Consider the following 51,048-nt stretch of genomic DNA (forward strand, 5'->3'; position numbering starts at 1 on the left):
AAATTTCGCTGTTAAATCTGCAACTTTTAATCCAATTGGATTTTTAGTTATTTGAGTTGTTCCTGACACAATTCCTTTTGGATCTCCTATTGCATCTACAACTAAAACATAATCCACTAAAGTTTGGTTTATTTCAATTGTTGTGTTTGGATATTCAACTAAGTTATCTGTTATGGCTACAACTATATTTGCTAACTCTGCATCTGTATGAGCATATCCTAATGCTCCACAAGCTGATTTTCCATCTACACCATTTATATTTCCATATTCATCACTCGTAGGAGCTGCCATAAATGCAATATCGATAGTTCTCTCTCCTGATTCAAATATTCTTGCTCTTCCACCATGTGTATGCATTATAGCAGGTTTTTCTAACTTTCCTTGAGATATAGCTTCAGCCACTGGTCCAGATATATACGCTGCATATATTTGAGTTACTACCCTATTTTCTATCATTTTTACTAAGCCTTTATGACAAGGGAATATCGAACTTGCTGCTATCGTTACATCTTTATACCCTCTTTTCGCAATCTCTTCCATTACCATATTTAAAACAAAATCCCCATTTCTTAAGTGGTGATGAAATGAAACTACCATCCCATCTTTCAATGGTAATTTATCCATTAATTTACTTAAATCCATATGTAATTTTGAATCTTGAGAAGATATAGTTTTAAATTTAAAATCCTTTTTTATTACTCCATCTTTATTTGAAAGATACCCTTTGTATTGTTTTACTTCTCCATACCCTTCTATAAATTCAGGAATTTCTCTTCCTAAAATATTTTTCATTAGAACACCTCACTCTAAATTAATCTAATAATCCAATCATTTCAGCAATTTCTAAAGTCTGGATAGCTCTATTTATAATTGGAAGGTCAACCATCTTTCCATCTAAAGAGAACACTCCTAACCCTTCTTTTTCTGCTTCTTCTTTTGCTGCCATAACTCTCAAAGCATGGCTTATCTCCTGCTTTGTTGGAGAATACACTTCATGAATTGTATCTATTTGCCTTGGATTTATAGCTAATTTTCCAGAGAATCCTAACATCTTAGCTTTTCTCGAATCTGCTGCTAATCCCACATAGTCATTTGTATCTGTAAAAGGTGTATCTATTGCGTCTACCTTCAATGCCTTACAAGCGTTTACAACCTTTGTTCTGGCATAGAATAACTCCTCTGAATCCTTTGTTCTCTTCACTGCTAAATCTGCTGCTAAGTCTTCTCCACCTAGTAAAACAGCTTGAATTCTTTTAGAAGATTTTATTGTTTCATAAACAGTTTCCACTCCATAAGCTGTTTCTACTAAAGCATGAACTTTTATAGTTCCTACCTCAATACCTTCCTCTTCCTCAATTCTTTCTAGCTCTTTTTCCAAAATTGCCATATCTTCTGGAGTAGCCTTTGGAAGCAATATTGCATCTGGCTTTAGTCTAGCCATCTTATCTATATCTGTCATCGCAAATGGAGATGATAATGGATTTATTCTTATCACAACCTCTGTATCTCCATAACTCATTGTTCTCATAGCTTCTGTTACTAATATTCTTGCTGCATCTTTTTCTGTTAGAGCAACTGCATCTTCTAAATCAAATATTACTGAATCCGCTCCAAATGTATCTGCTGTTTGTAGCATACCTGGGTTATTTCCAGGCATAAATAACATTGTTCTTCTTAACTTCACATTAACACCTCACCTTAAAAGGAATATTTAACAACCTCTTTTAACAGCTCCCTCAATTCTAGCTCTTATTGTATAATCTAAAGCCCCTTTATCTTGAGCTTTCACTAAAATTGAAGTAATTCCCATCTCTTTTAACTTTTCTTCAATAACCATCTTTATATGATTTCCAAATTGCTTTTCTACAACACTTTCTAACTCAATATCTATTCCATTTTCACTTGGAGTTAACATTATAAATATATCATTAGACTCCAGTGTTCCACATTTAGCGGGTTTATTTATCGTCATTCTATTCACCTCTTAGAATTTTCTATAAAATTAAAGGAAAAGGTAGGAGACCCCCACCTTTTCCCAGAATTAAAAGTCTATTACTTTCTTCTGTTTACTAAAGCTTCTACTCTGCTCATTTCGTTGAATACGATCATGTATCCTTCGTCAACTCCCATTCCAGGTTTTGCTAAAACTTGAAGAGCTCCACATGCCATAGCTATGTTAGTAGTAACTTCAGCTGATCTGTTAGTCTCGTTACAAGTTCCTCCACAGTAAGAACCAATTCCTACTTTATTACAGTAAAGAATTGCATCCGCTATGTTATTTACCCCTCCTAAATCTGGAGTTTTTATTTGAACTACGTGTCCAGCCTTAGCATCAGCAAAAGCTGCTATATCCTCATAAGTGTTACACCACTCATCAGCAACTAACTCGATTCCCATGTTTCTTCTATCCACTTCAGCTGTCAATGCCGCTAAAGCTTCAATTTGTTTATCTCTATCCTCTACGTCCATAGGCCCTTCAATTCTTAATTTAAAAGGTTTTGCCGCATCCACTAATGTCTGTAAGTAATCTGCCATTTTTGTTGTATCACAATCAAATGCAGCTCCAATTGTTCCGTATACATCTATATGTAAAATAGGCGTGTAATCATCTGAATCTCTTAAGTGAATTATTCTATCTCTTAACCATCCAACATACTCAAGTAGTAACTCTCCATTTTTACCTAATTTTGTTTCTACATGATTTATCAAAGCGTGTGGTAAAACATCAGCAGATTTTATAATCATTTTGTCTGCATTCTCATATCTGTTATCTCCTGATTGAGTGAATATAGGTCTTTTTGAAATCTCTAAACCTGTATTATAGTCTTTTTGAATAACTTCAGCCATAGTCACTTTTCTAGCTTTTGCTACAGCATCTAATAAAGCCTGAGTAATTCCATATCTTATAGCAGTATGCAATCTTTTTCCATCTAGTAACATTCCGTCAAACTCTTCAGCTAATGATTTAAAATTATCTAACTCTTTTCCGATTAACTTTGGAGCAATTTCTTTTTCAATTACTGGAATAAAATCTTTAGCTAAGAATAACGGATCTCTTCCACCCGCACCTGAATATTGCACTGCTGCACAATCTCCAAACGCCACTTGACCATCTTCTAATATTAATTGTACAGAGATTGCTTCTCCAGCTTGTCTAATTGAAGTAAATCCTTCTGTTACTGGCTCCCCTATATAAGCAAACCCATCATGTCCTGCTCCATTTTTTATAGCTCTTTGGTCATCAAAATAGAAACCTGTTTTTCCTGCTGAACATACTACATCAACTATTCTCATTTTAATTCCTCCTGATTTTTACGAGGGAGATTATTACTCTCCCTAACTTTTATAATAAATCAAATTTTAAATTATATTTTTTATTTTATAGAAATTACTTTGTTGCTGGTCTTCCAATTAACGTTCCTTTTCCTACAGCAAATATATCATCCACTGTCATTTGGAAACTTATCTCTCTTCCTTCAAAATCTGCTCTTTCTTGTAACTTAGCAGTATGGAATGCTTTTATATCCTCTGATAATGGTAAATTTCCTGCATTTAAATATCTAATCATTCCATTATTGTCTCTCGCTGGTAACATCTTTCCTGCATTATATTTAGAAGGTGCAAATGGAATATCTAAAACTCCCTGCTCGAACGCTTTAACAGTTCCCACTGCCAAATCTCCATCTCCTAATTCAAGTACTTTATCGATAATTTGTTTAACTTCTCTTTTTATCATATCTTTTTCAAATTGAACCTCTTCTGAGTTTGGTAATTTTTGTCCTCTTAATAAGTTTAATACCATCTTTGTCGCTCTAATTCCCATAGCATTAGCTTCTTTTGTTGGTACTCCAATTGCTTCGTGAGGTGTTTTTACAATAACCTTCGTTGCACCTGCTAATGCAGCCGCTGATGCTCCATTTGAAATAACTCCAAATGCCTTAGCCTCATCTTCAGGGAACCCTCCCATCCACTGGTGGAATACAGATGTTAATTGCATATTTTCATACCCAAACTCTTTACAATATTCTTCAGCTTGCTCCATCATAGATCTTACTGCAGCAACGTCTTGTACTAAATTTCCACATTGTCCGTACCCTAAAGTGATATTTTTAACTCCTTGCTCAGCAGCTAATAAACACTCAATAATTTGAACGGCATTTGAGATTGATGGCGGAACTAATGTTCCTGTCAACGGTCCAAACGGTTCTCTGTTGATAGAAATTCCTTGCTCTTCGTACCATCCAACTAATCTATCACAGTATTGCCAATCTCTTATTGTCTGCTCTAAACTTACTGATTTTGCATAAGGAATGTTGTAAGAAATTCCTCCACCTTCGTTTGATGTATATCCAGCAGCTAGCATAATTTCTGATAACAATCTAGCATCTGGAGTCCCGTGTCTCAATTGTAAAGGTAGATTTACAGCTTCTACAACTTCTCTACAACCTTTAACTCCGTGGTTTACACCTGGGAATCCGTTAAGTAATGATCTCCCAGCTTTTTTAGACTCCTCAATTCCTTTTTCACAGTTCTCGTATTTATTTTGTCTTGTATAAGAATCTATTGTAGAAGGTAGTAAATCTGCTCCTCCCTCTTTATCTAAGAAATTTAACAACTCAATATGTTGTTCAATCAAAGCAACTCCAGCTCTTGGTTGAGCTAATGTTATATTTTTTTCTTTCGCATCTATTAATTTTTTAGCAAAATTTTTATGCTTTGGTAACGCCTTGTGATAAGCTACAGCTTCCTCTAAGTCCACTTCTTCACCTGTTGGCCACTGCTTTAAAACCTCTTCTCTCACTTTAAAGAACTCTTCATCAGTCCATTTTTTAAATTTTAAATTCATTGATCAGATTCCTCCTCAAAACTTATACTTCAATCAGATATTTTTTCATTATTTTTATTGCTAAATCTGGCTCTTTTTGAGCTAACAACCCCATGGAAGATAAGATATATGTTTTATCTACCATAAATTTTGGGTTTTCTGGTTTCAAATATATCGGTTCTGCTGGATTAAACGTACCAGCTGCTAAAATTCCTCTTGGGTCCTCGCTATGAACGATAACTCCACCAGTTCCTATTATATAAGGTGCATTTAGGAGATCCTTTCCACTTTGATTAAACATTGTTCCCATAGGTGTATAGATACATTCTAATACTCCACAATGTCTTGTCATTGATAACTCCGTTGCAACTTTAGCCATAGCTTCATCAAATAAAATCTCCTCTTTTGTTTGAGGCACCATTTTTATGTGATCATGCCTATAACTACAATGACCTTTTACATCCCATTTCTTATCCACATCATTTAAGTAATTCCTAATTTTCTTAGTTCCAGCTGCTTCTAGTAAAGAAATTGCCGAGTATCTCATTCCTAAATCTCCCTCAACAGTTCTTTTAGCAACAGGATCTTCTAACCCTTTCAAAAGCACTCCTGGCTTTGATGGTTCACCTTTTCCAATGGAATGAATATCTGTAGTTGCCCCACCAATATCAACGATTATTAAATCTCCTATTCCATCTTCTTCATCTGTTCCTTCAGATAATACCTCTGCTGCTTTTAGTACTGCCGCAGGAGTTGGCATCAAGATTCCACTGATAAAGTTCTCAGCCTTTTTCATTCCTTTTGCTTCTATTATCTTATTCATAAATACTTTTCTTATCTCTTCACGAGCTGGTTCAACATTGAGTTTATTTATCTTTGGCATCACATTATCTGCCATATAATAGTCTAATTTTGCCTCAGAAAAAATTTTCTCTATCTCATCTGATGCTGCTTTATTACCTGCTACAACAATTGGTTTTCTTATATCATGCTCAACTATTAATCTAGCATTATGTATTATACACTCTTTATTTCCACCGTCAGTTCCACCAGCCAAAAGAATTATATCTATCGGTGAGCTTTTAATTTCCTCCATCTCACGAGAATTTAATTCATACGAGTATGTTTTCATAACTCTTGCCCCTGCTCCTAAAGCCGCTTTTTTTGCTGCTTCAGCTGTCAGTTCTGGAACTAATCCAATCGCAACCATCTTTAATCCACCAGCTGCTGATGAACATGCTATTTTGTCCACAAATTCAACTTGTGATATTGGAATTTCCTTCTCAATTTTTTTTACAAGTTTACTATAGGCTTTGTCAAAACCAATCATTATATTATCTTCTACAGTTGTTATATCTTTAGCAGTTGCTAGAATTCTTTCTCCTACTAAATCTATCGCTGTCAACTTCGTGTATGTACTGCCAAAGTCAATAGTTAGATAACATTTCATAGAAATCATCTCTTTTCTTTAAGTTTATTTAAGTTTAGATAATTAAATTCCCAAATCTGATTTTAAATCTTCCGTTGTAAGTTCAATCGGAGTTCCTGGTCTATAAACTCTATTGAACCCCATCGCTTTAAATCTCGATTCTACCTCTGACCATTCCTGTTTTCCAACAACAATATTTCCTCCAACATATAGTAAGATATCTTTTAATCCAGCTTCTTCACACTTTTCTCTCATTCCTTGGCAATCTAACTCCCCATGTCCATATAGAGATGATACGATTATTGCATCAGCCTTTGTCTCTATTGCAGCGTTAATGAAATCAATCTGTGGAGATAAAACTCCTATATTGATCACTTCAAATCCATTGCTTTCCAATACGTGATGTATAATTTTATTTCCTACTGCATGACAGTCAGAACCGATTACACCAATTACTACTTTCTTTCCATTTTTCATTGAAAATAACACCTCACCATTTTTTTTCCTATAAAAAACAAACTTTTATAATGTATTTTATACACTACGTTTAAAAAAAACACAACACAAATAATAAATTTATATCATTGATTTTTCAATTATTTATAAAATATATTATAACTATTTACTTTTCTATCACATTTTTATTTTTTATTACATTAATATATATAATAATATGATTTCATTGATTTTTTTTTATATTTATGCTATACTTTGGTTGGATAATTTATACTAGAGCTGACAAGAGTGGGGAAATCCCACTCTTTCTTTATAGTTTTTATTTAGAAAGAGGTGAAATTTTATGATAAAACTTGATAAAAGAGAGGTGGAAGAAACTCTTTTAAAGATAGAAAAAATAGTTATTCCAGCTGTCGAAAAAAGAAATCTTAATTTAGTTGATTTAGAATATCTTCAAGAGGGGGGATATCTATGCGTTCGTATTTTTATAGAGAAACCTGAAGGCGATATCACCCTTGAAGATTGTGGCTCTCTTAGCAACGAAATTGATGAAGCTATCGACGCTTTAATTCCTCACAAATTCTTTTTAGAAGTGTCTTCTCCTGGAGTTGAAAGACCTCTAAAAAAACAAGCTGATTTCATTAGATTCAACGGTGAGAAAATTAAAGTTAATTTAAAACATAAACTTAATGATAATAAGAATTTTGAAGGTATTATTGAAGATTTTAAAGATGAAACACTTTTCTTAAATATAAAAGATAAGACTCTTGAAATCCCTTTTAAAGAGATAAAAAAAGCAAATATTGTCTTTGATTTTAGTGATATTTAATTAATTATTTAGTTTTAGTTAGGAGGAAAACCCATTATGAAAAGTAAAGATGGAAAAATCTTTTTAGAAGCTCTTGAGCAACTTGAAAAAGAAAAAGGAATAAACAAAGAAAGTCTTCTTGAAGCGGTGGAACAGGCTATGTTAGCCGCTTATAAAAAGCACTATGGTGAGGAAGAAAACGTTGAAGTAGAAATCAATAGATCAACAGGAGAAGTAAAGGTTTTTGAAGTGAAAACAGTTGTCACTGCTGAAGATTTATATGATGCTGCACTTGAAGTTTCTGTAGAAGATGCTATTGAAGCTGGTCACAAAAGAGCTAAAGTTGGAGATGTTATTAAACTTGAAGTTAACTGTGAAGAGTTCAGAAGAAATGCAATACAAAATGGTAAACAGATTGTTATTCAAAAAGTTAGGGAAGCTGAAAGACAAAATATTTTTGATAAATTTAAAGTTAAAGAGCATGATATCATCACAGGTATTATCAGAAGAATCGACGAAAAAAGAAATATTTTTATTGAGTTTGATGGATGTGAAGCTATTTTGACAACTGCTGAGCAATCACCAGCAGACGTCTATAGAGTTGGGGAAAGAATTAAAGTTTATATCGCTGAAGTTGAAAAAACAAATAAATTCCCTAAAATTGTAATTTCTAGAAAAAATGAAGGATTATTGAAAAAGTTATTTGAATTAGAAATTCCAGAAATTGCAGATGGTATTATTGAAATTAAATCAGTTGCTAGGGAAGCTGGTTCTAGAGCAAAAGTCGCTGTTTATTCAGCCGATAATAATATCGACACTGTCGGAGCTTGTATTGGACAAAAAGGATTAAGAATAAGAAATATTGTCAATGAATTAAATGGTGAAAAAATTGATATCGTTGTTTGGAAAGAGGACGTTAAAGAATTTGTATCTGCTGTTCTTAGCCCAGCCAAAGTCATTAGTGTTGAAGTTCTTGAAGAGGGAAGTACTGCCAGAGTTTTAGTTGAAAACTCGCAACTTTCTTTAGCTATTGGTAAAAACGGACAAAATGCAAGGCTTGCTGCTAAACTAACTGGTATGAGAGTTGACATTAAAACTGTTACTTTAAACGAGGAAGAAAATGCTTAATCATACACCAGAAAGAACTTGTGTCATTTGTAAAGAAAAGAAAAATAAAAGCGATCTTTTCAGAATCGCAAAAATTGGTGAAAACAACTATTCATTTGATGAAAAACAAAAACTTCAAGCTAGAGCAATCTATGTTTGTAAGACTCATGAATGTATTAAAAGAATTTCAAAAAATAAAAAATATAGCCTAAAAATAGAAGATTTACTTACTATGATAAACCTTCTTAAGAAACAATCTAAAGATTACTTGAATATTTTAAAGGCAATGAAGAACTCTGAACATCTAACTTTTGGTATCAATATGGTTATGGAGGATATTCAACATATCCATTTCCTAATAATCGCTGAAGATATTAGTGAGAAAAATGATAAAAAAATAATTGCAAAAGCTAAGGAGCTTAACATTCCTTACGCACATTTTGGGAATAAAACACAACTTGGTGATATATTCAATAAAGATGAGATCAATGTAATTGCTATAAAAAATAAAAAAGTTGCAAGGGGATTAATAGATTAGGCTATTTGGAGGTGTCTGAATTTTATGAAAATAAGAGTACACGAATTAGCTAAAAAATATGGTTTTGGAAACAAGGAGTTTTTAGATATTTTAAACAATATTGGAATTGATGTACACTCACATCTAGCTGGATTGACTGATGAGCAAGAAAGAATTGCCACAGAATATTTTGCTAAAAAAAATGATGATGTTGTTTCTAACAATGTTTATATAGAGGAGGAAACAATGAAAAAAAATATGGATTTTAATGATGTAGATGATTTTGTAGAGGAGAGTCAACCTACAAAAAAGAACAAAAATAAAAATAAAGCTAAAACTAATGATGAAGGCTCTAAAGATGAGGGAAAATCAAAAAAAAGAAAAAAAGGAAGAAGAGCAGATTTTGTTGTGAAAAAAGCTGAACAAGGTCCTGAAATTGTTGAAGAGGACGGAATGAAAATTATCAAAATCAGAGGTGAAATTACTTTGGGTGATTTCGCTGATAGACTTGGAATTGGAAGTTCAGAACTTATAAAAAAACTATTTTTAAAAGGACAAATGTTAACTATCAACAGCCCAATCTCTTTTGAATTAGCGGAAGAATTAGCTGTGGATTATGATGCTTTGGTTGAGGAGGAACAAGAAGTTGAATTGGACTTCGGAGATAAGTTTGCTCTTGAAATTACTGATAGACCTGAAGACCTTATTGAAAGAGCTCCTGTTATCACAATTATGGGACACGTTGATCATGGGAAAACTTCCCTACTGGATGCCATCAGAACAACATCAGTAGCTTCGGGAGAAGCTGGAGGAATCACACAAAAGATCGGAGCTTATCAAATTGATAAAGCTGGTAAAAAAATAACTTTCGTCGATACTCCTGGACACGAAGCATTTACAGATATGAGAGCTAGAGGAGCTCAAGTTACTGATATTGCAATTCTTGTGGTTGCTGCTGATGACGGTGTTATGCCCCAAACTATAGAAGCTTTGTCTCATGCAAAAGCTGCCAATGTACCAATTATTGTTGCTATCAACAAAATTGACAAACCTGAAGCCAATCCTATGAGAGTTAAACAAGAGTTGATGGAGCATGGATTAGTTTCAGTTGAATGGGGAGGTGATACTGAATTTGTTGAAGTTTCTGCTAAAGCTAAAATGAATTTGGACACTCTTCTAGATACAATTTTAATTACTGCTGAAATTTTGGAATTAAAAGCTAATCCTAAAAAAAGAGCCAAAGGAATTGTTTTAGAGTCTAGATTAGACCCTAAAGTTGGACCTATCGCTGATGTTTTAATTCAAGAAGGGACTTTAAAAATTGGAGAGGTTATCGTTGCAGGAGAGTCAATGGGTAAAGTTAGAGCTCTTGTTAATGATTTAGGAACTAAAGTTCAATCAGCTACAGTTTCTCAACCTATTGAAATTATTGGATTTAATGATGTTCCATCAGCTGGTGATACATTCTATGTTATCCAAAATGAGCAACATGCAAAAAGGATTGTTGAAGAGATGACTAAAGAAAGAAAAATTGCTGAAGTTAGTAGAAAATCTATCTCTCTTGAAAGCCTGTCTCAACAGATGGATAATGCCAATATAAAAGAATTAAACCTAATCTTAAGAGCGGATTCAAGAGGATCTGTTGAAGCTCTGCGAGATTCACTATTAAAACTTTCTCATGAAGAAGTTTTAGTTAATATTATTCAGGCTGCATCTGGTGCTATTACAGAAAGTGATGTTAAACTTGCTGAAGCGTCAAACGCTATTATAATTGGATTCAATGTTAGACCTACTACAAATGCTTTAAAGGAAGCCGATTCTAACGGTGTTGAAATCAGAACATCAAACATCATATATCATATCACTGAAGATATTGAAAAAGCTTTAACTGGAATGCTTGATCCTGAGTTCAAAGAAGTTTACTCTGGAAGAATTGAAATTAAAAAAGTATTTAAAGTTTCTAAAGTTGGAAATGTTGCTGGATGTGTAGTTGTTGATGGAAAAGTTAGAAAAGATTCAAATATTAGAATATTGAGAAATGGTGTTATCGTATATGAAGGAAAATTAAATACACTTAAGAGATACAAAGATGACGCTAAAGAAGTGGTTGCTGGTCAAGAGTGTGGTCTTGGAATCGAAAACTTCAACGATATCAAAGAAGGAGATATTGTTGAGGCATTTGATATCATTGAAGTTAAAAGAACTTTAAAATAAAAAGTAGGTGATTAGTTATGAATAAAAAAAGATTAGCTGCAATAGAAAAAGAAATTTCTAGAGTTGTTTCTAAATGTCTTTTCGAAGAAATTAAAAATCCAAAACTAAAAAAAGCTATGGTTTCTATCACTAGTGTTAGAGTTACTGAAGACTTAGAATTTGCAGATTTATATTTCAGTATTATGCCTATAGCTGGAGAAACCGTTAATAAAAATGAAGTTTTAGAAGGTTTGAATGAAATTAAAGGTTTTCTTAGAAAAAGAGTATCTGAAGAACTAGCCTTAAGATATACTCCTGAAATGAGAATAAAACTGGATGACACTATAGAGCACGCTATTAAGATTTCCCAGTTACTTGATACCTTAAAAGGGTAATTTTATGCACTGGGAATATAAAACAGTATCTGAAAATCTTATTGAAACTAAGGCTAGTCAATGGAGTGTTTCTAAATTTTTAGCTACTTTACTTTTAAAAAAAGGCTTTTTAGAAAAAGAAGAAGTAGATAATTTTCTCAATCCATCTATAAACAAATTTAGAAATCCTTTTGATTTTGAAATGATGGATAGTGTTGTAGAAAAAATAGTTTCAGCTAGAAATAATGGAGAAAAGTTATTCATCTATGGTGACTATGATGTTGATGGAATAACTGCTGCTATCTTTCTTGTATTAGCTTTTAGAGAGATTGGAATTGATATTGATTACTATATTCCTAATAGAATGGATGAGGGATATGGTCTTGACAAAAAGACCATTGACTACATTCATAAGAACTCTGGAAAACTAGTAATTACTGTGGATACAGGAGTAAATTCCTATGAGGATGTCGAATATGCTCGTACTCTTGGAATTGAAGTAATTGTCACTGATCATCATAAAAGTGTCAAAGACGAAGAGGAAGACAATATTCTCTTTATCAATCCTAAACTTAGTGATAATTATAAATTCAAATTTTTGGCTGGAGCTGGAGTGGCCTTGAAGGTTGCCCAAGGAGTTTACTCCTACTTAAATGAAGATTTCTCTAAGTTGTATCAATTCATGGATGTTATTATGATAGGGACTGTGGCTGACGTAGTTCCTATGTTCGACGAAAATAGAATAATTATAAGCAGAGGTCTAGAAACTCTAAAAAACACAAAGATTAAGGGACTAGTCTACCTCATGAAATATTTAAAACTTTATAACAAAGATATTAGCACAACAGACATCAGCTATTTTGTTTCTCCCTTAATAAACTCTCTAGGAAGACTTGGGAATTCTAAATTAGGTGCTGATTTTTTCATGAAGACAGATGATTTTGAAATTTACAATATTATCGAAGAGATGAAAAAAGCTAATAAGCAACGAAGAGAACTTGAAAGAATGATATTTGATGAAGCGAATAAGATGATTCAACAAAAAGATAATCCAAATGATTTAAAATATATTTTTGTTGCATCAGAACGATGGCATCCCGGAGTTATTGGTGTGGTTGCTTCTAGATTAAGCGTAAAATACAATTTGCCTGTCGCTATGATTTCGTTAAAAGATGGTCTTGCAAAAGCTTCATGCAGAAGTATTCCAGGTGTAAATATTTTCAATATTTTGAAACTTATCGAAAATAGATTAATTCGTTTTGGTGGCCACGATTTAGCTGCTGGATTTATAGCTGATGAAAAAAATCTTCCTGAGATAGAACTTCTATTTCAAAGAGAGATTCAAGTTCATGAACACAATATAAATCAACCTAAATTCTTAGAAATTGACCTAGAGCTACCTATAGATAAAATAAACAAACAAAATATCAATGATATAAAAAAATTGGGTCCTTTTGGTCTTGAAAATAAACATCCTTATTTTCTTGATAGAGGCGTTAAAATCACAGATACAAAGTTTTTTGGTATTGAAAATCGACATTTTAATGGATTTTTATTAAAAAATGGAAAATCTTATCCCTTAGTAGCTTTTGACTTAAGTGCAAAACTACATAAAAATAATAAAAATATGCTTTATGATATTGTTTACTATCCAGAAAAGATTATTAACAAAGGGGAAGAGTTCTATCAGTTTCGTTTAAAAGATCTCAAATCTCATAAGATTTGAGGTATTAATACATAAATACTTTAAGGAGGAAATGATGAAACACGAATTAAAAAAAATCGAACACTCAGCAGTTGAGATTACATTAACTTTAACAGCTGAAGAATTATTACCAATTAAGTCAGAGGTTGTTAAAAATTTAGCTACTAAAGTAGAGGTACCTGGGTTTAGAAAAGGGAATGCACCATTAAACAAAGTTGAAGCTACTTTTGCTGATGCCATAAAAGAAGAGGTTGTTGATTCTGTTCTTAAAGCAAATTTCGAAAAAATTGTTGCTGAAGAAAAAATTACTCCAGTGAGCTTCATTTACGATCTTGTTGCTGATATGAAAGATTCTCTTAAAATAACATTTAAAGTAGATGTTTATCCTGAGGTAACTTTAGGGAATTACAAAGGTTTAGAAGTTGAAAAAGAATCTTTCCAAATGACTGATGAGCTTTTAGATAAAGAAATTGAAAATATGTTAAATGCTAAATCTAAATTAGAAGATGCACCAGAAGGACATAAAGCTGAAATGGGAAATACTGTTGACCTTGCTTTTGAAGGATTTATTGATGGTGTTCCATTCGAAGGTGGAAAAGCTGATTCTCATCAACTAAAATTGGGATCAAAAATGTTTATTGATACATTTGAGGAGCAATTAGTTGGATATACTGTAGGACAAGAGGGAGAGGTTAAGGTATCGTTCCCTGCTGAGTACCACGCTGAAGCTTTAGCTGGAAAACCTGCTACATTCAAAGTGAAAATAAACTCTATAAAGACTTTAACTAAACCTGAATTGACTGAAGAATTTGCAAAAGAAGCTGGATTTGAATCTGTTGAAGATTTAAAAGCTAAAAAAACTGCTGAAATTATAGCTAGAGAAGAGGCTAGAATTCATAATAATTTTGTTGGAAAATTGATTCAAAAAGTTGTTGCTGACTCAAATGTTGATGTACCTAAGTCTATGGTAGTTAGAGAAGTCGAAAATAGAATGGCTGAAATGAATCAACAATTAGCTATGCAAGGAATGGATTTAGATCAATACTTAAAAATGACAGGTATGACTAAAGAACAAGCATTTAATCAAATAGCTCCTATGGCTCATAATAAAGTTCAAGTTGATTTAGTTTTAGAAGCTATTGCTAAAGCTGAAAAGTTGGAAGTAACTGCTGAAGAGTTAAATACTAAAGTTGAAGAAATTGCTAAAATGTATGGTATGACTAAAGAACAATTAGAGGCTGAATTAAATAAAAATTCTAATCTTGATGAGTTCAACCACAGCTTAAAAACAGAAAGTTTAGCTCAAAAAGCTGTAGAAGTTATTGTTAATAACGCAAAATAATAAAAAAATATGTATTGAGTAGAGATAAAACTCTACTCAATACTACTTTAATTAAAAATTAGTGTTAAATACCTAAATATTTTTAAGTATTTAACTTTAAATTTTTAAAGCAAGTTTTTATAAGGAGGGAAAAAAATGTACAGTCCAACAGTTATTGAAAACACAGGAAAAGGTGAAAGAGCCTACGACATCTATTCAAGACTTCTTAAGGATAGAATTATATTTTTAGGTAGTGAGATTGATGATCAAATAGCTAATGCAATTGTTGCTCAACTCCTATTTTTAGAAGCTGAAGATCCCAATAAAGATATAATTATGTATATAAATAGTCCTGGAGGTGTTATTACTTCTGGTATGGCAATCTATGATACTATGAATTACATCAAGCCTGATGTACAAACAGTTTGTATCGGACAGGCTGCAAGTATGGGAGCTCTATTACTTTCTGCTGGAGCTAAAGGAAAAAGATATTCACTTGAAAATTCTAGAATTATGATTCATCAACCGCTTGGTGGAGCTAGAGGTCAAGCTACAGATATTGAAATCCAAGCCAAAGAAATTTTAAGAATGAAGGATTTAACTTCTAAAATTTTAAGTAAAAATACAAATAAATCAGTTGATGAAATAATAGCCGCAACTGAAAGAGATAACTTTATGAGCGCTGAGGAAGCTAAAGAATTTGGTCTAATCGATCATGTTTTTGTTAGATAAGGAGGGAAAAGATGAATAAAAAAGAACATTGCTCGTTCTGTGGAAGAGGACAAGATGAAGTTTCAAAACTTTTCTCTGGTATTGATGGATCATTTATTTGTGATGAGTGTATTGAAACTTGTTTTGATATGCTTGGCTACGAAAATGATGTTTACTATGGAGAAAAGCATTCTGAAACTTCTTCAACTCATTCTTTAACAGGAATAAAATTACCTACACCAAAAGAGATTAAAGAAAAACTTGATGAATACGTTATTGGTCAGGATGAGAGTAAAAAAGTTTTAGCTGTATCTGTTTATAATCATTATAAAAGAATAATGCATAAAGACCAAGGAAGCAAGGATGTTGAGTTACAAAAATCAAATGTGCTTCTTATTGGTCCAACTGGTTCAGGTAAAACTCTTTTAGCTCAAACTCTTGCAAGAACGCTTCACGTTCCTTTTGCAATTGCTGATGCTACAACACTTACTGAAGCTGGATATGTAGGTGATGATGTTGAAAACGTTCTAGTTAGACTACTACAAGCTGCCGATTATAATGTAGAAGCTGCTGAAAGAGGAATTATCTATATAGATGAGATAGATAAAATTGCAAGAAAATCTGAAAATGTATCTATCACAAGAGATGTCTCAGGAGAGGGAGTTCAACAAGCTCTATTAAAAATTATTGAAGGAACAAAATCTCAAGTTCCACCACAAGGTGGTAGAAAACATCCAAATCAAGAGCTTATAGAAATCGACACTACCAACATCTTATTCATAGTTGGTGGAGCTTTTGAAGGAATGGAAAAAATTATAAAATCTAGAACCAATAAAAAAGTTCTTGGGTTTGGTGCTTCTCAAGATCCTATTGAAGCAGAAAAAGAGATTGAACTTTTAGGTAAAGTTCTTCCTGAAGATTTAGTTAAACAGGGAATCATTCCAGAATTAGTTGGTAGACTTCCTGTCATTACAACACTATCTCCTTTGGATGAAACTGCACTTATAAAGATTTTATCTGAACCTAAAAACTCAATTGTGAAACAATATCAAAAATTCTTTGAAATGGAAAATGTTAGTCTTGAATTTGAAGATGAAGCTCTTAAAAAAATTGCTGCTCTAGCTTTAGACAGAAAAATCGGTGCAAGAGGTCTTAGGTCTATTATCGAAAACATAATGACCGACCTAATGTTTGAGATTCCTTCTGATAAAACTATAAAAAAGGTTATAATTAATGCTGATTCAATTCAAGATTCAAGAAAAGTTAAAATTGAACACTAAGGAGTGATTACCAATGAGTAGATTACCTTTTTTACCTACTAGGGAAATGGTACTTTTCCCAGGAACAGCCTCTCCTCTTTATGTTGGAAGAGAGAGAAGCTTATTAACAATGAATTTTGCAATGAAAACAAAAAATAAATTAATTCTTAGTTTACAAAAAAACTCACTAGAAGAAAACCCTGTTCTTCCTGAAGGAGTTCATAAGATAGGAGTTTTAGCAAATATTATACAATCTATTCCTTTACCTAATAAAAGTATAAAAGTTCTTATCGAAGTAGATAAAAGAGTTCTTATCGAAGATATAATTGAAGAGGATGGTATCTTATTTGCTGACTATAGTGTTATATCTGCAACTGAAGAATCTTCACCTGAGTTAATAGCCTTAAAAAGAAAGGTTGTTAGTTTATTTGAAGAATATTCAACATTAACAAATCAAGTTAGCGCCGAACTGATGGTTCAACTAAAAAGTTTTAGAAAAGCTGGAAAAATTTTTGACTCTATTGCTTTTAATTTAGACATTGAAGAAAATTTAAAAGTTGAGCTTTTAGAAATTCTAGATGTTAACATCAGAGGATATAGATTATTAGAAATTTTAAATGATGAAATTGAAATTGCCTCTATTGAACAAAAAGTTGATCAAAAAGTCAAAGAAAAGATAAATGAAAGTCAGAAAAGTTATTTTATAAGAGAGAAAATTAATACCCTTAGAGAGGAATTAGGCAAAACTGGTGGTGATGAGGAAACGGATGAACTTTATGATAAAGTTAAAAATTCTCCACTTCCTGAAGATGCGAAGCATAAACTTGAAGCTGAATTGAAAAAACTTGGAAAAATGGCTCCATACTCCGCTGAAGCTACAGTTTCTAGGGCGTATATTGAATCTGTTTTAGAGCTTCCTTGGGGAGTGATTACCCCTGAGACTCTAGACTTAAAAATTGCCCATGATGTCCTAGAAAAAGATCATTATGGTCTAAAGGATGTTAAGGATAGAATTCTAGATTATTTAGCTGTTAAAAAACTAAACCCTAATATGAAAGGAACTATTCTTTGTTTAGCTGGACCTCCTGGGGTCGGTAAAACGTCTTTAGCTAAATCCGTAGCTGATTCTCTTGCTAGAAATTTCGTTAGAGTTTCTCTTGGAGGAGTTCGAGATGAGGCTGAAATAAGAGGACATAGAAGAACCTATATCGGATCTATGCCCGGAAGAATCATAAAAGCTATAAAAAATGCTGGCAGTGTTAACCCTGTTATTCTGCTGGATGAAATTGATAAAATGTCCAGTGATTTTAAAGGAGATCCTGCTTCAGCAATGTTAGAAGTTTTAGACCCTGAACAAAACAAGCATTTCGAAGACCACTATTTAGATATGCCTTTTGATCTATCTAAAGTTTTCTTTATAGCTACAGCTAACGATTTAAGAAATATACCGGGACCTTTAAGAGATAGAATGGAAATTATTAACCTTTCATCATATACTGAGTTTGAAAAATTACATATCGCTAATAACTATTTAATTAAACAAGCTCAAGATGAAAATGGACTAAATGGTATCAAAATAAATATGACTGATAAGGCTGTTTTAAAAATAATTGATGAATACACTAAAGAAGCTGGAGTTAGAAATCTAAAAAGAGAGATTTCAGCTCTATTTAGAAAAGTAGCTAGAAAAGTTATCGATAATGACGCAAAATCAATCAGTATAAATATAAAAAATCTTGAGTCTTATTTGGGTCACCCTAAATTCAGACCTGAAAAAATGAAAAAAGCAATCTCTAAAGTCGGAGTAGTCAATGGTCTAGCTTGGACATCTGTTGGTGGAATGACTTTGGAAGTTCAGGGAGTTCAGATTCCCGGAAAAGGAAATCTTTCGCTAACTGGAACTCTTGGGAATGTTATGAAAGAATCTGCAATGGTTGCATTTACATATCTAAAAGCAAACCTTGATAAATTCCAAATAGACTCAAGTATTTTGGAGAAAAAGGATATACATCTTCATTTCCCTGAAGGTGCTACACCAAAAGATGGTCCATCCGCTGGTATTGCTATAACTACAACTATTCTATCCGTTTTAACTGGAAGAAAAGTTAAGCAAACATTTGCTATGACTGGTGAAATTACGATTACAGGTGACGTTTTACCTGTTGGTGGAATTAAAGAGAAAGTCATTGGAGCTCATAGAGCAGGAATTAGAAATATAATTTTACCTGATGACAATAAAGTTGATGTAGAGGAAATTCCTGAGGAAGTAATGAAAGATATTAAAATATATTTTGCTTCAACATATGAAGATGTTGAAAAACTTGCCCTTGAAAAATAATGAAAAGAGGTAGCCACAATGAATATAAAACAAGCGGATTTTACCAAATCAGCTGTATTTGAAAAAGATTATCCTGAAGAACTAAATCACATTGAATTTGCTTTTGTAGGGAGATCTAACGTTGGAAAATCATCTCTTATAAACAGTATCACAGGTAGAAATAAACTAGCTAAAACTAGTAAAACGCCGGGAAGAACCCAGCTAATTAACTATTTTTTAATCAATAAAGAGTTTTTCTTTGTCGATTTACCTGGGTACGGCTTTGCCAAAGTTCCCAAAGAGATGAAAAAAGAATGGGGATTGACTATGGAAAGATACCTAGCTAGTCCCAGAAAAAAACTTGTTTTCGTTCTGTTGGATATAAGGAGAGTTCCAAGTGACGAGGACCTTCAAATGCTTAATTGGTTAGATCACTATGGAACTCCGTTTAAAATAATTTTTACAAAAATGGATAAAGTTTCAAATAATGAAAAATTCAAAGCACTAAAAGAGATTAGAACAAAAGTTGATTTCCACAATGATGATGTTTTCTTCCACTCGTCATTGAATAACAATGGAAAAGAACAAATTTTAAATTATATTGAAGGTTGTTTAGAGGGAGAAATCGAATAGGAGGATTTAAAAATGAATGAATTAGCAACTACTTACTCCCCAAATGAAATAGAGGGAAAATGGTATAAATATTGGGAAAACTCAAACTTTTTCGCCGCAACTTTAGATGATAGTAAACCAAACTACTCTATAGTTATTCCGCCTCCAAATGTAACTGGCATATTACATATGGGACATATTCTTAACAACAGCATTCAAGATGTGCTTGTTAGATATAAAAGAATGAGTGGATATAATACTCTTTGGATGCCTGGAACTGACCATGCTGGTATTGCAACTCAGAATAAAGTGGAAAGAAAACTGGCTGATGAGGGTCTAACTAAAGAGGACCTAGGTAGAGAAGAATTTATCAGACAAGTTTGGGAATGGAAAGAGCAGTATGGAAATGTTATCACTACTCAACTTAGAAAAATAGGTGCTTCTCTAGATTGGAAGAGAGAAAGATTTACAATGGATGAAGGACTTTCTGAATCTGTTAAAGATATTTTTATCAAACTTTTCAATGATGGATTAATATACCAAGGTGAATACATGGTTAACTGGTGTCCTAGATGTGGAACCGCTCTTGCTGATGATGAAGTTGAGCACGAAGAAAGAACTGGTTCGCTATGGAATATTAAATACCCTGTTAAAGATTCTGAAGAGTTTTTAGTTATAGCTACTACAAGACCTGAAACTATGCTTGCTGACGTCGCTATCGCAGTTAATCCAAGTGATGATAGGTACTCCCATCTTATTGGTAAAAAAGTTATTTTACCTCTTGTTGGAAGAGAAATTCCTGTTATCGCTGACGAGTATGTTGATATAGAATTTGGAACTGGAGCTCTTAAAATAACTCCTGCACATGATCCTAATGACTTTATTTTAGGACAAAAATTTGATCTTCCCATTATCAATATGATGACTCCAGATGGAAAAGTTGTCAATGAATATCCCGCTTATGCTGGAATGAATAGATTTGATGCTAGAAAAAAAATTGTTTCCGATTTGGAAGAACAAGATTTATTAGTTAAAATTGAAGCTCATTCACACAATGTTGGAGGATGTTACAGATGTAGTACTGTTGTTGAGCCAAGAGTTTCAAAACAATGGTTTGTTAAAATGGAACCCCTTGCAGAAAAAGCTTTAGAAGTTGTTCGAAATGGAAAAGTTAAACTTATGCCTAAAAGATGGGAAAAAGTTTACTATAATTGGTTAGAAAACATCAGAGATTGGTGTATATCAAGACAAATCTGGTGGGGACACAGAATACCTGCTTGGTATGGACCTGATATGCATATTTTTGTCGCTAAAACAGAAGAGGATGCAAATGCTCAAGCTAAAGCTCACTATGGTAAAGACGTTGAATTAACACAAGAAACAGATGTTTTAGACACTTGGTTTTCATCTGCTTTATGGCCATTTTCAACTTTGGGGTGGCCTGAGAAAACAATTGAACTAGAAAAATTTTATCCTACCTCTACGCTAGTAACTGGTGCCGATATTTTATTCTTCTGGGTTGCCAGAATGGTAATGTTTGGTATGTATACTATGGACGATATCCCTTTTGAAAACGTTTATTTACACGGAATAGTTAGAGATGAAATTGGTAGAAAGATGTCAAAATCATTAGGTAACTCGCCAGACCCATTAAATTTAATTGACGAATACGGGGCTGATGCTATTAGGTTTACAATGATTTATAATACTTCACAAGGACAAGATGTCCATTTCTCTGAAAAATTAATAGAGATGGGGAGAAACTTCGCTAACAAAATTTGGAATGCTTCAAGATTTGTTCTTATGAACCTTGAAGATTTTGATATAAAATCATTTGATAAATCCAATGTAGAGTTTGAATTGGTTGATGAATGGATTTTCTCTAAGCTAAATAAAACATCTAAAGAAGTCGCTGATAAATTAGAAAAATTCCAATTGGATGAAGCTGCTAAATCAATCTATGAATTCTTAAGAGGAGACTTCTGTGATTGGTATGTTGAATTAGCTAAAATTAGATTATATAACAAGGATGAGTCTGGAATTAAATCTAGACAAACTGCTCAGTATGTTTTATGGACAGTTTTAGAATCTGGTTTGAAACTTTTACATCCATTTATGCCATTTATCACCGAAGAAATTTGGCAAAAAATAAAAGCAAATGGAGAAACTATCATGCTTGCTGACTATCCAGTTTGTAACGAAGCCCTTGTAAGTGATGAAAAAGAAAAAGCTTTTGAATACATTCAAGGTTTAATCTCATCACTGAGAAATATTAGAGCTGAAAGAGGAATATCTCCAGCTAAAGAGGCTAAAGTAGTTATTAGAACTTCTAATCCTATAGAGTTAGAAACATTGAGTGCAAATAAGTTATTTATAACTAAACTTGCTAAAATCGAAGAGTTGACTGTCGGTCCTGATCTTCCAACTCCTGAGCAAAGTGGATTTAGAGTAACTGGAAATTCTGAAGTATTTATGATTTTAACTGGTCTTTTAGATGTTGAGGCAGAGATTAAAAAAATTAATGAACAACTTGAAAAAATTAAAAAAGATTTGGATAAAGTTAACTCTAAGCTTTCTGATGAAAGATTCACATCCAAAGCTCCAGCTCATATCTTGGATAGAGAAAAAAGAATCCAAGAAGAGTTCCAAGATAAGTATGATAAATTGACGGAAAACTTAAAAAATTTCCAATAGTAGTATCACCCTAAAGCTTTTAAGTAGTAGGAATTTACTTTCTACTACTTTTTTTAAATAAATTGTATTCATTATGTTAAAATTATGCTAAAATAGAATAGTAACTATACATAATAATAATAGTTGGGAGTGATACAATTGGATTTACATTATTTAAGAATATTTTATGAGGTGGCTAAAGAAAAAAGTTTTACTAAAGCAGCTAATAAATTATACATAAATCAATCGGCGGTTTCAATACAAGTTAAAAAATTTGAGGAGATTTTAAACTCTAAACTTTTTGATAGAAGTTCTAAGAAAATAAAATTAACTTACACTGGGGAAGCTCTTTTTAAAATGGCAGAAGAAATTTTTGAAAAAGTTAAAAGAGCTGAAAAAGAGATGGAAAGAATTATCAACTTGGATAAGGCAAAAATATCTATTGGTGCTACATCTGTTATTGGTGAACCTTTACTTCCTCTTTTAATGAAAGATTTTATCTCCTTACATGATGAAATTGAATACGATATTACTATTTCTACTAAGGCTTGGCTTTTAAAACTATTAAAAGAGGGGGAGTTAGATATTCTTTTAATAGACGAAGAACATATTACTGATTCTAACCTAGAGATTATCACTGTAGGTTCTGTTCCTTATGTCCTTGTTGGTACAAAAAATTTCCAAAAACTAGAGGCTGTTTCCAAAGAACCTTTAATATCTAGAAAAAATATCTATAACAACGATAAAGCTATCAGTCATTTAGAAGATAAGAATCACATTTGTTTCAATACAAAAATTCCTGTACTAGGGAACTTAGGAGTTATCAAAGGTATGGTTAAAGAGGGTATCGGTAACGTTATACTTCCTTATTATGCTGTATATAAAGAAATACAGAGTGATGAATTTAAGGTTATAAGAACTATTGATGAAGTCACTGATTCTTATCAAATTGTTATAACTAAGGACAAGAAAAACCTTGCACATATTATCAAATTTATTAATTTTGTCAGAAATTTTAAACTTTAATTTTATAATTTAGGAGGCTAATATGAATTTATTAGATTCGTATAAAATAACGGCTTCTCTCTTAGAAAACTTTATAAAAGAGGAAGCGGAAAAAAAAGAAACTGAAAAGGTAGCTAAAGAATTAGCTAATGTTTTTCAACTTGGAAATAAAGTTCTAATCTGTGGAAATGGTGGTAGCAACTGTGATGCTCTACATTTTGCTGAAGAATTTACTGGAAGGTTCAGAAAAGATAGAAAGGCACTGCCTGCTATCTCTTTATCTGATTCATCCCATATAACTTGTGTTGGAAATGACTATGGTTTTGACTATATCTTTTTTAGAGGTGTAGAGGCCTATGGTAAAGAGGGAGATATGTTCATTGGTATCTCTACAAGCGGAAACTCAACAAATGTTATAAAAGCTGTAGAGGTTGCTAAAAAAATGGGACTAAAAACTTGTGTTCTCCTTGGCAAAGATGGTGGAAAACTTAAAGGGATGTGTGACTATGAATTTATTATCCCTGGAAATACCTCTGATAGAATCCAAGAGATTCATATGATGATCCTACATGTCATTATTGAAGGTGTAGAAAAAATAATGTTCCCTGAAAATTATTAAAAATACCCTTTTTAGGGTATTTTTTTTGAGGTGATTTATGTGTTTCTAAAATTAATTTTTGCTTTACTAATCTCAATATGCTCACTTTCTTTTTCAACAGAAAAGGAAAATAAAGCTTACATAGGAGTTTTCAATACTTTAAGACTCGGAAAAGGAGTTAAAGACTATGAGCACCTCGCAAAATCTATTGAACCTTTTGATATTGTGGGATTAGTAGAAGTTATGAATAAAAAAGGTCTTTATAGACTTCTTTCTGAAGTTGAAAAAATAAGTGATTCAAAATGGGGGTATGAAATTTCTCCCTATCCTGTGGGAACTAACGAATATAAAGAGTACTATGCCTTTTTATACAAAAAAAATAGAGTTAATTTTGTTAAAAGTGAAGGATTTTATCCTGATGAAAATAATGAGTTTATTCGAGAGCCATATGGTGCTACGTTTAAAATTCATAACTTTGATTTTACATACGTCTTAGTACACTCCATATATGGAAAAAAAATCTCTCAAAGACAATTTGAAGCCAATAAGCTCATTGATGTTTATAATTATTTTCAAAATTTAGATTCTATTGAAAATGATATTTTAATTGGGGGAGATTTTAATCTCCCCGCTAATGATTCAGCTTTTGATAATTTATTAAGCCATGAGGATGATATTATCTATACTCTAGATCCTTCAATTAAAACAACTATAGGAACTAAAGGATTTGCAAACTCCTATGACAATATCTTTATTTCAAAAAAATACACTCAAGAGTTCAAAGGACAAAGCGGTGCACTAGATATTACTAAAGATGACTTCATTAAAACAAGAAAGGAGGTTTCTGATCATCTACCTATCTTTATTATTGTAGATACAGAAATTGATGATGACTAAAGCTTTTATATTTTTAAACGGTGACTTTCCCGTTTGTAAAAATTTTTACAATAACTTAAATATCGACACCAACCATCTTTTTTGTGCAGATGGAGGTGCTAAAAAAGCTCTTGAATTAAACTATATTCCTAAAGAAGTATGGGGAGATTTTGACTCTTTAGATCAATCCTCTATAGACTTCTTGAAAGCCAATGAGGTTATTCTAAAAAAATTTGATAAAAATAAGGATTTCACAGATGGGGAACTTCTAATTTCCTATGTAAATTCTCTTGATTATAAGGAAATCTATATAATAGGTGGCTTTGGTGGAAGAATAGATCATACACTGACAAATATAAACCTTATTTTTAAGTATAATAATATTATATTTATAGATGAGCATGAGAAACTATTCTTAGTAACTCCAAAATTTATTTTAAAAAATTGTTTAAACAAAAGAATATCCTTTATTCCTTTTTCAGACACCGTTGAAAATCTTACCTTGGAAGGATTTCTTTATCCTCTTAAAACTCACACTTTAAAAAGAGGAGATTCTATATGTTTAAGCAATATTGTTACCAAAAATAGAGCTTTTGTTTCTTTTAGCTTTGGTAAACTCCTTGGTTCGTTAAGTTTAGATTGACAATACTCCTAAAATAATGTAGGCTATTTAACGGTATAAAATTTTATGGAGGATTTTAATAATGACTAACTTAACAACAAAAAGTAAACTTCTACTTGGAGTTCAACACGTATTAGCCATGTTTGGAGCTACTGTACTAGTTCCTTTTTTAACTGGCTTAAGCCCCTCAGTAGCCTTACTTTCAGCTGGAATCGGTACACTTCTTTTTCATCTTTGTACTAAAGGGATTGTTCCTGTTTTTTTAGGGTCATCCTTTGCTTTTATCGGTGCATTGGCTCTTGTTTTAAAGGAAGAAGGAATTGCTGCCATTAAAGGCGGAGTTATTTCTGCTGGTTTCGTATACATTTTCATGTCATGGATGGTTAAAATATTTGGAGTTGAAAAAATAAAATCATTTTTTCCTCCTGTTGTTGTCGGACCAATTATAATGGTAATAGGACTTCGATTAAGCCCTGTAGCTCTTTCTATGGCTGGATATTCCAATGGACATTTTGATTTGAAAAGTCTTGTTATTGCTCTTATAGTTGTGATATCCATGATAACTATTTCAATTTTAGAAAAATCATTTTTTAGATTGGTGCCTATTTTGATATCTGTTATTCTTGGATATGTAGTCTCTATTTTCTTAGGATTAGTAGATTTTACTCCAATTGCTACTGCAAATTGGATTGGATTTTCTCAAGAAGCATTGCAAGACCTACTAACTTTACCTAGATTCTCTGCAACTGCTATTTTAGCTATCGCACCAATAGCACTAGTTGTTTTTATCGAACATATTGGAGATATAACAACAAATGGTGCTGTTGTTGGTAAAGATTTCTTTAAAAATCCGGGTATTTCACGAACTTTACTAGGTGACGGAGTTGCTACCGTAGCTGCTGGATTGCTAGGAGGACCTGCTAATACAACTTACGGAGAAAATACTGGTGTTCTTGCTGTCACTAAAGTCTATGATCCTGCTATTCTAAGAATTGCAGCTTGTTACGCTATTCTTTTGAGCTTTATTGGTAAATTTGGAATTATTTTGCAAACTATTCCTACTCCAGTTATGGGAGGAATATCTATTATATTATTTGGTATGATTGCCTCTGTTGGAGTTAGAACACTCATTGAAGCAGAAATTGATTTTTCACATTCAAGAAATCTTTTGATCGCTTCTCTGATATTTGTTTTAGGAATTGCCATTGATAATATTATTATTTGGAAAACAGTTTCTTTATCTGGACTTGCTATTGCAGCTCTAATTGGGGTTTTTCTGAATAAAATATTACCTAAAGATCGACTGGATAATCAATAAAAAAATTTATTAAAATAGGAAGATGTTTGAAGCTTTTCTTCCTATTTTTTATTTTTTGTTGTAATATATAAAATATAATAAAGGAATACAGGGGGATTAGATGAAGAAATTTATAGTTCTTATTCTTATAGCAAACTTAGCTTTTGTTGGTAAATATTTTTATGAAAAAAAATTATCACACTCTCAAACTACTTTAATTAAACCAGTACATGAAATAAAAAAGGAGGATTTTTCTATGTTAAAAAATAGAGATACAATTGAACAACAATATAAATGGGATTTAAACGATATCTATCCCAATTGGGGTCAATGGGAAGGTGATTTAAGTAAACTTAAGGAACTTATGGCTAAAGTTCCTATGTACCAAGGCAAAATTTCTGAAAATCCCGAAACATTTGTCGAATTTATAGAACTTGAAGAGAAAATATCAAGACTCTTAGATAAGGTTTACTTATATCCATATTTACAAAGAGATTTAGATTCAACTAATGAAATGGCTTCTGTTAAGCTTCAAGAGGTTGAAAGCATATATGCTAACTACTCGATTTCTTCCTCTTGGATTACGCCTGAGATATTAACTATTCCTAAAGAAACTATGATTACTTGGATCGATAGATACCCAAGTCTTGAGCCTAATAGATTTCCTTTGATGGAAACTTATAGATTACAAGAACATGTTCTTTCTGCTGATAAAGAAAAATTACTATCGTACTTTGGGCAATATCTAAGTGTTCCGTCCGATATATACAGTGAACTATCTACTTCGGATATTAAATGGAACGAGGTTGAGCTATCTGATGGTAGCAAAAATACTGTTACCAATGGAGTCTACTCCAAGGTAATTTCAACCAATCGAAACCAAAAGGATAGAAAAAAAGTTTTTGAAGCACTCTATGATTCTTTCAACACTAATAAAAATACATATGCTTCAATCTATAAGAGTATTTTACAAAGAGACTTTGCTTCAGCTCAATCCAGAAATTATAAATCTAGCTTAGAAAAAGCTTTAGACCCTAAAAATATTCCCATAGATGTTTATACCTCACTAATTGAGTCTACTAGAGAAAACACTGCTCCTCTGAAAAGATATGTTGCCTTGAGAAAAAAGGCCTTAAATTTACCTAGTTATCACTATTATGATAACTCCATAAATATTGTTGACTACAACAAAGATTTTTCATATGAGGAAGCTAAAAATACCGTTTTAGAGTCTGTTAAGCCTTTAGGTGAAGAGTATTACAATGGATTAAACACAGCTTTAAGTGAAGGATGGTTGGATGTATATGAAACTCCCAACAAAAGAAGTGGTGCCTATTCTTTAAATATATATGACGTACACCCATATATGTTACTTAATTATAACGGAACAATGGACGCCGTTTTTACTTTGGCCCATGAACTTGGTCATACTATGCACTCTATGCTATCTACTAAAAATCAACCATATGCTATTAGTAGCTACACTATCTTTGTCGCTGAAGTAGCTTCAACATTTAATGAAAGATTGTTGCTTGATAGTATGTTAAAAAATACAACCGACCCAAAAGAGAGAATAGCTCTTATTGAACAGGCTATTGGTGGAATTGTCGGAACTTACTACATTCAATCTCTATTTGCTGACTACGAATATCAAGCTCACAAAATTGTAGAAAGTGGCGGAGCTATAACTCCTGAAGTTTTAAATAATATCATGGAAAATTTGTTTAAAAATTACTTTGGACCTGAGTTGACTATGGATGAATTACAAAAAATTATTTGGACAAGAATTCCTCATTTTTATAACTCTCCATACTACGTATATCAATACGCTACTAGTTTTGCTTCATCAGCAAATCTGTATGATAGAATAACAAATATGAAATATACACCTGAAGAGAGAGAAAATGCTAAACATGAATACCTTACTCTTTTAAAATCTGGTGGAAATGATCATCCCATGAACCAATTAAAAAAAGCTGGAGTGGATTTAAGTAAAAAGGACGCTTTCAACGCTGTTGCTACAGAATTTAATAGACTCTTAGACCTTTTAGAAAAGGAATTAAAAAAAGAGAAAGGAGATATCTAATATGTTTTTGCTTAGATGGATTTTCAACTTCTTAAAATTTATTATCAGAGAAATATCTTCAATGATAATAAAATTTGCATTCCTTTTGATTTTAATAGTTTTGGCTTTTAATTACTTTACTAAAACTAAAAAAAGCCCATTTACTAAAAAATCATACTTAAAAATAGATTTATCTAAAGAGTTCAATGAAACTTCAATTCAAAGTCCTATTAATTTTAATTCTAAAAGTTTAAACTTCTATCAACTTTTGGATAATATAAATGTGGCAAAAGAGGACGATAATGTCCAAGGAATCATATTGTTTTTAGATGACAACTCACTGAGTAGAAGTCAAATTGATGAATTAGGAGAGGTTTTAAACGAGTTTAAAACCTCAACTAAACCTATCTATTCATACGGAGCCATATTGGATAATAACTCTTTGCTAATAAGTAGTTATACCGACGAAATCATTATGCCCCCAGCAACATCTACTGCTGTAAATATCACTGGTTATAACAAAAATATTCCATATTTTAAAACTTTAACAGAAAAATTAGGAATAGATGTCACTGTTGTTCATGTAGGAGATTTTAAAACTTATGGCGAAAACTATACACGAAGTGAAATGTCTGAAGAAAATCGTTCTGATTTAAAAAGAATTTTGGATAAAAGTTATTCCTTTTTTGTTGAAGATTTATCAAAAAATACTTCGCTTGATATAAATAAACTTAATTCACTTATTCTTTCTGGGGACTTAATGGGCGAATCATCAGAAACTTTAAAAAATAATAACCTAATTACTTCTCTCAAATACTGGGAAAATTTTAAAAAAGAAAAAAATATTGATAATATCATCAGTATCGAAAATTATTCTCCCTCTCCAAAAACAACTATTTCTGATAATAAGATAGCCATAGTTTACGCAGATGGAGAGATTAGTTATACATCCTCTAAAAATCCAGCAGCAAGCATTATAACTCCTGACAAATTCATCTCTGCTTTAGAAAAGGCGGAAAAAGATGATACTATTAAGGGAATCGTAATTAGAGTCAACTCGCCTGGTGGGTCTGCACTAGCATCAGACATCATTTGGAACTCAATTAATAACGTTAAAAAGCCAGTCTATGTTTCTGTTGGAAATGTTGCAGCCTCAGGTGGTTACTATATCTCCACTGCTGCTAAAAAGATATTCGCTGATAAAAATAGTATAACTGGTTCTATTGGAGTTGTAAGTCTTATTCCAAACTTTAAAGAGCTAACAGATAAAATTGGTGTCAATATGAATGATATATCCTATGGAAAGTATGCAGATTTATATTCTTTAACATCACCAATGACTCCTGATAGACAGGAAAAAATGTATAGTTCTAATCTTAAAGTCTATAATGAATTTCTAAGCAAAGTTGCCAATGGTAGAAATTTACCATTGGAAGAAGTTGAAAAAATAGCTCAAGGAAAAATCTGGTTAGGACAGGAAGCAATTAATATTGGATTGATAGATTCTATAGGAGGAATAAATAAAACTATAAAAACTCTAGCTTCAGATTTAGAGGTAAGTGATAATTACTCTGTTGTTGAGATTTCCTACGAAGAAGATTTAAAATCTATGTTTGAATCAACGCTATTTCCTATACAAACTTTTTTCAATTTCAAATCTTTAACTGAAAGTGAAAGTATTAAAAAACTGATTGAAAATGAGGAAGTATTCTTTAAACCAATTTTATATCTGAGCTTTTAAATCTCTAGTTGAAAATTTACTCCCTATTGTGATATAATCATAACAATTACACAATATATTCTAGGAGGGATTAAATTGGTTAGAAAAATAAAAGGACAAAAAACTACTGGAGGAAACTCTCAATCTGATATTTTAAAGCAAGCTCAGGCTATGCAACAGCAAATGCTTTCTGTTCAAGAATCATTAAAAGAAAAAGAGGTTGAAGCTTCTGTTGGTGGAGGAGCTGTTGTAGTAAGAGCTAACGGACAAAAAGATATCGTTTCTATAAAAATATCTGAAGAAACTATCAAAGATGCTGTTGAAGATAAAGAGATGTTAGAAGATCTTGTTCTTTCTGCTGTTACTGAGGCTATGAGACAAGCTGATGAATTAGCTGAGAAAGAGATGTCTGTTGTTACTGGCGGAATCAATATCCCAGGATTATTCTAGTTTGAATTTTAGGCACCGATACAATAAGTATTGGTGCTTTTTTTTACCTTAAATTTATGTTATAATTATTTAAAAATACTTTGATTATAGGTGGTTTTTTGATGGAAAATAATAAATATAAAAGATATGGTTTAATACTTTACTACCTACTTAAAATTATTTCTAAAACAATGAAAATAGAGATTATTAAAAGCTCTAATCTTATTGATGGACAAAATTATGTGTGTGGTTTTTGGCATAATAAACTTGTTGGTGCCTCTCTAGGACTTATTAATCTTTCTGAAAAAAAAGCTGTCCTAGCCAGTCCTTCTAAGGACGGAGAGTTAATATCTATTCCCTTGGAAAAAATGGGATTCACTATGGTTAGAGGCTCTTCTGGAAAAGATTCTATTAAATCAGTTTTAAAACTAATTAAGCTAGTTAAAGACGGTCATAGTGCTGGAACTCCATTGGATGGACCCAAAGGACCTATTTATGAAGTTAAGCCCGGTATGCTGTATCTCGCTCAAAAATCTGAAAAGGCTTTAGTCCCAGTAGGAGTTGCTTTTAGCGATAAATGGATTTTTGAAAAAACTTGGGATAAATTCCAAATGCCTAAACCCTTTTCTAAAATGGTTTGTTTGATTGGTGACCCCATCACGATTCCCAAAGATGCAAATTTAGAGGATTACTCTAATTCAGTGAAAGATGCTTTATTTCAAATAGATAAAGAAGCAGAAAAAATATTAACTAAAAATAACGTTTCAAAAGGAGATTAATAGATGAGTAAAAATTTTTATGTAACAACACCTATATATTATGTCAATGGAGATCCACATGTTGGAAGTGCATATACAACCATTGCTGCTGATGTTTTAGCTAGATATAAAAAATCAAAAGGTTTTGATGTCTTCTTTTTAACAGGAACTGACGAACATGGACAAAAAGTTGAGGAAGCAGCTAAAATGAGAGATTTAACTCCACAAGCTTGGACAGATTCTATGGCTCCTAGATTTATTGAGATGTGGAAAGCATTGGATATCAACTATACAGATTTTATAAGAACTACAGAGTCTAGGCATAAAGATGCTGTTAAAAAAATAATAAAAACTGTTTATGATAAAGGAGATATCTATAAGGGAGAATATGAAGGAAAGTATTGTGTTTCTTGTGAAACCTTCGTTCCTGAAAACCAAATCGTGAATGGAAACCACTGTCCTGATTGTGGTAAGGAATTAAGAACAGTTAAAGAGGAATCTTACTTTTTTAAGATGTCCAAATATCAAGAGGCTTTACTTAAGCACATTGAAACTCATTCTGACTTTATTCTTCCTCACTCTAGAAAAAATGAAGTTATTTCGTTTATAAAACAGGGGCTTCAGGATTTATCTATTTCTAGAAATACATTTGAATGGGGAATACCAATTGAATTTGCCCCTGGGCATATCACTTATGTTTGGTTTGATGCTTTAACAAACTATCTAACAGCTGTCGGATATGAAAATAATCCTGAGCTATTTGATAAATTCTGGAACAATGGAGAGGTTGTCCACCTTTTAGGAAAAGATATTCTTAGATTCCATGCTATTATATGGCCTTGTATGCTTTTATCCGCTGGAATTAAACTTCCAAACAAAATTGTAGCCCATGGATGGTGGACTTCCGAGGGTGAAAAGATGTCTAAATCTAAAGGAAATGTTGTTGCACCACTGGATGAAATAGCTAAATACGGTGTAGATGCTTTTAGATACTGCTTAATGAGAGAGGTAAATTTCGGAAATGATGGAGATTATTCAACACCATCAATTGTTACAAGAATCAACTCGGATTTGGCTAATGATTTAGGAAATCTTCTAAATAGAACTCTTGGAATGTATGGAAAATACTTTAACGGAGTAGTCGTAAAAGGTGAGTCTTTCGAAGCGATTGATGACACTGTAATAACTCTTTGGAATGAAACTGTCGTTTCTGTCGATTATCATATGAATAGAGTTGAATTCTCGAGAGCATTAGAAGCTATCTGGAAATTTATCTCTAGAATGAATAAATACGTTGATGAAACAGCTCCTTGGTTACTCGTAAAAGATAAAGAAAAAAATGAAAGATTAGCGACTGTTATGAACTTTTTAGTTCAATCACTTTACAAAGTTGCTGTTTTAACAGCTCCATATATGCCTACAGCGTCACAAAAAATTTGGAATCAATTAGGATTTTCCAACGATATTTCAAAAGCTAGTCTTGACTCGGTTGACGGATGGAACTTACTAAACGAAGGACATAAACTTGGAAATGCTGAACCTATATTTCCAAGACTTGAAATTGAAAAAAAAGAGGTTAAAAAAGATTCTCTGGCTATAAATGAAGAATTAAAAATTGAAAATCCAATAGATATAAGTGATTTCGATAAAATAGATATTCAAGTTGTTGAAATTTTAGAAGCTAGTAATATTGAGGGAGCCGATAAACTTCTTAAATTTAAAGTGAAAACCGCTACTGAGGTAAGACAGATTGTTTCTGGAGTTGCTAAATATTACCCAACACCTTCAGAGCTTATTGGTAAAAAAGTTTTAGCAATTTTAAATCTACCGCCGGTTACTTTAAGAGGAGTGCTTTCTCAAGGTATGCTGCTAAGTTCTACTGAAAAGAAAAGATTAAAACTTGTGGAAGTGGATTCAAGTGTTAAAATAGGATCTAAGATAAAATAGTTTTAGGGGGAATTGTTCATGAAAAAAGTTACAAAAGCTGTTATACCCGCTGCGGGATTAGGTACTCGAGTTTTACCTGCAACAAAAGCACAACCAAAAGAGATGCTTGTCATTGTCGATAAACCCTCTTTACAATATATTGTAGAAGAACTTGTGGAATCTGGAATAACTGATATTGTTATTGTTACTGGAAGAAATAAAAACTCTATTGAAGATCATTTTGATTTCTCTTACGAGTTAGAAAATACTCTTGAAAGAGATGGAAAATTTGAACTTTTAAAAAAAATTGACGATATCTCAAGTATGGCAAACATCTACTATGTTAGACAGAATCATCCTTTAGGATTGGGACACGCCATTTTAAAAGCTAAATCATTTATTGGTGAGGATCCTTTTATCATAGCTCTGGGTGATGATATTGTCTATAACCCTGATGCTCCCGTTGCTAAGCAACTTATAGATGTCTATGAAAAATACGGTGCAAGTGTTATTGGTGTTCAAGAGGTTGAAAATCTAGATGTATCTAAATACGGTATCGTAAAACCAGCCACTATTTTAGATGAAAATACAGTTGAAATGGTCGACTTTATAGAAAAGCCAACTTTAGAGGAAGCTCCTTCTAATTTAGCGTGTCTTGGAAGATACCTTTTATCTGGAGATATTTTTAAATATTTAGAAACTACAAAACCTGGTAAAGGTGGCGAAATTCAACTTACTGATGCCATTTTAAAAATGTTAAATGACAATCAAAAAGTACTTGCTTATAATTTTCAAGGGAAAAGATACGATATAGGAAATAAAATCGGACTTTTAAAAGCAAATATAGAGTTTGGTCTTAGAAATGAAGAGACTAAAGATGAACTTATAAAGTATTTAAAAGAGGAGATTAAACTTTAACGGAGGTCTTTCTATGGCTAAAATTATCAAATTTAATGATGATGCAAGAAAAAAATTGGAAAATGGTGTCAATATTTTAGCTGATGCAGTTAAAATAACCTTAGGTCCTAGAGGTCGGAATGTTGTTTTAGAAAAAGCGTATGGTCCTCCTCTAATAACAAATGATGGTGTTTCAATCGCCAAAGAGATTGAGTTGGATGATCCTTTTGAGAATATGGGAGCTCAACTCATCAAAGAGGTTGCGACTAAATCTAATGATGTTGCTGGAGATGGAACAACTACTGCAACAATCTTGGCTCAGGCTATCGTTAAAGAGGGACTTAAAATGGTCTCTGCTGGATCAAACCCTATTTTTTTAAAAAAAGGGATTGAGAAAGCTACAAAAATGGCAGTTGAGTTGCTTTTAAAAAAATCAAAAAAAGTCCAATCCAATGCTGAAATTTCACAGGTTGCTTCAATATCTGCTGGTGATACAGAAATTGGTGAATTAATAGCTAAAGCTATGGAAAAAGTTGGCGAAAGTGGTGTTATTAGTGTGGAAGAAGCACGTGCTCTTGATACTACTTTAGAAGTAGTTGAGGGGATGGAGTTTGAAAAGGGATATCTTTCACCATATATGGTAACAAATTCCGAAAGAATGGAAGCTATACTTGAAAATCCTTATATCTTAATCACTGATAAAAAGATTTCAACTATGAAAGAACTCCTTCCTCTTTTAGAAAAAACAGTTCAAACTTCAAAGCCTCTTTTAATCATTGCTGAGGATTTAGATGGAGAAGCTCTAGCAACTCTCGTTTTAAATAAAATAAGAGGAACACTAAATGTTACTGGAGTTAAAGCTCCTGCATTTGGTGATAGAAGAAAAGCTATGCTGGAAGATATAGCTATTTTGACAGGTGGAGAAGTTATCTCTGAAGAGAAAGGAATGAGAATAGAGGACACTGATATTTCTCAATTAGGAAGAGCAAAAAAAATAAAAGTTACTAAAGATTCTACTGTAATTATAGATGGATTTAGCAACCCAGATATTTTGAACAGTAGAATTGCTCAAATAAAAAATCAAATATCTACAACCGATTCTGATTATGACAAAGAAAAATTACAAGAAAGACTTGCTAAACTTTCCGGTGGTGTAGCCGTTATCAAAGTTGGAGCTGCAACTGAAGTTGAAATGAAAGAAAAAAAATTACGAATAGAGGATGCTTTAAATGCTACAAGAGCTGCTATCGAAGAGGGTGTCGTTCCAGGCGGTGGTGTGGCATTGTATGAGATTGCTAACGAAATGACAAAGTTCACTCTAAATGGAGAAGAGGGAATTGGAGCTAATATTTTAAAAAATTCCCTTAGTTCACCTTTAAAGCAAATAGCTATCAATGCTGGATTAGACGGAGGAGTCATACTTGAAAAAATCAAAAATTTACCCGACGGTTTTGGATTGGATGCTGCAACTGAAGAATATGTAGACATGATTGGAAGTGGGATAATTGACCCTACAAAAGTCACTCGTTCAGCCTTGCAAAATGCGACATCTATCGCAGCTTTAATTTTAACAACAGAGGTTATTATTGCAAATAAAAAGGAACCTATTAGTGAAAATTTAAACTCTAATACGGGGGATATTATTTAAGGGGAGGAACTTGTAAAATGGATAAATTTACATTGGAAAACTACAATAATTGGTTAGTATCCGATTATATCGATTTAAAGGACAGAGAGGATTTGAAAAGTATCCAAGGAGATGAAAAAGAAATCGAGGATAGGTTTTATACAAACCTTTCATTTGGAACTGGCGGAATGAGGGGGGTTAGAGGAATCGGTATCAATAGAATTAATAAATACACTATCCGAAAAGCAACTCAAGGGCTTGCTAACTACATCCTAGAATCTACTGGTGAAAAAGGAAAAAAAATGGGGGTTGCTATAGCTTACGATTGTAGAATTGGTTCTGAAGAGTACGCATTAAATGCTGCTCTGGTTTTAGCTGGAAATGGAATTAAAGCATATCTTTTTAAATCTCTTAGATCAACGCCTGAGCTTTCATTTGCTGTAAGAGAGCTAAAGTGTGTCGCTGGTATAGTGGTAACAGCGTCCCACAATCCACAAGAGTATAACGGATATAAAGTTTACTGGAGTGATGGATGTCAAATTATTGAACCTCAAGCCAGTGGTGTTGTGGATAATGTCAATGCCATCAATTCTTTTGATAAAATTAAGTTACTAACTAAAGAACATGCTATTCAAGATGGACTTTTAGAATACATTTCTGAGGATATCGATACTGAGTTTATTAAAGCAGTTAAAAAACAAATTATTCACAATGAAATTCCTGGTAAAGAAAACTTTAAAATTGTCTATTCACCATTACATGGAACTGGTGGAAGACCAGTCAAAAGAGTTTTTGAAGAAACTGGATTTGAATCAGTCTATATAGTAGCTGAGCAAGAACAACCTGATGGAAATTTTCCAACTTGTTCATATGCCAATCCAGAAGATCCAGCAGTTTTTAAATTGAGTATAGAATTAGCAGACAAAGTTGGAGCGACACTATGTATGGCAAATGATCCTGACGCAGATAGAATAGGTGTAGCGGTAAAAAACGAAAAAGGAGAATGGATTTACCCAAATGGAAATCAGATTGGTCTTTTGCTAATGAACTATATTTTAGAAAATAAAAAAAGTATTTCTAAAAATTCAGCAGTTGTATCAACTGTAGTTTCAACTCCAATGTTAGATGTTGTTGCTAAAGAGAAAGGTATAAAAATTTTTAGAACTCTTACAGGATTCAAATTTATTGGGGAAAAAATAAGAGAGTTCGAAGAGGGAAAATATGATGCAACATTTTTAATGGGATTTGAAGAATCGTATGGCTACCTTGTGGGAACGCACGCAAGAGATAAAGACGCTGTTGTATCTACTCTATTAATAGCTGAAATGGCTGCCTATTACAATAGTATCGGTTCATCTATTCCAAAAGAATTAAAAAAATTATATGAAAAATTTGGTTATTATAAAGAAGGAATTATTGCTATTACTAAAAAAGGAAAAGACGGCGTAGAAGCTATTGCTAAAATAATGTCAGCTCTTAGAGCTAACGTTTCTGACTCCCTACTTGGAAAAAAAGTGGTATCCAAAAGAGATTTTAGCTTAGGATACGAAGGATTACCTAAATCTGATGTTATTCAATTTGTATTAGACGACAATACATATATTACAGCTAGACCTTCTGGAACAGAACCAAAAATAAAATATTACTTCTGTGTCGTTGGAAAAACAGAAGATGAAGCAAATGAAAAATTAATAAAAACTATGGAGGATTTTCAAGCTTTTATTGATTAAATCTTGGAGGTACTTATGCTAAGTGCAATGTATATACATATTCCTTTTTGTCTTAATAAGTGCAACTATTGCGATTTTTTATCTTTCAAATCCACAGATGAAGAGAGAAAAAAATACGTTGATGCAATTATTTGCGAAATCAATATGTATCCCAAGTTTCCACTTGAAACTGTTTATTTTGGGGGAGGCACTCCCTCTTTGCTTACTCCTGAGCAAATTAGTAGAATTTTAAATAATTTGAATATAAAATCTAGTGCTGAAATCACACTTGAAGTTAATCCAAAAACAGTTACACTTGAGAAACTAAAACTTTTTAAAAAGGCTGGAATAAATAGAATTAGTATTGGAATACAAAGCTTCAATGATGAGACACTAAAACTTTTGGGAAGACTTCATTCTTCAGCAGAGGGGGAAGAGGCCTTTCATCTAGCTAGAAAAGCTGGATTTGAGAATATCAGTTTAGACTTAATGTTTTCTCTTCCCAACCAAACTTTGGATGATTTAAAATCTGATTTAACTCATCTGTTCTCTCTAAAGCCTGAACATTTTTCCATATATTCTTTAATTTGGGAGGAGGGTACTGATTTTTTCGCTAAACTTGAAGCTGGAATCTATAAAGAAACTGATAATGATTTAGAAGCATCCATGTATGAATTAATCATTGATGAAGCTAAAAAAAATGGATACATTCACTATGAGATTTCAAATTTTTGTCTTCCTGAAAAAAGAGCTATCCATAACACTAAATACTGGAAAAACGAAGAGTACTTAGGAATCGGAATCGGAGCATCTGGATACTATCAAAATATCAGATACAAAAATATCTTAAAAATTCCTGAATATTATGCTAGAATATCTAATAATATTAAACCTATCTTAGAAGAAGAGTTTATTGACTCGAATGAAAAAGAGCTCTATGAATATATTCTTGGACTACGAATTATTCCAGATGGAATAGTTCCTAAAGGAAAATATATCGACCTCTGTGACAGCCTAGTTAATAGTGGATTCTTAATCAAAGATAACTCGCAGTATAACTTATCCAGAAAGGGTATTCTCATGGCTAATGATGTTTTTAGTAAATTTATTTAATTTAATTTAGGAGGAAATTGTGAGAATTTCAGAAAATATTAATGAAATCTTATTAGATATAAAAAAACTCTCCCCATATCCTGAAAAAGTTAATCTTGTAGCCGTCACTAAATATGTTGACACCGAAACTATAAAGGATGTACTTAAAGGTGGAGCTCATATTTTAGGAGAGAATAAAGTTCAAGTTTTAACAAAAAAATATGAAGAAATCTCGGATTACTCTATTGGTCATAAATGGCATTTTATTGGGAATCTTCAAAAAAATAAAGTTAAATACATTGCCCATTTTATTGATATGATTCATTCTATTAACAAACTTTCTTTAGCTGAAGAAATCGATAAAAGAGCTAAAGAACACAATAGAATTATTGAAGTTTTAATAGAAATAAATCTCTTCCAAGAAGACAGCAAAGAGGGATATGATTATCAAGATTTCTTAAATGATATTCCTGCACTTTTATCTCTTAAAAATATTAAAATTAAAGGTCTTATGACAATGGCGCCGTACACTGATAATGAGGATATTATTAGAAACGGATTTAAAAAATTAAGAGAATTAAAAGATGAATTAAATATTCTTTACTTTAACGATTCTTTAACTGAACTTTCAATGGGGATGAGTAATGATTATAAATTGGCTCTTGAAGAGGGAGCAACTCTTATAAGAGTAGGTAGTAAAATATTCGAGTAAACATGGAGGTATCAATGAAAATTACTAAATTCAAAAACGCTTTTAAAGATTTTACTGATAGTGTTGGGCTTACCTTTGATCCTAATGAAGAGAATTATGAGGAGTATCAAGATGAAAGTGAACTAGCTGCTTCACTTCCTAAATTTAGTTTAAATAATAATGGTAAGGAGGATGTTATTCCTGCTTTTACAAATTCTATTCCTAAAGCAGAGATTAAAACACCTGTTAACAACACTGTTCAAGAGGATTGTCAAACAATTTTTGTCAATCCAAAAAGTTTTGCAGAGTGTAAAAAAATTGCTGATTATATAAAAAACGATAAAGTGGTCACATTAAATCTAGAAAATGTAAATGGAAAAGATGCACAAAGAATTCTTGATTTCTTAAGTGGTGCAATCAATATAAAAGAAGCTAAATGGATTCCTATAAGCAGAAATGTATTTACTTCAGTTCCTAAAAATATCAACTTCCTTTATGATGGAAAAAATGATTTAAAACAAAATACTTTTTTAGATATTGACCACGAGTAATTGATTCATGGAGGTTAATTAATGAAAGCATTGGCGCTTTTTTCTGGAGGACTTGATAGTGCTCTAGCAATTAAAATTATAAAAGATCAAGGTATAGAAGTTATAGCTCTTAACTTTGTATCGCATTTTTTCGGCGGAAAAAATGAAAAAGCTGAAAATATGGCTAAACAACTAGGGGTTCAATTGGAGTATGTTAACTTCAGTAGTGTCCACACTGAAATCCTAAAAAATCCTGTTCATGGGCGTGGAAAAAATATGAATCCATGTATCGATTGCCATGCTTTAATGTTTAAAACAGCTGGTGATCTTATGGAAAAATATGGAGCTTCTTTTATTATATCTGGTGAGGTTCTAGGTCAAAGACCTATGTCACAAAACTATCAAGCGCTAGAAAAAGTTAAAGCTCTTTCTCCGGGGCTTGAAAATCTCATTGTTAGACCTTTATCTGCGAAACTTCTACCGGAAAGTGAACCTGAAAAATTAGGTTGGATCGATAGAAGTAAACTTTTAGATATTCAAGGAAGAAGCAGAAAAATTCAGATGGAACTGATGGAGAAATTTGGTATTGTAGATTATCCAACTCCCGGTGGTGGATGTCTTCTCACTGATCCAGCGTATTCAAAAAGACTTAGAATATTGGAGGAGGATGGTATATTAGAAGATAAAAACTCTAATTTATTCCATCTTCTAAAAGTAGGAAGATTTTTTAGATTTGGAGAGGGAAGATATTTGATTGTTGGAAGAGAGCAAGAGGATAATTTAAAAATAAACGAATTTAAAGATTTTGGATCTTTGTTTATCAGAGGAAAAGAGACTCCTGGACCACATATGGTTGGATTCGGAAACCTTGCACAAAATGAAATAGATTTTGCCTTAAATCTATTTTCGAGGTATTCTAAAGTAAAAGGAACTACTGGAATAACACTTTTACTAAATGGAGAAGAAACTTATATTCCTGCTGTCGATCTTGAAAAATTAAATGAAAAAATAAAAAAATACCAAATTACCATGTAATTCTAACAGGGGTGACTATTTTGAAAATAGATTTACTACACGAAGCTAACCGTTGCTTGAACTGCAAAAAACCACTTTGTAAAATACACTGCCCTATATCAACAGATATACCTAATATTATAAATTTATTTAAAGAGAACAAAATATCTGAAGCTGGAGAGATATTATTTAATAATAACCCACTATCTATATTTTGTTCTATTGTGTGTCCTCATGAAGAACAATGTAAAGGTCATTGCATCAAAGGAATTAAAGAAACTCCTGTTGAATTTCCTCTTATTGAAAAAGAGATTTCTACTGAATATCTTTCAAAACTGCCTTTAAATAAAAAAGAGAGTAAAAAGGTAGATGTGGCTATTATTGGTGGAGGTCCAGCTGGTATTACCTCTGCTATTCTTTTAGCAAAAGAGGGATTTAATGTCACTATATTTGAAGCCTTTTCAAAATTAGGTGGCGTTTTGAGATACGGTATTCCTGAATTTAGATTATCTAGAGACTTAATGGATACCTTTGAAAAATATCTTTTAAATTTAGGAGTAAAAATAAAATATAATACTTTAGTTGGTCCCACTCACACTATTCAAAACTTGAAAAATGATAATTTTAAATACATTATTATTACGACTGGTGTTTGGAACCCTAAACCTATGAATATAAAAGGTGAAACAAAAGGGGATGTTCATTATGCAATAAACTATCTTATTTCACCAGAATCATACAACCTTGGACCTAATGTTTTAGTCATTGGTGGTGGAAATGTAGCTATGGATGCTGCCAGAGTTGCAAAAAGATTAGGTAGCTCTGTCACAGTTATATATAGACGTGGAGAAGAGGATATGCCTGCTACTAAAGTTGAAATTGCTGAAGCCAAAGAGGATGGGGTTAATTTTAAATTTTACTATGCTCCGAAAGAAATTCTAGACGACTCTATGATTTTTTTGAGAACTGAATCTTATACTGATGAGGATGGAAGAAAAAAACTGATAACTTTAGAAGATAGTGATATTGCAATTCCTTACAGCTCTATCATTGTGGCTGTCAGCCAAGGTCCTAAGAAAAATGTTGTTTCTTCTGAAGATAGAATCAATCTTGAGAAATGGGGAACTATAATTGTCAATGATAATTTTGAAACAACTTTAGAAAATGTGTTTTCATGTGGTGATGTTGTAACTGGTCCTAAAACTGTTGTTGCAGCTGTCAATGATGCTAAAAAAGTTGTTTCTAATATTTTAAAGAAAGAAGCATTATAAGGTCAAAAAAACAAGAGTTTAATGGCTCTTGTTTTTTGTTATTTTATGGTTAAAATAAATTTAAAATAGGTAGTTTAAATATGGTATACTATGTATGAATAGACTTATCAAAGTTAGTCATTAGGAGGGAATTTTATGGCAGTAGTAGAAAAGGATAATTTCAAAGATAATCTTTGGAAAGCGTGTGATAAATTAAGAAATAATATGGATCCAGCAGAGTATAAATATGTGGTGCTAGGATTAGTATTTTTAAAATATATAAGTGATAGATTTGAAACTAAATACAATGAATTAGTTGAAAAGGGAGAAGGTTTCGAAGAGGAAAGAGATGAGTATACAGCAGAAAATATCTTCTGGGTTCCTAAAGAAGCTAGATGGGCAGAGATAGTTAAAAGTGCAAAAACTCCAGAGATTGGAATAAAAATTGATGAGGCTATGTATGCTATTGAAAAAGAGAATAAAACATTAAAGGATGTTCTATATAAAATATATTCAAATCCTCTTTTAGATAAAGGAAAACTAGGAGAGTTAATAGATATAGTTGGTGGAATTAACTTACAAGCTAAAACAGATAAAGGGCAAGATGTACTTGGTCAAGTTTATGAGTTTTTCTTAGGAAAGTTTGCTAACTCAGAGGGAAAAAATGGAGGACAATTCTACACTCCAGAGTCTATTGTTAAAACTATAGTTGAGTGTTTAGAGCCTACAAAGGGAAGAGTATATGATCCTGCTTGTGGAAGTGGAGGTATGTTTGTTCAATCTGAAAAGTTTATAGAAAATCATAGTGGAAGAATTGGAGATATATCTGTATTTGGACAAGAGAGTAATGGAACTACTTGGAAACTATGTAAGATGAACTTAGCTATTAGAGGAATAGAGGTTGATTTAGGAGAGGAACCAGCTGATACATTTACAAAAGACCAACACAAAGGTAAGAAGATGGATTATATCATGGCTAATCCACCGTTTAATATAAAAGATTACTGGCATGAATCTTTAGATGGAGATGCTAGATGGAAATATGGTACACCTCCAGAGGGAAATGCTAACTATGCTTGGCTACAACATATGGCACACCATTTATCGCCAAATGGAACCGCTGGAATAGTTCTAGCAAATGGATCGCTATCATCTAATACTTCAAATGAGGGAGAGATTAGAAAAAATATGATAGAGGATGATTTAGTAGATTGCGTTGTAGCTCTTCCTGATAAATTATTCTTAACTACTGGAATTCCAGCTTGTATATGGTTTTTAAATAGAAACAAAAGTAATCCTAAACATAGAGAAAGAAATGGAGAGATTCTATTTATAGATGCTAGAAAAATGGGTGCTCTTGTAGAAAGAAGTTTAAGAGAGTTATCACCTGAAGATATTCAAAAAATATCTGATACTTATCATATGTGGAGAGGTTCTAAAGAGGGTCAATATGAGGATATTCAAGGTTTCTGTAAGAGTGCAACATTAGAAGAGGTAAAAGGTCATGAATATATATTGACTCCAGGAAGATATGTAGGAATAGAAGAAGCAGAGGATGATGGAATCCCTTACGAGGAAAAGATGGCAGATCTAAGTGCAAAACTAGCTGAACAATTTGCAAAGAGTAGACACCTAGAAGATGAAATAAGAGCTAACCTAGCTAAGTTAGGATTTGATATATAGGATGAAAGAAATACTTAATATATCTGCTCAAATAGATTCTCTATCTAAAAATAAAAGTATAGGTTTTGAAAATGAAAAACAAAAAGAAGATATGAGGATATTTTTACAGAGAAATAATTATTTAAATGTTATTTCTCTAAAATATTTCTTTGCAAGCGGACAAAGAAGAGAAAATAATAGATTTATTCATACTTATTCATATAAAACAAAATTTAAAATATTGAAAAAAAAATATAATGAATTGTTAAAATTTGAAAATAAACTAAGAGATGCTGTACTTTCTTATGAAACAGAGTTAAAAGTACATTTAGATGAATATTTTAAAACGATTTTAAAAAATAAAGAAATTGGATTTAGAGAATATCTTCAAAAATTATACAGATATGATTATGAAAATAGAAGTTATGACAAATTAAAAAGTGATGATTATATTTTTAAAAAGTTTGACAAAGAGTGGAAGTCAAATATTACAAAGTTTTCTCATTCTGATTCAGACTGGAATAATTATTTTTATCTTCTTTTAAAAATACAAACATTTGGTATGATTAATGATATTTTATGTTTATCAGTCAAAACAGATGATGAAGAATATAAGACAATCTATGAACTTTTTAATACTTATCTAAGAAAAACTAGTAAATTTAAAATTGGAAATAGATTACGTGAATTAAAAACAATAGGAATCCTTAGAAATGCTCTTTGTCATAAAGAAAGTTTAATAATTTTTTTAGAGAAGGGATTTAGAGCAAGAGAGAAGAAAGACAATAAAAAAACAAATCCCAAAGGTTATAAGAGAGATTTTTTAAAGGAAAGAGCTGATAGTATCAATATTATTTATAAATATTTTAAAGAACTTAATGGGATTAGAAACAAAAATCTTCCAAAGGATTGCTGGATATTTAAGTATGCTGATTATCGTTTAAGAAACGGTAAAAGAATAAATTTTAAAAAATTAAAGATAAATTTATAAAAATGTAAAAAAAAAAGAGCCACACGTACGGCTGACAAAGAGCCTGTGTAAGCATCTGGTTTCGATACATTATACTATCATAAATTTACGATAAAAGTCAATAGTTTTAAAAAAAACTGTCAATAAAAATGAAAATGGAGTGTAAAATAGATGGAAATGAAAATCTACAAATTATCAGATTTGCTTGAAATAAAATATGGAAAAGATCACAAAGCATTAGCTGAAGGTAAAGTTCCATGTTTTGGAACAGGTGGATTAATGAGAAAAGTTGAGAAAGCTATCTATGATAAAGAAAGTATACTAATACCTAGAAAAGGGGCTTTAAGTAATTTATTTTATATAAATGAACCATTTTGGACGGTAGATACTTTATTTTGGTCGAAGATAAATAAAGAATTAGTATTTCCTAAATTTTTATATTACAAAATGAAAATTTTGGATTTAGCTACTTTAAATGAAGGCTCAGCAATTCCAAGTTTAACAACAAAAACTTTAAACCAGATAGAAATATCTATTCCTAATTTAGAAATCCAAGAAAAGATAGCCTCAATATTATCAGCTCTTGATGATAAAATAGAAGTCAATAATGAAATAAATAAAACTCTTGAAGAGATGGCACAAACTCTTTTCAAAAGATGGTTTATAGATTTTGATTTTCCAAATGAGAATGGAGAGCCATATAGAAGTAGTGGTGGAAAAATGGTAGATAGTGAACTTGGAGAGATTCCAGATGGATGGGAAGTAGCAACCTTAGAAACTAAAAAAGAATTTGGTGAGTTAATAATGGGTTTGTCTCCTAAGAGTGAGAGTTATAATGATTTACAACAAGGGTTGCCTTTATTAAATGGAGCAGCAGATTTTACAAAATTAAAATTATCTCCTAAAAAATATACCACTTCACCAACAAGAATAGCAAAAAAAGGTGATTATGTTTTTTGCATCAGAGCAACAATAGGGTTATTAAGTACGACAGATAAAGATTATGTAATTGGGCGTGGTGTAGCTACAATTAAAGATATTAAAGTTGAATATCGAGAGTATATTTATATGGTTTTGAATAATTCTTTTGAAAAATTAAAACAAAATGCAACAGGTAGTGTTATCCAAGGACTTTCTAAACCGGATATTAATAATATAAAAATATTGTTTCCAATATATTCAATTATGCAAGATTTTAATAGATATATGAGTAAAATTTTTGAAAAAATTGAAAATAATAAGAAAGAAATCCAATCATTAACAGAAATAAGAGATACTCTTCTTCCTAAACTTATGAGTGGAGAAGTTGAGGTATAATGAAATGTAGTTGTTGTGACGGAAAAATGATTAAAGTTTCTAACTTAGCTTTTGAAGAGATAGAGAATTTTTTAAATAATAATCCTATTTAAAAATGAGGTGAAAAAATTAAAATGACGCTAAAAGATATTCAATATGAAATCATAAAAGAATACGATACCCCAGTGGAAAAGAGAATAGAAAACTGGGAAGTTGGAATAGGGCTAAATGAGGTAGATGGATTAACTCCATCCTCTTATCTTATCCAACTTACAAAAGAATCTATAGAAGGAAAAAAGACCTTTGATGAAATAGAGATTGATCTAAAAAAGTACTATAGCAAACAGGATAAAAACTCTATCAATTATTCTGAAATGGAGTGTGACCTAGTCTCTACAAGAATTGCAAAACTTCTAGAAGATAGAGCTTTTGTTTTTAGTCCTATTCAACTGAAGAGTATTCATAGAAAACTTTTCTCTGAACTTCTACTGGATGAAAGAGATAATAGTATTGGAGAATACAGAAAATACAATATCTCTAAAAAAGAACCAGTTTTAAATGGTGATACTGTTATATATGGAGAGTACACCACAATAGATGAGTTTCTGAAATATGATTTTGAAAATGAAAGCAGTAAAAATTATTCTCAAATGAGTTTAGATAAGCAGGTTAAAAGTTTAGCTCGATTCACATCTGCAATATGGCAGATACACCCTTTTATAGAAGGAAACACTCGAACTATTGCAGTTTTCATTCAGAAATACCTTTTAAGTATGGGCTATCTTGTAAATAATGATCTTTTCAGAGAAAATTCAGTATATTTCAGAAATTCTTTGATAGCTTCAAATTACAGCAATATTCCAAAAAAAATATCTCCTGATTTTACATATTTAGAAGAGTTTTTTTTAAAGCTTTTATATAATAAAGAGATTGAATTAAAAGAGATAAAAATTTTAAAAATGAGGTGATAAAATGATAGTTAATAAAGAAAGTATTTTATCTGTTTTAAAAGGGTTGGATAAAGAAAAATATTCAATTTTAGAAATTGGATTATTTGGAAGTTATGCTAGGGAAGAAGAAACTGATAGTAGTGATATAGATATAATTGTAAAAATAGAATTTAAAAAAGGCATGTATAGAAATTTTTGTGCTTTGCAAGAGGAGTTAGAAAATACTTTTGGAAAAAAAGTAGACTTAGTTGAAAAAAGTGTTTTTGATTATAAGTTTAAAAACCCAGATGTAAAAGATTATAAAGGAAAGGTAAAAGAAGAAATATTAGGAAGTGTGATATATGTCTAAAGCAAGGAGTTAGAAATAAATTAATACATGAATATTGGGGAACTAGTATTCAAATGATTTATGAAATTTCTGTAGACGAAATGGATGAATTATTAGATTACATAAAACAAATAAGAGAGTTGGAAAAGAGTCAAATAAGTTAGTAGTGGGGGTAACGATGAATTTTACAGAGGATGAATTAGAAGCGGCCTATCTTGAAATATTAGAATCTTTGGGATGGGAATGTATTGATGGTAGAAAACTAGAAAGAGATGACTATCATTCAGTAGTATTAGAAGAGAATTTAAGAGAAGCAGTTTATAACATTAATAAAGATATGCCATCTTCTACTAAAGAGGAGGCTATTAGAAAAGTAATACTGCTTTCACACCCAAACTTGATTAGAAGTAATGAAGAGTTTCATAATATGCTAGTCAATGGTGTGGATGTAGGAGAGTATCAAGACAAAGATGGAAACAAACGTTCTGGTGGAAAAGTATATTTAATAGATTTTAAAAATATTAAAAAAAATGAGTTTCAAGCTATAAATCAATTTACAATAGTGGGAAAATCTAAACGTAGACCAGATATAATACTATTTATCAATGGACTCCCTCTTGTAGTTATAGAGTTAAAATCTCTAAGCAATGACAATGTAGGTATAAAAGAAGCATATACTCAAATTGAAAGATATAAATATGAGATTACAGATCTTTTTAAATACAACTCTTTTATCGTTATAAGTGATGGAGTTAATGCAAAAGCTGGAACTATATCATCAAATGAAGAGAGATTTATGAGCTTTAGAAGTATTGATGGAGTTACAATAGCCGATACAAACTCTTTAATGATGGAAGTTTTAACTCGTGGAATGCTATCTAAGGAAAGAGTATTAGAACTGACTCACGACTATATCCTGTTTCTTCAAAGCAAAAATGAAAAAATAAAGATATTAGCTCAGTATCACCAGTTCTTTGCTATAAAAAAAGCACTGGAAAAGACAGCAGATGCTCGTAGCAATGATGGAAAAATCGGTGTCGTTTGGCATACTCAAGGTAGTGGAAAATCTCTAACTATGACATTTTATACAGGACAACTTATGAAAAAGTTTAACAATCCAACAGTTATAGTTTTAACTGATAGAAATGACTTGGATAATCAACTTTTTGGAACTTTCTCAAAAGCTCAAAGCTATCTAATAGAGACACCAAAACAAGCAGACGATAAAGATAGATTAAAAGAGCTACTAAATGTAAGTAGTGGTGGAATAATATTCTCTACAATTCAGAAGTTTGCTCCTAAAACTGGAGAGATTGTAGAGGCTATTAGTACTAGAAATGACATATATATTATAGCTGATGAGGCTCATAGATCACAGTATGGATTAGATGCTAAAATGGGTGCAGATGGAAACAGTAAATACGGGTACGCTAAACATATTCGTGATGCACTTCCCAATGCAAATTATATTGGATTTACAGGAACTCCTATAGATTTTGATGATAAATCTACAACTGCTGTATTTGGTGACTACATAGATACTTATGATATGACAAGAGCTGTTGAAGATGGAGCTACTGTTAAAATCTATTATGAAAATAGATTTATAAAATTAGATATTCCATATCCTGTTTTATCTGAAATTGATGATGAATTTGAAGAGATTATGGAGGGTCAAGAGGCAACAGCTGTTGAACGTACTAAAAAAGATATTACAAAAATGGAAGCTATTATTGGTTCACAAAATAGAATAAGAACTTTGGCAGAGGATTTTATAGAACACTGGGAGATGAGAAGAAATAATACTTTTGGTAAATGTATGATAGTAGCTATGTCTCGTAAAATATGTGTAGATTTATACAATGAGATTGTAAGTTTAAGACCAGAGTGGCATAGTGAGGATAAGACTAAGGGAAAAATAAAAGTTGTTATGACAAGTGATATTAGTAAGGATCCTATGGAGTTTAAGCAACACTTTACTACAAAGCAGGAAAGAGAAGAGCTTGCTAATAGAATGAAAGATGATGGTGATGAGTTAGAGATTGTTATAGTTCGTGATATGTGGCTAACAGGGTTTGACGTTCCATCAATGCATACTATGTATATTGATAAACCTATGGTAGAGCATAACTTAATGCAAGCTATTGCAAGGGTAAATAGAGTATACAAAGATAAAATTGGTGGCTTAGTTGTAGACTATATTGGAATAGGAGATGCACTTAAAAAAGCATTAAGACAATATACACCAAATGATCAAAAGACAACTGGGATAGATACAGAAAAAGCGGTAGCTCTTATGGTTGAACACTATGAGATTGTAAAAGAGATATTCCATCACTTTGATTATTCGAAATATAAAAGTAGTAGTGCTTTAGAGCGTGCTAGAATTATTATAGAGGGTATGGATTACATCTTAGGTTTTGAAAATGATAACCCCGGAATTAAGAAAAGATTTATTGATAATGTTTTAGCACTGGCTAAGGCTCACTCTCTATGTATAACAACTCGTGATGGACAGGCTTTAAATGATGAGATAAGTTACTTTAAAGCTGTTAAAGCTAGTGTTATTAAGTTAGAAACTGAGGATAAAGATAATTCTAAGAAATTAACTCAGGTTCAGATAAATGAAAAAATAGCTTCACTTATGGCTAAGACGATTATATCTGAAGATGTTATAGATGTTTATTCGCAGTTAGGACTTGATAATCCAGATATATCTATTCTTTCAGATGAGTTTTTAAAAGAAGTTGAGAAGATAAAGTATAAAAACTTAGCTGTTGAGATGTTAAGAAAGCTAATAGAGGGTAAGATTAAATACTCTAGCAGAAAAAATCTAGTGGTAGCTGAAAAGTTTTCAGAAAGACTTCAAAAGGCTATGAGTTCTTATAGAAATAAGGCTTTAACAAGTTTAGAGATAATGGAAGAACTTATAAAGATGGCTAAGGAGTTTATGGAAACTCATAAAGAGGGTGACTCACTTGGTTTAACAGAAGATGAGGTAGCTTTTTATGACGCTTTAACTCGAGATGAAAAAGTAAAAGAGATGTTAGGTGATGATATACTGGTACAGATAACAAAAGAGCTGACAGAAACTATTAGAAAAAATATGACTATAGATTGGTATGATAAAGAGAGTGTACAAGCTAAGATGAGGACATCTATAAGAAGACTTCTTAAAAAGTTTGGTTATCCTCCAGAAGACACAAAGGATGCAACAGAACTTGTGTTAAAACAAGCTAAGGTAATGTGTGAAGAGAGTGTAATGTAGGAATAAAAGCCAGCGACTCACATCTTTAACCGCTCAATAGGAGAGTGTTTAACTCTTTGTGTAAACCTCAGTAATTTTTCTAGATTAATAGATTTAATATTTTTTACTTTTAATACTAATATTTTCTTTAGAATAATACGAATTTAACTCGGCGTCAGGGT

General features: G+C 31.9%; 44 protein-coding genes (1 of these 44 cut by a window edge). 37 read left to right on the plus strand and 7 right to left on the minus strand.

All coding sequences use genetic code 11. From position 1 onward, the window contains the following. The 7 genes from citF to glmS form a co-directional block, all read right to left on the minus strand. Positions 1-792 carry the 5' portion of a citrate lyase subunit alpha gene (citF, locus tag ACWI69_RS00285; RefSeq protein WP_448819870.1) on the minus strand. The gene continues 747 nt to the left of window position 1, outside the view, so 792 of the gene's 1,539 nt are visible here — the first part of the coding sequence; it begins with the start codon at positions 790-792; its stop codon lies beyond the left edge, outside the window. Between the two features lie 19 nt (positions 793-811). Continuing rightward, on the minus strand, positions 812-1,684 hold the full coding sequence (locus tag ACWI69_RS00290) for an HpcH/HpaI aldolase/citrate lyase family protein (RefSeq protein ID WP_448819871.1): 873 nt from the start codon (positions 1,682-1,684) through the stop codon (positions 812-814). Between the two features lie 27 nt (positions 1,685-1,711). Continuing rightward, a complete protein-coding gene (gene citD / locus ACWI69_RS00295) occupies positions 1,712-1,972 on the minus strand; it encodes a citrate lyase acyl carrier protein (protein ID WP_448819872.1) in 261 nt (86 codons plus the stop codon). An 80-nt stretch (positions 1,973-2,052) separates the two neighbouring features. Further along, positions 2,053-3,294 carry a methylaspartate ammonia-lyase gene (locus ACWI69_RS00300; RefSeq protein WP_448819873.1) on the minus strand — a complete coding sequence of 414 codons (1,242 nt, stop codon included), beginning with the start codon at positions 3,292-3,294 and terminating at the stop codon, positions 2,053-2,055. Between the two features lie 94 nt (positions 3,295-3,388). Then, the gene (locus ACWI69_RS00305; RefSeq protein WP_448819874.1) at positions 3,389-4,846 is read right to left on the minus strand and encodes a methylaspartate mutase subunit E; all 1,458 of its coding nucleotides are present in this window, start codon (positions 4,844-4,846) and stop codon (positions 3,389-3,391) included. A gap of 22 nt (positions 4,847-4,868) precedes the next feature. Then, entirely contained in the window at positions 4,869-6,275 is a 1,407-nt protein-coding gene (glmL, locus tag ACWI69_RS00310; RefSeq protein ID WP_448819875.1) for a methylaspartate mutase accessory protein GlmL, read from the minus strand. A 42-nt stretch (positions 6,276-6,317) separates the two neighbouring features. Then, the gene (gene glmS, locus ACWI69_RS00315) at positions 6,318-6,731 is read right to left on the minus strand and encodes a methylaspartate mutase subunit S (protein WP_448819876.1); all 414 of its coding nucleotides are present in this window, start codon (positions 6,729-6,731) and stop codon (positions 6,318-6,320) included. Between the two features lie 322 nt (positions 6,732-7,053). Between glmS and ACWI69_RS00320 the strand changes: the two genes are divergently transcribed. The 37 genes from ACWI69_RS00320 (at position 7,054) to ACWI69_RS00500 (ending at position 50,887) form a co-directional block, all read left to right on the plus strand. Further along, entirely contained in the window at positions 7,054-7,539 is a 486-nt protein-coding gene (locus tag ACWI69_RS00320) for a ribosome maturation factor RimP (protein ID WP_448819877.1), read from the plus strand. A 36-nt stretch (positions 7,540-7,575) separates the two neighbouring features. Continuing rightward, complete coding sequence (nusA, locus tag ACWI69_RS00325; protein ID WP_448819878.1) at positions 7,576-8,646, plus strand: transcription termination factor NusA; 1,071 nt, start codon at positions 7,576-7,578, stop codon at positions 8,644-8,646. Further along, on the plus strand, positions 8,639-9,163 hold the full coding sequence (locus ACWI69_RS00330) for a DUF448 domain-containing protein (protein ID WP_448819879.1): 525 nt from the start codon (positions 8,639-8,641) through the stop codon (positions 9,161-9,163). Before nusA ends, ACWI69_RS00330 begins: the two co-directional genes overlap by 8 nt. Positions 9,164-9,187: 24 nt before the next feature. After that, the gene (gene infB, locus ACWI69_RS00335) at positions 9,188-11,356 is read left to right on the plus strand and encodes a translation initiation factor IF-2 (protein ID WP_448819880.1); all 2,169 of its coding nucleotides are present in this window, start codon (positions 9,188-9,190) and stop codon (positions 11,354-11,356) included. Between the two features lie 17 nt (positions 11,357-11,373). Beyond that, positions 11,374-11,730 (plus strand): 30S ribosome-binding factor RbfA, encoded by a 357-nt coding sequence (gene rbfA, locus ACWI69_RS00340; protein ID WP_448819881.1) that lies wholly within the window; start codon positions 11,374-11,376, stop codon positions 11,728-11,730. A 4-nt stretch (positions 11,731-11,734) separates the two neighbouring features. Beyond that, positions 11,735-13,435 (plus strand): single-stranded-DNA-specific exonuclease RecJ, encoded by a 1,701-nt coding sequence (recJ, locus tag ACWI69_RS00345; protein ID WP_448819882.1) that lies wholly within the window; start codon positions 11,735-11,737, stop codon positions 13,433-13,435. 34 nt (positions 13,436-13,469) lie between these two features. Next, positions 13,470-14,756, plus strand: coding sequence for a trigger factor (tig, locus tag ACWI69_RS00350; RefSeq protein ID WP_448819883.1), 1,287 nt, complete (start codon positions 13,470-13,472; stop codon positions 14,754-14,756). A gap of 135 nt (positions 14,757-14,891) precedes the next feature. Next, entirely contained in the window at positions 14,892-15,467 is a 576-nt protein-coding gene (clpP, locus tag ACWI69_RS00355; RefSeq protein WP_448819884.1) for an ATP-dependent Clp endopeptidase proteolytic subunit ClpP, read from the plus strand. A gap of 11 nt (positions 15,468-15,478) precedes the next feature. Then, on the plus strand, positions 15,479-16,726 hold the full coding sequence (gene clpX, locus ACWI69_RS00360; RefSeq protein ID WP_448819885.1) for an ATP-dependent Clp protease ATP-binding subunit ClpX: 1,248 nt from the start codon (positions 15,479-15,481) through the stop codon (positions 16,724-16,726). A 13-nt stretch (positions 16,727-16,739) separates the two neighbouring features. After that, entirely contained in the window at positions 16,740-19,043 is a 2,304-nt protein-coding gene (gene lon / locus ACWI69_RS00365) for an endopeptidase La (RefSeq protein ID WP_448819886.1), read from the plus strand. An 18-nt stretch (positions 19,044-19,061) separates the two neighbouring features. Then, positions 19,062-19,655, plus strand: coding sequence for a ribosome biogenesis GTP-binding protein YihA/YsxC (gene yihA / locus ACWI69_RS00370; protein ID WP_448819887.1), 594 nt, complete (start codon positions 19,062-19,064; stop codon positions 19,653-19,655). 12 nt (positions 19,656-19,667) lie between these two features. Further along, the gene (locus ACWI69_RS00375; RefSeq protein ID WP_448819888.1) at positions 19,668-22,328 is read left to right on the plus strand and encodes a valine--tRNA ligase; all 2,661 of its coding nucleotides are present in this window, start codon (positions 19,668-19,670) and stop codon (positions 22,326-22,328) included. A 138-nt stretch (positions 22,329-22,466) separates the two neighbouring features. Further along, entirely contained in the window at positions 22,467-23,333 is an 867-nt protein-coding gene (locus ACWI69_RS00380) for a LysR family transcriptional regulator (RefSeq protein WP_448819889.1), read from the plus strand. A 22-nt stretch (positions 23,334-23,355) separates the two neighbouring features. Further along, a complete protein-coding gene (gene gmhA / locus ACWI69_RS00385) occupies positions 23,356-23,931 on the plus strand; it encodes a D-sedoheptulose 7-phosphate isomerase (protein ID WP_448819890.1) in 576 nt (191 codons plus the stop codon). 39 nt (positions 23,932-23,970) lie between these two features. Next, positions 23,971-24,807 carry an endonuclease/exonuclease/phosphatase family protein gene (locus tag ACWI69_RS00390; protein ID WP_448819891.1) on the plus strand — a complete coding sequence of 279 codons (837 nt, stop codon included), beginning with the start codon at positions 23,971-23,973 and terminating at the stop codon, positions 24,805-24,807. Further along, the gene (locus ACWI69_RS00395; RefSeq protein ID WP_448819892.1) at positions 24,797-25,429 is read left to right on the plus strand and encodes a thiamine diphosphokinase; all 633 of its coding nucleotides are present in this window, start codon (positions 24,797-24,799) and stop codon (positions 25,427-25,429) included. Before ACWI69_RS00390 ends, ACWI69_RS00395 begins: the two co-directional genes overlap by 11 nt. Positions 25,430-25,490: 61 nt before the next feature. Next, complete coding sequence (locus ACWI69_RS00400) at positions 25,491-26,726, plus strand: uracil-xanthine permease family protein (RefSeq protein ID WP_448819893.1); 1,236 nt, start codon at positions 25,491-25,493, stop codon at positions 26,724-26,726. A 235-nt stretch (positions 26,727-26,961) separates the two neighbouring features. Beyond that, on the plus strand, positions 26,962-28,791 hold the full coding sequence (pepF, locus tag ACWI69_RS00405) for an oligoendopeptidase F (protein ID WP_448819912.1): 1,830 nt from the start codon (positions 26,962-26,964) through the stop codon (positions 28,789-28,791). A gap of 1 nt (position 28,792) precedes the next feature. Further along, positions 28,793-30,511, plus strand: coding sequence for a signal peptide peptidase SppA (gene sppA / locus ACWI69_RS00410; protein ID WP_448819894.1), 1,719 nt, complete (start codon positions 28,793-28,795; stop codon positions 30,509-30,511). Positions 30,512-30,586: 75 nt separating this feature from the next. Then, on the plus strand, positions 30,587-30,940 hold the full coding sequence (locus ACWI69_RS00415; protein ID WP_448819895.1) for a YbaB/EbfC family nucleoid-associated protein: 354 nt from the start codon (positions 30,587-30,589) through the stop codon (positions 30,938-30,940). A 101-nt stretch (positions 30,941-31,041) separates the two neighbouring features. Continuing rightward, a complete protein-coding gene (locus ACWI69_RS00420) occupies positions 31,042-31,698 on the plus strand; it encodes a lysophospholipid acyltransferase family protein (protein ID WP_448819896.1) in 657 nt (218 codons plus the stop codon). Between the two features lie 3 nt (positions 31,699-31,701). After that, the gene (gene metG / locus ACWI69_RS00425; protein WP_448819897.1) at positions 31,702-33,624 is read left to right on the plus strand and encodes a methionine--tRNA ligase; all 1,923 of its coding nucleotides are present in this window, start codon (positions 31,702-31,704) and stop codon (positions 33,622-33,624) included. A gap of 18 nt (positions 33,625-33,642) precedes the next feature. Further along, positions 33,643-34,521, plus strand: coding sequence for a UTP--glucose-1-phosphate uridylyltransferase GalU (gene galU, locus ACWI69_RS00430; RefSeq protein ID WP_448819898.1), 879 nt, complete (start codon positions 33,643-33,645; stop codon positions 34,519-34,521). 13 nt (positions 34,522-34,534) lie between these two features. Next, complete coding sequence (groL, locus tag ACWI69_RS00435) at positions 34,535-36,148, plus strand: chaperonin GroEL (protein ID WP_448819899.1); 1,614 nt, start codon at positions 34,535-34,537, stop codon at positions 36,146-36,148. A 17-nt stretch (positions 36,149-36,165) separates the two neighbouring features. Then, complete coding sequence (locus ACWI69_RS00440; protein ID WP_448819900.1) at positions 36,166-37,857, plus strand: phospho-sugar mutase; 1,692 nt, start codon at positions 36,166-36,168, stop codon at positions 37,855-37,857. Between the two features lie 15 nt (positions 37,858-37,872). After that, positions 37,873-38,949, plus strand: coding sequence for a radical SAM family heme chaperone HemW (hemW, locus tag ACWI69_RS00445; RefSeq protein WP_448819901.1), 1,077 nt, complete (start codon positions 37,873-37,875; stop codon positions 38,947-38,949). A 19-nt stretch (positions 38,950-38,968) separates the two neighbouring features. Then, positions 38,969-39,640, plus strand: coding sequence for a YggS family pyridoxal phosphate-dependent enzyme (locus tag ACWI69_RS00450; RefSeq protein WP_448819902.1), 672 nt, complete (start codon positions 38,969-38,971; stop codon positions 39,638-39,640). A gap of 14 nt (positions 39,641-39,654) precedes the next feature. Next, a complete protein-coding gene (locus tag ACWI69_RS00455; protein WP_448819903.1) occupies positions 39,655-40,170 on the plus strand; it encodes a cell division protein SepF in 516 nt (171 codons plus the stop codon). Between the two features lie 21 nt (positions 40,171-40,191). After that, entirely contained in the window at positions 40,192-41,184 is a 993-nt protein-coding gene (locus ACWI69_RS00460) for a 7-cyano-7-deazaguanine synthase (RefSeq protein WP_448819904.1), read from the plus strand. Between the two features lie 20 nt (positions 41,185-41,204). Further along, positions 41,205-42,434, plus strand: coding sequence for an NAD(P)-dependent oxidoreductase (locus ACWI69_RS00465; RefSeq protein ID WP_448819905.1), 1,230 nt, complete (start codon positions 41,205-41,207; stop codon positions 42,432-42,434). 135 nt (positions 42,435-42,569) lie between these two features. Continuing rightward, positions 42,570-44,096 carry a class I SAM-dependent DNA methyltransferase gene (locus ACWI69_RS00470; RefSeq protein ID WP_448819906.1) on the plus strand — a complete coding sequence of 509 codons (1,527 nt, stop codon included), beginning with the start codon at positions 42,570-42,572 and terminating at the stop codon, positions 44,094-44,096. A gap of 1 nt (position 44,097) precedes the next feature. Beyond that, the gene (locus tag ACWI69_RS00475; protein WP_448819907.1) at positions 44,098-45,066 is read left to right on the plus strand and encodes a hypothetical protein; all 969 of its coding nucleotides are present in this window, start codon (positions 44,098-44,100) and stop codon (positions 45,064-45,066) included. A 150-nt stretch (positions 45,067-45,216) separates the two neighbouring features. Then, positions 45,217-46,362 (plus strand): restriction endonuclease subunit S, encoded by a 1,146-nt coding sequence (locus ACWI69_RS00480; protein ID WP_448819908.1) that lies wholly within the window; start codon positions 45,217-45,219, stop codon positions 46,360-46,362. A 113-nt stretch (positions 46,363-46,475) separates the two neighbouring features. After that, positions 46,476-47,309 (plus strand): Fic family protein, encoded by an 834-nt coding sequence (locus tag ACWI69_RS00485; protein WP_448819909.1) that lies wholly within the window; start codon positions 46,476-46,478, stop codon positions 47,307-47,309. 4 nt (positions 47,310-47,313) lie between these two features. After that, complete coding sequence (locus ACWI69_RS00490; protein ID WP_448819910.1) at positions 47,314-47,640, plus strand: nucleotidyltransferase family protein; 327 nt, start codon at positions 47,314-47,316, stop codon at positions 47,638-47,640. Continuing rightward, positions 47,631-47,783 carry a HepT-like ribonuclease domain-containing protein gene (locus ACWI69_RS00495; protein WP_448819913.1) on the plus strand — a complete coding sequence of 51 codons (153 nt, stop codon included), beginning with the start codon at positions 47,631-47,633 and terminating at the stop codon, positions 47,781-47,783. The genes ACWI69_RS00490 and ACWI69_RS00495 overlap by 10 nt, the downstream gene beginning before the upstream one ends. Before the next feature lie 14 nt (positions 47,784-47,797). Beyond that, a complete protein-coding gene (locus ACWI69_RS00500; protein WP_448819911.1) occupies positions 47,798-50,887 on the plus strand; it encodes a type I restriction endonuclease subunit R in 3,090 nt (1,029 codons plus the stop codon). The last annotated feature ends 161 nt before the right edge of the window (positions 50,888-51,048 follow it).

Source organism: Cetobacterium sp., from assembly GCF_977044495.1.

Excerpts from the sequence above, each read along its gene's own strand:
- galU (WP_448819898.1), top strand. The coding sequence starts at position 33,643 with ATGAAAAAAGTTACAAAAGCTGTTATACCCGCTGCGGGATTAGGTACT.
- ACWI69_RS00375 (WP_448819888.1), top strand. The coding sequence starts at position 19,668 with ATGAATGAATTAGCAACTACTTACTCCCCAAATGAAATAGAGGGAAAA.
- glmS (WP_448819876.1), bottom strand. The coding sequence starts at position 6,731 with ATGAAAAATGGAAAGAAAGTAGTAATTGGTGTAATCGGTTCTGACTGT.
- gmhA (WP_448819890.1), top strand. The coding sequence starts at position 23,356 with ATGAATTTATTAGATTCGTATAAAATAACGGCTTCTCTCTTAGAAAAC.
- ACWI69_RS00470 (WP_448819906.1), top strand. The coding sequence starts at position 42,570 with ATGGCAGTAGTAGAAAAGGATAATTTCAAAGATAATCTTTGGAAAGCG.
- ACWI69_RS00490 (WP_448819910.1), top strand. The coding sequence starts at position 47,314 with ATGATAGTTAATAAAGAAAGTATTTTATCTGTTTTAAAAGGGTTGGAT.
- ACWI69_RS00300 (WP_448819873.1), bottom strand. The coding sequence starts at position 3,294 with ATGAGAATAGTTGATGTAGTATGTTCAGCAGGAAAAACAGGTTTCTAT.
- ACWI69_RS00440 (WP_448819900.1), top strand. The coding sequence starts at position 36,166 with ATGGATAAATTTACATTGGAAAACTACAATAATTGGTTAGTATCCGAT.
- metG (WP_448819897.1), top strand. The coding sequence starts at position 31,702 with ATGAGTAAAAATTTTTATGTAACAACACCTATATATTATGTCAATGGA.
- ACWI69_RS00485 (WP_448819909.1), top strand. The coding sequence starts at position 46,476 with ATGACGCTAAAAGATATTCAATATGAAATCATAAAAGAATACGATACC.
- clpX (WP_448819885.1), top strand. The coding sequence starts at position 15,479 with ATGAATAAAAAAGAACATTGCTCGTTCTGTGGAAGAGGACAAGATGAA.
- ACWI69_RS00420 (WP_448819896.1), top strand. The coding sequence starts at position 31,042 with ATGGAAAATAATAAATATAAAAGATATGGTTTAATACTTTACTACCTA.
- lon (WP_448819886.1), top strand. The coding sequence starts at position 16,740 with ATGAGTAGATTACCTTTTTTACCTACTAGGGAAATGGTACTTTTCCCA.
- nusA (WP_448819878.1), top strand. The coding sequence starts at position 7,576 with ATGAAAAGTAAAGATGGAAAAATCTTTTTAGAAGCTCTTGAGCAACTT.
- tig (WP_448819883.1), top strand. The coding sequence starts at position 13,470 with ATGAAACACGAATTAAAAAAAATCGAACACTCAGCAGTTGAGATTACA.
- rbfA (WP_448819881.1), top strand. The coding sequence starts at position 11,374 with ATGAATAAAAAAAGATTAGCTGCAATAGAAAAAGAAATTTCTAGAGTT.
- hemW (WP_448819901.1), top strand. The coding sequence starts at position 37,873 with ATGCTAAGTGCAATGTATATACATATTCCTTTTTGTCTTAATAAGTGC.
- ACWI69_RS00400 (WP_448819893.1), top strand. The coding sequence starts at position 25,491 with ATGACTAACTTAACAACAAAAAGTAAACTTCTACTTGGAGTTCAACAC.
- recJ (WP_448819882.1), top strand. The coding sequence starts at position 11,735 with ATGCACTGGGAATATAAAACAGTATCTGAAAATCTTATTGAAACTAAG.
- pepF (WP_448819912.1), top strand. The coding sequence starts at position 26,962 with ATGTTAAAAAATAGAGATACAATTGAACAACAATATAAATGGGATTTA.
- citD (WP_448819872.1), bottom strand. The coding sequence starts at position 1,972 with ATGACGATAAATAAACCCGCTAAATGTGGAACACTGGAGTCTAATGAT.
- ACWI69_RS00480 (WP_448819908.1), top strand. The coding sequence starts at position 45,217 with ATGGAAATGAAAATCTACAAATTATCAGATTTGCTTGAAATAAAATAT.
- groL (WP_448819899.1), top strand. The coding sequence starts at position 34,535 with ATGGCTAAAATTATCAAATTTAATGATGATGCAAGAAAAAAATTGGAA.
- ACWI69_RS00475 (WP_448819907.1), top strand. The coding sequence starts at position 44,098 with ATGAAAGAAATACTTAATATATCTGCTCAAATAGATTCTCTATCTAAA.
- yihA (WP_448819887.1), top strand. The coding sequence starts at position 19,062 with ATGAATATAAAACAAGCGGATTTTACCAAATCAGCTGTATTTGAAAAA.
- sppA (WP_448819894.1), top strand. The coding sequence starts at position 28,793 with ATGTTTTTGCTTAGATGGATTTTCAACTTCTTAAAATTTATTATCAGA.
- glmL (WP_448819875.1), bottom strand. The coding sequence starts at position 6,275 with ATGAAATGTTATCTAACTATTGACTTTGGCAGTACATACACGAAGTTG.
- ACWI69_RS00500 (WP_448819911.1), top strand. The coding sequence starts at position 47,798 with ATGAATTTTACAGAGGATGAATTAGAAGCGGCCTATCTTGAAATATTA.
- clpP (WP_448819884.1), top strand. The coding sequence starts at position 14,892 with ATGTACAGTCCAACAGTTATTGAAAACACAGGAAAAGGTGAAAGAGCC.
- ACWI69_RS00455 (WP_448819903.1), top strand. The coding sequence starts at position 39,655 with ATGAAAATTACTAAATTCAAAAACGCTTTTAAAGATTTTACTGATAGT.
- ACWI69_RS00320 (WP_448819877.1), top strand. The coding sequence starts at position 7,054 with ATGATAAAACTTGATAAAAGAGAGGTGGAAGAAACTCTTTTAAAGATA.
- ACWI69_RS00305 (WP_448819874.1), bottom strand. The coding sequence starts at position 4,846 with ATGAATTTAAAATTTAAAAAATGGACTGATGAAGAGTTCTTTAAAGTG.
- ACWI69_RS00395 (WP_448819892.1), top strand. The coding sequence starts at position 24,797 with ATGATGACTAAAGCTTTTATATTTTTAAACGGTGACTTTCCCGTTTGT.
- ACWI69_RS00330 (WP_448819879.1), top strand. The coding sequence starts at position 8,639 with ATGCTTAATCATACACCAGAAAGAACTTGTGTCATTTGTAAAGAAAAG.
- infB (WP_448819880.1), top strand. The coding sequence starts at position 9,188 with ATGAAAATAAGAGTACACGAATTAGCTAAAAAATATGGTTTTGGAAAC.
- ACWI69_RS00460 (WP_448819904.1), top strand. The coding sequence starts at position 40,192 with ATGAAAGCATTGGCGCTTTTTTCTGGAGGACTTGATAGTGCTCTAGCA.